The sequence below is a fragment of the Enterobacter cloacae complex sp. P43RS genome (assembly GCF_014930585.1).
Lineage (GTDB): Bacteria > Pseudomonadota > Gammaproteobacteria > Enterobacterales > Enterobacteriaceae > Enterobacter > Enterobacter bugandensis.
In genome coordinates, this window is record NZ_JADBRJ010000003.1 from 173,015 (window position 1) to 229,845 (window position 56,831).

Annotated in this window: 51 protein-coding genes, 1 other RNA gene, 1 pseudogene and 1 other annotated feature (2 of these 54 running past the window's edge); of the genes and pseudogenes, 34 read left to right on the forward strand and 19 right to left on the reverse strand. The window is 56.5% G+C overall.

Translation table 11 applies throughout. The features are described from left to right. The 6 genes from clpX to IM294_RS07850 form a co-directional block, all read left to right on the forward strand. Nucleotides 1–603 carry the end of an ATP-dependent protease ATP-binding subunit ClpX gene (clpX, locus tag IM294_RS07825; protein WP_028012161.1) on the forward strand. The gene continues 672 nt to the left of window position 1, outside the view, so 603 of the gene's 1,275 nt are visible here — the last part of the coding sequence; its start codon lies off the left edge, out of view; its stop codon occupies nucleotides 601–603. Nucleotides 604–786: 183 nt separating this feature from the next. Then, nucleotides 787–3,141 carry an endopeptidase La gene (lon, locus tag IM294_RS07830; protein ID WP_023334706.1) on the forward strand — a complete coding sequence of 785 codons (2,355 nt, stop codon included), beginning with the start codon at nucleotides 787–789 and terminating at the stop codon, nucleotides 3,139–3,141. A 210-nt stretch (nucleotides 3,142–3,351) separates the two neighbouring features. Next, nucleotides 3,352–3,624: a nucleoid-associated protein HU-beta gene (gene hupB / locus IM294_RS07835; protein WP_002444653.1), complete on the forward strand. Its 273-nt coding sequence runs from the start codon at nucleotides 3,352–3,354 to the stop codon at nucleotides 3,622–3,624. A 212-nt stretch (nucleotides 3,625–3,836) separates the two neighbouring features. Further along, on the forward strand, nucleotides 3,837–5,708 hold the full coding sequence (gene ppiD / locus IM294_RS07840; protein WP_126818302.1) for a peptidylprolyl isomerase: 1,872 nt from the start codon (nucleotides 3,837–3,839) through the stop codon (nucleotides 5,706–5,708). 148 nt (nucleotides 5,709–5,856) lie between these two features. Further along, nucleotides 5,857–6,234 carry a helix-hairpin-helix domain-containing protein gene (locus IM294_RS07845; protein WP_126818303.1) on the forward strand — a complete coding sequence of 126 codons (378 nt, stop codon included), beginning with the start codon at nucleotides 5,857–5,859 and terminating at the stop codon, nucleotides 6,232–6,234. A gap of 97 nt (nucleotides 6,235–6,331) precedes the next feature. Next, nucleotides 6,332–6,730, forward strand: a complete 399-nt coding sequence (locus tag IM294_RS07850; protein ID WP_014830880.1) for a YbgC/FadM family acyl-CoA thioesterase — start codon at nucleotides 6,332–6,334, stop codon at nucleotides 6,728–6,730. A 61-nt stretch (nucleotides 6,731–6,791) separates the two neighbouring features. Here IM294_RS07850 and queC read toward each other — a convergent pair whose 3' ends face one another. After that, complete coding sequence (queC, locus tag IM294_RS07855; protein ID WP_014882781.1) at nucleotides 6,792–7,487, reverse strand: 7-cyano-7-deazaguanine synthase QueC; 696 nt, start codon at nucleotides 7,485–7,487, stop codon at nucleotides 6,792–6,794. Nucleotides 7,488–7,553: 66 nt separating this feature from the next. Then, the gene (locus tag IM294_RS07860) at nucleotides 7,554–9,254 is read right to left on the reverse strand and encodes an SgrR family transcriptional regulator (RefSeq protein WP_126818304.1); all 1,701 of its coding nucleotides are present in this window, start codon (nucleotides 9,252–9,254) and stop codon (nucleotides 7,554–7,556) included. Between the two features lie 101 nt (nucleotides 9,255–9,355). Here IM294_RS07860 and cof point away from each other — a divergent pair, with 101 nt between their 5' ends. Continuing rightward, nucleotides 9,356–10,174: an HMP-PP phosphatase gene (gene cof, locus IM294_RS07865; RefSeq protein ID WP_028012168.1), complete on the forward strand. Its 819-nt coding sequence runs from the start codon at nucleotides 9,356–9,358 to the stop codon at nucleotides 10,172–10,174. A gap of 42 nt (nucleotides 10,175–10,216) precedes the next feature. On the opposite strand, the gene IM294_RS07870 is transcribed toward cof, so the two are convergent. Further along, entirely contained in the window at nucleotides 10,217–11,263 is a 1,047-nt protein-coding gene (locus IM294_RS07870) for a PLP-dependent cysteine synthase family protein (RefSeq protein ID WP_150142952.1), read from the reverse strand. Nucleotides 11,264–11,378: 115 nt separating this feature from the next. Here IM294_RS07870 and IM294_RS07875 point away from each other — a divergent pair, with 115 nt between their 5' ends. The 5 genes from IM294_RS07875 (at nucleotide 11,379) to amtB (ending at nucleotide 17,295) form a co-directional block, all read left to right on the forward strand. Further along, on the forward strand, nucleotides 11,379–11,837 hold the full coding sequence (locus tag IM294_RS07875; protein ID WP_008503307.1) for an Lrp/AsnC family transcriptional regulator: 459 nt from the start codon (nucleotides 11,379–11,381) through the stop codon (nucleotides 11,835–11,837). 30 nt (nucleotides 11,838–11,867) lie between these two features. Then, nucleotides 11,868–13,640 carry a SmdA family multidrug ABC transporter permease/ATP-binding protein gene (locus IM294_RS07880; RefSeq protein ID WP_045259904.1) on the forward strand — a complete coding sequence of 591 codons (1,773 nt, stop codon included), beginning with the start codon at nucleotides 11,868–11,870 and terminating at the stop codon, nucleotides 13,638–13,640. Beyond that, complete coding sequence (locus tag IM294_RS07885) at nucleotides 13,633–15,414, forward strand: SmdB family multidrug efflux ABC transporter permease/ATP-binding protein (RefSeq protein WP_049137520.1); 1,782 nt, start codon at nucleotides 13,633–13,635, stop codon at nucleotides 15,412–15,414. The genes IM294_RS07880 and IM294_RS07885 overlap by 8 nt, the downstream gene beginning before the upstream one ends. 220 nt (nucleotides 15,415–15,634) lie before the next feature. Then, nucleotides 15,635–15,973: a P-II family nitrogen regulator gene (gene glnK / locus IM294_RS07890; protein WP_008503304.1), complete on the forward strand. Its 339-nt coding sequence runs from the start codon at nucleotides 15,635–15,637 to the stop codon at nucleotides 15,971–15,973. Between the two features lie 35 nt (nucleotides 15,974–16,008). Next, on the forward strand, nucleotides 16,009–17,295 hold the full coding sequence (gene amtB, locus IM294_RS07895) for an ammonium transporter AmtB (protein ID WP_014882787.1): 1,287 nt from the start codon (nucleotides 16,009–16,011) through the stop codon (nucleotides 17,293–17,295). A gap of 94 nt (nucleotides 17,296–17,389) precedes the next feature. Here amtB and tesB read toward each other — a convergent pair whose 3' ends face one another. Then, nucleotides 17,390–18,250, reverse strand: coding sequence for an acyl-CoA thioesterase II (tesB, locus tag IM294_RS07900; protein ID WP_028012172.1), 861 nt, complete (start codon nucleotides 18,248–18,250; stop codon nucleotides 17,390–17,392). A gap of 203 nt (nucleotides 18,251–18,453) precedes the next feature. Here tesB and IM294_RS07905 point away from each other — a divergent pair, with 203 nt between their 5' ends. Next, nucleotides 18,454–18,981 carry a YbaY family lipoprotein gene (locus tag IM294_RS07905; protein WP_028012173.1) on the forward strand — a complete coding sequence of 176 codons (528 nt, stop codon included), beginning with the start codon at nucleotides 18,454–18,456 and terminating at the stop codon, nucleotides 18,979–18,981. A 33-nt stretch (nucleotides 18,982–19,014) separates the two neighbouring features. Here IM294_RS07905 and IM294_RS07910 read toward each other — a convergent pair. After that, nucleotides 19,015–19,411, reverse strand: a pseudogene (locus IM294_RS07910) (MGMT family protein). 84 nt (nucleotides 19,412–19,495) lie between these two features. Between IM294_RS07910 and ffs the strand changes: the two are divergent. The 3 genes from ffs (at nucleotide 19,496) to IM294_RS07925 (ending at nucleotide 20,314) form a co-directional block, all read left to right on the forward strand. Beyond that, nucleotides 19,496–19,592: signal recognition particle sRNA small type (gene ffs, locus IM294_RS07915), an RNA gene on the forward strand. 258 nt (nucleotides 19,593–19,850) lie between these two features. Then, nucleotides 19,851–20,102: a hypothetical protein gene (locus IM294_RS07920; RefSeq protein WP_048961231.1), complete on the forward strand. Its 252-nt coding sequence runs from the start codon at nucleotides 19,851–19,853 to the stop codon at nucleotides 20,100–20,102. Next, nucleotides 20,099–20,314 (forward strand): hypothetical protein, encoded by a 216-nt coding sequence (locus tag IM294_RS07925; protein ID WP_028012176.1) that lies wholly within the window; start codon nucleotides 20,099–20,101, stop codon nucleotides 20,312–20,314. The genes IM294_RS07920 and IM294_RS07925 overlap by 4 nt, the downstream gene beginning before the upstream one ends. Before the next feature lie 80 nt (nucleotides 20,315–20,394). Here the strand turns inward: IM294_RS07925 and IM294_RS07930 are convergent, their stop codons facing one another. Further along, entirely contained in the window at nucleotides 20,395–21,816 is a 1,422-nt protein-coding gene (locus IM294_RS07930; protein WP_100170677.1) for a PLP-dependent aminotransferase family protein, read from the reverse strand. An 86-nt stretch (nucleotides 21,817–21,902) separates the two neighbouring features. On the opposite strand from IM294_RS07930, the gene IM294_RS07935 reads away from it, so the two are divergent. From IM294_RS07935 to IM294_RS07945, 3 genes are all read left to right on the forward strand, one after another. Beyond that, the gene (locus IM294_RS07935; protein ID WP_028012178.1) at nucleotides 21,903–22,514 is read left to right on the forward strand and encodes a YitT family protein; all 612 of its coding nucleotides are present in this window, start codon (nucleotides 21,903–21,905) and stop codon (nucleotides 22,512–22,514) included. Between the two features lie 76 nt (nucleotides 22,515–22,590). Next, entirely contained in the window at nucleotides 22,591–23,661 is a 1,071-nt protein-coding gene (locus IM294_RS07940) for a LacI family DNA-binding transcriptional regulator (protein WP_126818306.1), read from the forward strand. 102 nt (nucleotides 23,662–23,763) lie between these two features. Beyond that, nucleotides 23,764–26,856: a beta-galactosidase gene (locus IM294_RS07945; protein WP_193360321.1), complete on the forward strand. Its 3,093-nt coding sequence runs from the start codon at nucleotides 23,764–23,766 to the stop codon at nucleotides 26,854–26,856. A gap of 33 nt (nucleotides 26,857–26,889) precedes the next feature. Here the strand turns inward: IM294_RS07945 and IM294_RS07950 are convergent, their stop codons facing one another. After that, nucleotides 26,890–27,708, reverse strand: coding sequence for a nickel/cobalt efflux protein RcnA (locus IM294_RS07950; RefSeq protein ID WP_126818308.1), 819 nt, complete (start codon nucleotides 27,706–27,708; stop codon nucleotides 26,890–26,892). Between the two features lie 133 nt (nucleotides 27,709–27,841). On the opposite strand from IM294_RS07950, the gene IM294_RS07955 reads away from it, so the two are divergent. Continuing rightward, nucleotides 27,842–28,114: a metal/formaldehyde-sensitive transcriptional repressor gene (locus IM294_RS07955; protein ID WP_028012182.1), complete on the forward strand. Its 273-nt coding sequence runs from the start codon at nucleotides 27,842–27,844 to the stop codon at nucleotides 28,112–28,114. Here IM294_RS07955 and IM294_RS07960 read toward each other — a convergent pair. After that, nucleotides 28,107–29,672, reverse strand: coding sequence for an EAL domain-containing protein (locus IM294_RS07960; RefSeq protein WP_126818309.1), 1,566 nt, complete (start codon nucleotides 29,670–29,672; stop codon nucleotides 28,107–28,109). The two genes, IM294_RS07955 and IM294_RS07960, sit on opposite strands and share 8 nt — an antisense overlap. A 219-nt stretch (nucleotides 29,673–29,891) precedes the next feature. On the opposite strand from IM294_RS07960, the gene IM294_RS07965 reads away from it, so the two are divergent. After that, nucleotides 29,892–30,152, forward strand: coding sequence for a type B 50S ribosomal protein L31 (locus tag IM294_RS07965; protein ID WP_006176933.1), 261 nt, complete (start codon nucleotides 29,892–29,894; stop codon nucleotides 30,150–30,152). A gap of 2 nt (nucleotides 30,153–30,154) precedes the next feature. Continuing rightward, on the forward strand, nucleotides 30,155–30,295 hold the full coding sequence (ykgO, locus tag IM294_RS07970) for a type B 50S ribosomal protein L36 (protein WP_003859006.1): 141 nt from the start codon (nucleotides 30,155–30,157) through the stop codon (nucleotides 30,293–30,295). Here ykgO and IM294_RS07975 read toward each other — a convergent pair. Then, complete coding sequence (locus tag IM294_RS07975) at nucleotides 30,292–31,002, reverse strand: GNAT family N-acetyltransferase (RefSeq protein ID WP_045259912.1); 711 nt, start codon at nucleotides 31,000–31,002, stop codon at nucleotides 30,292–30,294. The two genes, ykgO and IM294_RS07975, sit on opposite strands and share 4 nt — an antisense overlap. A gap of 101 nt (nucleotides 31,003–31,103) precedes the next feature. Between IM294_RS07975 and IM294_RS07980 the strand changes: the two genes are divergently transcribed. Beyond that, entirely contained in the window at nucleotides 31,104–32,564 is a 1,461-nt protein-coding gene (locus IM294_RS07980) for a PLP-dependent aminotransferase family protein (protein WP_126818310.1), read from the forward strand. Here the strand turns inward: IM294_RS07980 and IM294_RS07985 are convergent. From IM294_RS07985 to acrA, 6 genes are all read right to left on the reverse strand, one after another. Next, nucleotides 32,536–33,003 carry a YlaC family protein gene (locus tag IM294_RS07985; protein ID WP_028012186.1) on the reverse strand — a complete coding sequence of 156 codons (468 nt, stop codon included), beginning with the start codon at nucleotides 33,001–33,003 and terminating at the stop codon, nucleotides 32,536–32,538. The two genes, IM294_RS07980 and IM294_RS07985, sit on opposite strands and share 29 nt — an antisense overlap. Before the next feature lie 116 nt (nucleotides 33,004–33,119). Continuing rightward, complete coding sequence (maa, locus tag IM294_RS07990) at nucleotides 33,120–33,671, reverse strand: maltose O-acetyltransferase (RefSeq protein ID WP_028012187.1); 552 nt, start codon at nucleotides 33,669–33,671, stop codon at nucleotides 33,120–33,122. Between the two features lie 209 nt (nucleotides 33,672–33,880). Next, complete coding sequence (locus IM294_RS07995; RefSeq protein WP_008499287.1) at nucleotides 33,881–34,099, reverse strand: HHA domain-containing protein; 219 nt, start codon at nucleotides 34,097–34,099, stop codon at nucleotides 33,881–33,883. Between the two features lie 27 nt (nucleotides 34,100–34,126). Next, nucleotides 34,127–34,501 carry an Hha toxicity modulator TomB gene (gene tomB, locus IM294_RS08000; RefSeq protein ID WP_028012188.1) on the reverse strand — a complete coding sequence of 125 codons (375 nt, stop codon included), beginning with the start codon at nucleotides 34,499–34,501 and terminating at the stop codon, nucleotides 34,127–34,129. 509 nt (nucleotides 34,502–35,010) lie between these two features. Beyond that, a complete protein-coding gene (gene acrB / locus IM294_RS08005; protein ID WP_047367620.1) occupies nucleotides 35,011–38,157 on the reverse strand; it encodes a multidrug efflux RND transporter permease subunit AcrB in 3,147 nt (1,048 codons plus the stop codon). 22 nt (nucleotides 38,158–38,179) lie between these two features. Next, nucleotides 38,180–39,373, reverse strand: coding sequence for a multidrug efflux RND transporter periplasmic adaptor subunit AcrA (gene acrA, locus IM294_RS08010; protein WP_028012190.1), 1,194 nt, complete (start codon nucleotides 39,371–39,373; stop codon nucleotides 38,180–38,182). A 141-nt stretch (nucleotides 39,374–39,514) separates the two neighbouring features. Between acrA and acrR the strand changes: the two genes are divergently transcribed. Together acrR and mscK are read left to right on the forward strand one after the other, a co-directional pair. After that, nucleotides 39,515–40,168 (forward strand): multidrug efflux transporter transcriptional repressor AcrR, encoded by a 654-nt coding sequence (gene acrR / locus IM294_RS08015; RefSeq protein ID WP_023310602.1) that lies wholly within the window; start codon nucleotides 39,515–39,517, stop codon nucleotides 40,166–40,168. A gap of 112 nt (nucleotides 40,169–40,280) precedes the next feature. Next, nucleotides 40,281–43,628, forward strand: coding sequence for a mechanosensitive channel MscK (gene mscK / locus IM294_RS08020; protein ID WP_047362428.1), 3,348 nt, complete (start codon nucleotides 40,281–40,283; stop codon nucleotides 43,626–43,628). 1 nt (nucleotide 43,629) lies between these two features. Here the strand turns inward: mscK and rsmS are convergent, their stop codons facing one another. Both rsmS and priC read right to left on the reverse strand, forming a co-directional pair. Beyond that, nucleotides 43,630–43,806 carry a pleiotropic regulatory protein RsmS gene (gene rsmS, locus IM294_RS08025; RefSeq protein WP_045631461.1) on the reverse strand — a complete coding sequence of 59 codons (177 nt, stop codon included), beginning with the start codon at nucleotides 43,804–43,806 and terminating at the stop codon, nucleotides 43,630–43,632. A 14-nt stretch (nucleotides 43,807–43,820) separates the two neighbouring features. Then, entirely contained in the window at nucleotides 43,821–44,348 is a 528-nt protein-coding gene (gene priC, locus IM294_RS08030) for a primosomal replication protein N'' (RefSeq protein ID WP_049137539.1), read from the reverse strand. 50 nt (nucleotides 44,349–44,398) lie between these two features. On the opposite strand from priC, the gene IM294_RS08035 reads away from it, so the two are divergent. The 9 genes from IM294_RS08035 to IM294_RS08075 all read left to right on the forward strand — a co-directional run bounded on the left by IM294_RS08035 (nucleotide 44,399) and on the right by IM294_RS08075 (nucleotide 53,767). Then, nucleotides 44,399–44,776 carry a DUF454 family protein gene (locus IM294_RS08035; RefSeq protein WP_063942743.1) on the forward strand — a complete coding sequence of 126 codons (378 nt, stop codon included), beginning with the start codon at nucleotides 44,399–44,401 and terminating at the stop codon, nucleotides 44,774–44,776. Between the two features lie 151 nt (nucleotides 44,777–44,927). Continuing rightward, nucleotides 44,928–45,479: an adenine phosphoribosyltransferase gene (apt, locus tag IM294_RS08040; protein ID WP_000127359.1), complete on the forward strand. Its 552-nt coding sequence runs from the start codon at nucleotides 44,928–44,930 to the stop codon at nucleotides 45,477–45,479. Between the two features lie 88 nt (nucleotides 45,480–45,567). Next, nucleotides 45,568–47,496: a DNA polymerase III subunit gamma/tau gene (dnaX, locus tag IM294_RS08045; protein ID WP_041911056.1), complete on the forward strand. Its 1,929-nt coding sequence runs from the start codon at nucleotides 45,568–45,570 to the stop codon at nucleotides 47,494–47,496. Beyond that, nucleotides 46,826–46,890, forward strand: a sequence feature (DnaX frameshifting element). (Overlaps the previous gene by 65 nt.) 54 nt (nucleotides 47,497–47,550) lie before the next feature. After that, complete coding sequence (locus IM294_RS08050; protein WP_003858972.1) at nucleotides 47,551–47,883, forward strand: YbaB/EbfC family nucleoid-associated protein; 333 nt, start codon at nucleotides 47,551–47,553, stop codon at nucleotides 47,881–47,883. Then, nucleotides 47,883–48,488, forward strand: a complete 606-nt coding sequence (gene recR, locus IM294_RS08055; RefSeq protein ID WP_006809843.1) for a recombination mediator RecR — start codon at nucleotides 47,883–47,885, stop codon at nucleotides 48,486–48,488. The genes IM294_RS08050 and recR overlap by 1 nt, the downstream gene beginning before the upstream one ends. Nucleotides 48,489–48,598: 110 nt before the next feature. Next, nucleotides 48,599–50,473, forward strand: a complete 1,875-nt coding sequence (htpG, locus tag IM294_RS08060) for a molecular chaperone HtpG (protein ID WP_126818311.1) — start codon at nucleotides 48,599–48,601, stop codon at nucleotides 50,471–50,473. Between the two features lie 195 nt (nucleotides 50,474–50,668). Next, nucleotides 50,669–51,313: an adenylate kinase gene (gene adk, locus IM294_RS08065; protein WP_006809841.1), complete on the forward strand. Its 645-nt coding sequence runs from the start codon at nucleotides 50,669–50,671 to the stop codon at nucleotides 51,311–51,313. Nucleotides 51,314–51,437: 124 nt separating this feature from the next. Beyond that, nucleotides 51,438–52,400 carry a ferrochelatase gene (gene hemH / locus IM294_RS08070; protein WP_126818312.1) on the forward strand — a complete coding sequence of 321 codons (963 nt, stop codon included), beginning with the start codon at nucleotides 51,438–51,440 and terminating at the stop codon, nucleotides 52,398–52,400. A gap of 62 nt (nucleotides 52,401–52,462) precedes the next feature. After that, a complete protein-coding gene (locus IM294_RS08075; protein WP_045260696.1) occupies nucleotides 52,463–53,767 on the forward strand; it encodes an inosine/guanosine kinase in 1,305 nt (434 codons plus the stop codon). 93 nt (nucleotides 53,768–53,860) lie between these two features. Here the strand turns inward: IM294_RS08075 and ybaL are convergent, their stop codons facing one another. Together ybaL and IM294_RS08085 are read right to left on the reverse strand one after the other, a co-directional pair. Beyond that, nucleotides 53,861–55,537, reverse strand: a complete 1,677-nt coding sequence (gene ybaL, locus IM294_RS08080) for a YbaL family putative K(+) efflux transporter (protein WP_041911052.1) — start codon at nucleotides 55,535–55,537, stop codon at nucleotides 53,861–53,863. 232 nt (nucleotides 55,538–55,769) lie between these two features. Beyond that, nucleotides 55,770–56,831 carry the 3' portion of an MFS transporter gene (locus IM294_RS08085; protein WP_028012201.1) on the reverse strand. The gene runs 147 nt beyond the window's last position, so only the last 1,062 of its 1,209 coding nucleotides appear in the window; the start codon falls outside the window, past its right edge — the gene reads right to left on this strand; its stop codon occupies nucleotides 55,770–55,772.

Consider the following 56,831-nt stretch of genomic DNA (forward strand, 5'->3'; position numbering starts at 1 on the left):
CAGGGTGGACGCAAACATCCGCAGCAGGAGTTCCTGCAGGTCGATACCTCCAAGATCCTGTTTATTTGCGGCGGCGCGTTTGCTGGTCTGGATAAAGTCATTTCCCACCGTGTTGAAACCGGCTCCGGCATCGGTTTTGGCGCAACGGTGAAGGCGAAGTCCGAGAAAGCCAACGAAGGTGAACTGCTTTCGCAGGTTGAGCCCGAAGATCTGATCAAATTTGGTCTGATCCCTGAATTCATTGGCCGTCTGCCGGTTGTGGCAACGCTGAATGAGCTGAGCGAAGACGCGCTAATTCAGATCCTGAAAGAGCCGAAAAATGCGCTGACCAAGCAGTATCAGGCGCTGTTCAATCTGGAAGGCGTTGAGCTGGAATTCCGTGACGAAGCGCTGGATGCGATTGCCAAGAAAGCGATGGCCCGTAAAACCGGTGCGCGTGGTTTGCGCTCTATCGTTGAAGCGGCATTGCTCGACACCATGTACGATCTGCCGTCGATGGAAGACGTCGAAAAAGTGGTTATCGACGAGTCCGTGATCGGCGGCCAATCCAAGCCGCTGCTGATTTACGGTAAACCGGAAGCCCAGCAGGCATCTGGCGAATAATTCACCAAATCATACAAGCAGTTAATCAAAAAGGGGGGATTTTATCTCCCCTTTACTTTTTCCGTATTCATAGCGTTGAATGTGTGGGAAACATCCCCATATACTGGATACATGTTAATGGTTATGTGAAGCACTGTGACATGACCAGCTTACCTGGCGGACACTAAACTAAGAGAGAGCTCTATGAATCCTGAGCGTTCTGAACGCATTGAAATCCCCGTATTGCCGTTGCGCGATGTGGTGGTTTATCCGCACATGGTCATACCCTTATTTGTAGGGCGGGAAAAATCTATCCGTTGCCTCGAAGCCGCCATGGATCATGATAAAAAAATCATGCTGGTGGCCCAGAAAGAAGCATCAACGGATGAGCCGGGTGTAAACGATCTTTTCACCGTCGGGACCGTGGCCTCTATTTTACAAATGCTGAAGCTGCCGGACGGCACCGTGAAGGTGCTGGTCGAAGGCTTACAGCGTGCGCGTATTACCACGCTGTCAGACGATGGCGAACACTTCTCTGCCAAGGCAGAGTACCTTGATTCGCCTGAACTTGATGAGCGCGAGCAGGAAGTGCTGGTACGTACCGCGATTAGCCAGTTCGAAGGCTATATCAAGCTGAACAAGAAAATCCCACCAGAAGTGCTGACGTCGCTGAACAGCATCGACGATCCTGCGCGTCTGGCGGACACCATCGCTGCACACATGCCGCTGAAGCTGGCTGACAAACAGTCCGTGCTGGAGATGTCCGACGTTAACGAACGTCTGGAATATCTGATGGCGATGATGGAGTCTGAAATCGATCTGCTGCAGGTTGAGAAGCGCATTCGTAACCGCGTGAAAAAGCAGATGGAAAAATCTCAGCGTGAGTACTATCTGAATGAGCAAATGAAGGCCATTCAGAAAGAGCTGGGCGAGATGGACGACGCACCGGACGAAAACGAAGCGCTGAAGCGTAAAATCGACGCGGCGAAGATGCCGAAAGAGGCGAAAGAGAAAGCCGAAGCAGAACTGCAGAAGCTGAAAATGATGTCTCCGATGTCGGCTGAAGCAACCGTCGTGCGCGGCTACATTGAGTGGATGGTGCAGGTTCCGTGGAACGCCCGCAGCAAGGTCAAGAAAGACCTGCGTCAGGCCCAGGAGATCCTCGATACTGACCACTACGGCCTGGAACGCGTGAAAGACCGCATCCTTGAGTACCTCGCGGTACAGAGCCGTGTAAACAAAATTAAAGGCCCAATTCTGTGCCTGGTAGGACCGCCGGGGGTGGGTAAAACCTCTCTGGGCCAGTCCATCGCCAAAGCGACCGGACGTAAGTACATCCGTATGGCGCTGGGCGGCGTGCGTGATGAAGCGGAAATCCGCGGTCACCGCCGTACCTACATCGGTTCCATGCCGGGTAAACTGATCCAGAAAATGGCGAAAGTGGGTGTTAAAAACCCGCTGTTCCTGCTTGATGAGATCGACAAAATGTCGTCGGACATGCGCGGCGACCCGGCGTCTGCTCTGCTGGAAGTGCTTGATCCAGAACAGAACGTGGCGTTCAGCGATCACTACCTGGAAGTGGACTACGACCTCAGCGATGTAATGTTCGTGGCAACGTCCAACTCCATGAACATACCGGCACCGCTGCTGGACCGTATGGAAGTGATCCGCCTCTCCGGTTATACCGAAGACGAAAAGCTGAACATTGCTAAACAGCACCTGCTGCCGAAGCAGATTGAGCGTAACGCGCTGAAAGCCAACGAGCTGACCGTCGAGGACAGCGCGATTATCGGCATCATTCGCTACTACACCCGTGAAGCGGGCGTGCGTAGCCTTGAGCGCGAAATATCTAAGCTGTGCCGTAAGGCGGTAAAACAGCTGCTGCTGGATAAGAGTCTGAAGCACATCGTGATTAACGGTGACAATCTGCATGCCTACCTGGGCGTTCAGCGCTTCGACTATGGCCGCGCGGATAACGAAAACCGCGTGGGTCAGGTGACCGGTCTGGCATGGACGGAAGTGGGCGGCGATCTGCTGACCATCGAAACCGCCTGTGTGCCGGGCAAAGGCAAGCTGACCTACACCGGCTCGCTGGGTGAAGTGATGCAGGAATCCATCCAGGCTGCGCTGACCGTGGTGCGCGCGCGCGCGGAAAAACTGGGTATCAACCCGGATTTCTACGAAAAACGCGACATTCACGTTCACGTTCCTGAAGGGGCGACGCCGAAAGATGGCCCAAGCGCGGGTATTGCCATGTGTACCGCTCTGGTTTCCTGTCTGACGGGCAACCCGGTACGTGCCGATGTGGCAATGACCGGTGAAATCACCCTGCGCGGTCAGGTCCTGCCAATCGGCGGGTTAAAAGAAAAACTGCTGGCGGCACACCGCGGTGGGATCAAAACCGTATTGATCCCTTACGAAAATAAACGCGATCTGGAAGAGATTCCGGACAACGTGATTGCCGATCTGCAGATCCATCCTGTTAAGCGAATTGAGGAAGTTCTCAGTCTCGCACTGCAGAATGAACCCTCCGGAATGCAGGTTGTAACCGCAAAATAGTGACCTCGCGCAAAGAGCGTCAATAAAAACAAGGCTGGTAAGTCATTTCGCACTTGCCAGCCTTTTTTTGTATAGCTAATTTAGATTGCTGATTAGGTCAGCCATCAACAACGGGTGTTGTAAGGTCATGGCAGGCCTGATATAACTGCTGCGCGGTCGCGTTGTGAAGGACTCAGGCGCGATATAAATTATAAAGAGAGGAAGAGAACAGTGAATAAATCTCAACTGATTGACAAAATTGCTGCTGGTGCTGATATTTCTAAAGCTGCAGCTGGACGTGCGTTAGATGCATTAATTGCTTCTGTTACTGAATCTCTGCAGGCTGGGGACGACGTTGCACTGGTAGGCTTCGGTACTTTTGCTGTTAAAGAGCGTGCTGCCCGTACTGGCCGCAACCCTCAGACCGGTAAAGAGATCACCATTGCTGCTGCTAAAGTGCCGGGTTTCCGTGCAGGTAAAGCGCTGAAAGACGCAGTAAACTGATTGCTTTCCCGTTTCAGGGAAGCCGGATAGTACAAGGGCGCATCGTTTGATGTGCCTTTTTTGTTTGTCCAGACCTGATTTGTGCGAGTTTATGCGAGTTGTGGGCTGACAATCGCCCCGTTTTCTTGTCACAATACGCCTTCACGCGCGACGGGCAGGATTTACCGTCAGCGTCAGGTAACCAGTCACCTACAGCGGAGTGTTGTTACACCATGATGGACAGCTTACGCACGGCTGCTAACAGTCTCGTGCTCAAGATTATTTTCGGTATCATTATCGTGTCGTTCATATTGACCGGCGTGAGCAGTTACCTTATTGGCGGTGGCGCGAACTATGCCGCAAAAGTGAATGGCCAGGAAATCAGCCGTGGTCAGTTCGAGAATGCTTTTGCCGGTGAGCGTAACCGTATGCAGCAACAGCTGGGCGACCAATTCTCTGAACTGGCGGCGAATGAAGGGTACATGAAAACCCTGCGCCAACAGACACTGAACCGTCTTATCGACGAAGCGCTGCTGGATCAGTATGCCAAAAAGCTGGGCCTTGGCATCAGCGACGAGCAGGTCAAAAAAGCGATCTTCGCCACTCAGGCATTCCAGTCTAACGGTAAATTCGACAACGCGCGTTACAACAGTATCGTTAACCAGATGGGCATGACGGCGGATCAGTACGCGCAGGCGCTGCGTAACCAGCTGACAACCCAGCAGCTCATTAACGCTGTCGTGGGTACCGATTTCATGCTTAAAGGTGAAACCGACGAACTGGCCGCGCTGGTGGCCCAGCAGCGCGTGGTCCGTGAATCGACCATTGATGTGAACGCCCTGGCGGCGAAACAGCAGGTGAGCGACGCAGACGTTAATGCTTACTACGAGCAGAATAAAAACGCCTTTGTTTCTCCGGAGCAGTTCCGCGTCAGCTACATCAAGCTGGATGCAGCTGCGCTGCAGGAAAGCGCGTCTGATGCCGAGATCCAGTCTTACTACGACCAGCATCAGGATCAATTCACTCAGCCGCAGCGTAACCGCTACAGCGTGATTCAGACCAAAACTGAAGCAGATGCTAAGGCGGTACTGGATGAGCTGAACAAAGGCGCTGATTTCGCCACCCTTGCGAAAGCGAAATCCACCGACATTATCTCTGCGAAAAACGGCGGTGATATGGGCTGGCTGGAAGACGCAACCACGCCCGACGAGCTGAAAAATGCCGGCCTGAAAGAGAAAGGCCAGCTGTCTGGTGTGATTAAATCATCCGTTGGTTTCCTGGTCGTGCGTCTGGACGACATCACCCCGGCGAAAACCAAGCCGCTGGCTGAGGTTCGTGATGATATTGCCGCGAAAGTGAAACAGGAAAAAGCCCTGGATGCCTACTACGCGCTGCAGCAGAAGGTGAGCGATGCTGCCAGCAACGACAACGAATCTCTGGCAGGTGCAGAGCAGGCGGCGGGTGTAAAAGCGGTTGAGACCGGCTGGTTTGGTCGCGACAACCTGCCGGAAGAGCTGAACTTCAAACCGGTTTCTGATGCCATCTTTAACGGTGGTCTGGTGGGCGAGAACGGCACGCCGGGCAGCAACTCTGACATCATTACCGTTGACGGCGATCGCGCCTTTGTTCTGCGCGTCAGCGAGCACAAGCCAGAAGCGGTCAAACCGCTGGCGGAAGTGAAGGATCAGGTCGTCGCTCAGGTTAAGCATAACAAAGCAGAACAGCAGGCTAAACTGGACGCTGAGAAGATTCTGGCCGATCTGAAAGCGGGTAAACAGGACGCGCTGAAAGCGGCAGGTCTGAGCTTCGGTGAGGCAAAAACGCTGAGCCGCACCGGTCAGGACCCAATCAGTCAGGCCGCGTTTAGCCTGACGCTGCCGGCAAAAGACAAGCCAAGCTTCGGTACCACCACCGATATGCAGGGTAACGTTGTTCTGCTGGCGCTGGACGACGTGAAAGCCGGCACTCTGCCAGAAGCGCAGAAGAAGGCGATGGTTCAGGGCATTACTCAGAACAATGCTCAGATTGCTTTCGAAGCCATGATGAGCAACCTGCGTAAAGACGCCAAAATCAAGCTGGGCGATGTCATGACTCAGCAGCAGTAATTACGTGTCTGCTCGCAGATTTTCGTAACGCTCTGCAAAAACTAAAGGCCGCTTTCGCGGCCTTTTCCATTTCTGCAATCTGCTGTTTGTGCCTGTTTTCACAGGCGGCTATCGTTGCGTGGCTGTCAACAAACAAGGAGATAACAGCATGAAATGTGGAATCAAAGCACTGTTAATTACGCTGGCTATTGCCACCACCGGGATGAGCGCGGGCGCGCAGGCGGCGACCGCCGCCAAACCACAGGCTACGCAGAGCAAGTCTGACGCGGCCGCGCCGGTACAAGGGCAGACCAAAGCGGCTGACGCCGGTAAAAATGCGGATGATGACGGTACGCGGGTCAGCATTAACTCGGCCTCGGCAGAGGATCTCGCCCGCGCAATGAATGGCGTGGGCCTGAAAAAAGCGCAGGCTATCGTCAGCTATCGTGAAGAGTACGGCCCATTCAAAACGGTCGACGATCTCAAACAGGTTCCGGGCATGGGCAGCGCGCTGGTTGAGCGCAACCTCTCACACCTGACACTGTAATAACGCAATTTCTTGCACTGCGGCAAAAGTTTGCCAGGATAAAGAGGTCATACCAGTTATGACCTCTGATCCTATAACAATGAAAGGCTATTGCGCTATGCAGACAAAAATCAAAGTACGCGGTTTCCATCTTGATGTTTATCAGCACGTCAATAACGCTCGCTATCTCGAGTTTCTTGAAGAAGCGCGCTGGGACGGGCTGGAAAACAGCGAAAGCTTTCAGTGGCTGACCGCGCACAACATCGCGTTCGTGGTCGTCAATATCAACATCAACTATCGCCGTCCGGCCGTGCTGGGCGATGTGCTCACCGTGACCAGCCAGGTACAACAGCTAAACGGCAAGAGCGGCGTGTTAAGCCAGGTGGTGACGCTCGATCCAGAAGGGCAGGTGGTGGCTGATGCACTGATCACCTTTGTCTGTATCGATCTGAAAACTCAGAAAGCGCTACCGCTGGAAGGGGAATTGCGGGAAAAGCTGGAGTTGATGATCGTATAAGACATATTAAGGCGCACTCGTGCTGTCGACACCTGTTTTGCGACAGCACGGTCAAAAAACGCTATTTAAGCCCGGTCTTTTGCTTCATTGCCGCCATCACGCCGGCTTTATCGGCAAGATAGTGGTTAAGCCCGTTAGCGCGCAGATTACAGGCGGCGCACTGGCCGCAACCGTCGCCTTTGATGCCGTTATAGCAGGTGAGGGTTTCGCTGCGAACCAAATCCAGCTTGCCCCAGTAGTCGGCCAGCGCCCAGGTTTCGGCTTTATCCAGCCACATGAGCGGGGTTTCAAAGCGCGTCTCTTTCGCCATCCCCAGATTGACGGCGTGGTTGAGCGCTTTGACAAACTCATCGCGGCAGTCCGGGTATCCTGAGAAGTCGGTCTCGCATACGCCCGTAATTACCGCTTCGGCTTTTACCTGATAGGCATAAATCGCCGTCAGGGTCAGGAACAGAATATTACGCCCCGGCACAAACGTGTTCGGAATGCCGCTGGCATCGGGTTCGTAGTCCGGTACAGGAATACTGTCCCGGGTGAGGCTGCTGACGGCCAGTTCATTTAACAGCGTAACGTCCAGCACCTTGTGCGCGCGTGCCCCTAGTTTGAGGGCCAGTTCACGGGCAACGTCGATTTCAGCGCGGTGACGCTGGCCATAATCGAAAGTCACACAGTGAACTTCATCATACTGATGAAGGGCCTGAACCAGGCAGGTTGTAGAGTCTTGTCCTCCGCTGAACACGACGACGGCACGTTTCATAAATCATCTCGACTGTTACGGTAAAAACGTTATGTTACCGTCTGGCTACGGCGGCGACCAGCTTCTTCACGATTTGGGGGCGGGTAGCCAGGCTTCGGTAAAATCAAACCAGCCGCGGGTGTTGAGGCGTATGCCGTTGACTCCCGGCGGGGCGCTGATTTGATATTGATAGTTAAAAAGTGGCGTCAGCACCGCATTCTCCATCAGGCGGTTGAAAATGGCTTGCAGACCGGCGTGTCGGTCCCGAGCTTCGGCCTGAGACTGCACCGCATCCAGCGTGGCTTGCAGATGGGCGTAGGCCGGTGCGCTTAAGACGTGCGGCCACAGGGCATCGCAGCGCAGCCACTGCTCAAGCGTATACGCTGGCGCTTCGCCAATCAGCCTGTCCCCCATCATGATGTCTGCATCGGCAAGCTGCTGGCATCCGTCCCACGTCTTGGCGTCGTGGAAGATGACGGTCAGGTCACAACCCTGTTGCGCCAGGTACGCCTTTAACTGGCTGGCCATGGTATGAAGCTCAACGGGAAGATGGTAAACCAGCGTCAGCGCCTCAGGCAGGGCAACGTCCGTTAAGTCAGGCCATTCGGGGATTGTCCAGCCGGGAAGCAGTTCCCCGGTGGGCGTAATGAGTCCTTCGTTGAGCGGAAGCGTGTGTAGAAGCCTGGAGAGATGGATGATATTGATAAGCCGCTTCGCCTGGATCTCACTCAGACGCGCGCTCTGTTTCAGCGTGAGGTAACAGAAGCCCAGGCTGGTGCTGCTGCTGACCAGCCTCAGGGTTTCAAGCTCATCGGCCTCGCCAATCGCGATTTGCACCGGGTGACGACAGCTGGTGCCCAGCCTGTAATCAAACAGCTGGGGGGTGATCCAGTATTCGATGGCTTTGAGCAGCGGATGGCTCAGGTGGTACTGCTCATGGCTTTCCAGACGAACCAGGTCGGGCTCAAAGGCGGCCAGCCGGAAAGGGCCGCAGCCAAGTTCAGGATAGTCGGGATGCGCCAGACGGCTGCAGTAGGTTGCCAGCCTGTGCGCCAGCCAATAGTCCGGTTGATGCAGCATAAATGTCAGACACTGTGGATGCGTTGTTTCGATACGTAAAACGCTCCTGAACAGGGTGCGCAGGGCGGGAAGCATCAACAGTGCCGTCAGGCTTCGCTGGAGCTGCGCCGTTTCTATTTTATCGCCGTTATGCCAGTGCAGGGTGGAGCGAATGTAGAAATGCCAGCGCAGCCCGTCAGCAGAGACCTCCCAGTGATGCGCGAGATCGCCCGTGGGTTCACTGCTGTTACCGTTAAAACGCGTCAAGCCTGAAAATACCTGTCCCGCCAGATGCTGCTCCGCCCGGCCAGGTAAAAAGCCCGGCTGAAGCGGCTCCAGCGAGCGATAGTAGGGGATGCGCAGCGTCGGCGTGTCGTTTTGCCACTGCCCGCCTAAAAACGGATGCAGCAACGATCTCAGCGCTTCAGGAGCAAGCTGGGCCAGCTCCAGCGCGTTATGCTGCTGCCCGCTCTTCAGCGCCTCTTCCATCATCGCATTGCGCAGTGACTCCGGGCTGGCATGGAACGTCAGCTCACCGCGCTTGCCGCGACCAGACCGCGCGTGCCAGCTGAGCCAGCCCGCCTCCTGAGCCTGACGCAGCAGGGTACGGACATGCCGCTCGCTACAAAAACAGCGGCTGGCAAGCTCACTTATGGTGACCTGCTGTGGAGCGCCAGCGGAAGGTTGCCACAGGCGTTGATACTGGTTAAGACGGTTAAGCTGGCGCATAAGAAACCCGGAACAATAATTTTCATCTATTCACTATTACTTCCGTATATCTCACACGATACTGATGCACAAGTTAATCGCATCACATTTCAGGAGTAATCATGGCCCGCCTCGCTGCATTTGATATGGACGGTACGTTGTTAATGCCGGATCACCGTCTGGGGGAGAAAACGCTGAGTACCCTGAAGCGTCTGCGCGAGCGTGATGTCACCCTGACGTTTGCCACTGGCCGCCACGTGCTGGAGATGCGTCATCTGCTGGGCACGTTTTCCCTGGATGCGTTTTTAATCACGGGTAACGGAACGCGCATTCACACCGTTGAAGGAGAGGTACTGCACCGCCAGGATCTCAACCCGGAAGTGGCGGATATTGTTCTGCACAGCACGTGGGACACGCAGGCCAGTATCCACGTATTCAACGATCAAGGCTGGTTTACCGGAAGCGAAATCCCCGAATTGTTGCACGCGCATGTTTATAGCGGCTTCAAATACCAGCTTATCGATTTGCGCCGGATCCCTGCCCACGCGGTGACCAAGATTTGCTTCTGTGGCGATCACGACGATCTTTGCCGCTTACGCATTCAGTTAAATGAGGCGCTGGGCGACCGGGCGCACCTGACCTTCTCGGCGGTGGATTGTCTTGAAGTCCTGCCGGTGGGCTGTAACAAAGGTTCAGCCCTGGCGGTGCTCAGCGACCACCTGGGCTTAACGCTGCAGGAGTGTATGGCGTTTGGCGACGCCATGAATGACCGCGAAATGCTGGGCAGCGTGGGGCGCGGCCTGATTATGGGGAATGCGATGCCGCAGCTGATCGCAGAGCTTCCTCATCTGCCGGTTATCGGACACTGCGGCAACGAAGCGGTGTCCCATTTTTTGACGCATTGGCTGGACAACAACAACCTCCCATATTCCCCCGAATAGTGAGACCCTTCCAGCAAGCCAGACTTCGGTCTGGCTTTTTTTTTATTTCAGCAGCTTCGCAATCTGCGCTTTCCACGGGGTGATGTCGCCGATGTTGGCCTGCACCCACTCCGCATTGTAGTAGGTCTCAAGGTAGCGCTCGCCGCTGTCGCACAGCAGCGTGACGATGGAGCCGGTACGGCCTTCCTCGCGCATGCGTGCCGCAAGCTGCAGTGCGCCCCACATGTTGGTGCCCGTTGATGCGCCCACCTTGCGGCCGAGCTGCGTTTCCAGCCAGTGCGCGGTGGCGACGCTGGCGGCGTCCGGCACGCGGAGCATTTCGTCGACAACGTCAGGAATGAACGACGGTTCCACGCGCGGGCGGCCAATTCCTTCAATTTTACTGCCCACCGGACTGCGCAGGCCAGCATCGCGGCTTTGCCAGTAGTCGAGAAACACGGAGTTCTGAGGGTCAACTACCATCAGCTGGGTATCGTAGCCCTGACAGCGAATGTAGCGTCCGATAGTGGCTGACGTGCCGCCCGTACCGGCGCTCATCACAATGTACGACGGAACCGGATGCGGTTCGTGGGTCATCTGGCGGAAAATACTGTCGGCAATGTTGTTATTGCCGCGCCAGTCCGTTGCGCGCTCGGCAAAGGTGAACTGGTCCATATAGTGGCCGTTTAGCTCGCGGGCGAGCATTTCAGAGGCGGCATAGATTTCGCAGGCGCTTTCCACAAAATGACAGCGTCCGCCGTAAAATTCGATCTGCTCGATTTTTCGTTTTGCGGTGCAGGAGGGCATCACGGCGATAAACGGCAGGCCCAGCAGACGAGCGAAATAGGCTTCAGACACCGCCGTTGAACCGGATGAGGATTCAATAATGGTCGTGCCTTCTTTGATCCAGCCGTTGCACAAACCGTATAAAAACAGAGAGCGCGCCAGGCGATGCTTCAGGCTACCGGTAGGATGGGTGCTTTCATCCTTCAGGTAGAGATGAATACCGTCAAATCCCGGCAGGGGGAGGCGAATCAGGTGGGTATCCGCCGAGCGCTGGTAGTCGGCATTGATTTCGCTGATGGCATGTTTAACCCAGGTGCTATTCATCGTAGTTATCCGTTTGTCATTTTGTGCCCAGCATAGCGAAAAGCACAGAAAAAATTGTTGCTATCTGGCCTTTAAAATAGAATGAAGGGAGAAAAATTTTCTCTATGAGGTGGGTATGCTAGATAAAATTGACCGCAAGCTCCTTTCATTGCTGCAAAGTGACTGTACCCTCTCTTTGCAGGCGCTGGCAGATGCCGTTAATCTGACTACCACACCGTGCTGGAAGCGCCTAAAAAAGCTGGAAGATGACGGCATTCTTCTGGGGCGCGTCGCATTACTCGATCCCGAAAAACTGGGGCTTGGGCTGACGGCATTTGTGCTGATAAAAACCCAACACCACAGCAGCGAGTGGTATTGCCGCTTCGTCACTCAGGTGTCTGAGATGCCCGAGGTGCTCGGCTTCTGGCGTATGGCCGGCGAGTACGATTACCTGATGCGCGTCCAGGTGGCTGACATGAAGCGCTATGATGATTTCTACAAGCGGCTGGTGAACAGCGTCCCGGGCTTGTCGGACGTCACCTCAAGCTTCGCCATGGAACAGATTAAGTACACCACAGCCTTACCTATTGAATAACTTCGTAAAATACCTTCAGGAACAAACCGCGTGCGATTATTTGCCCAATTAAGCTGGTACTTTCGTCGGGAGTGGCAACGCTACCTCGGTGCAGTCGCCCTGCTTATTATCATTGCCATTTTGCAGCTGATCCCGCCGAAGGTGGTGGGCTACGTCGTGGATGGCGTCACTGAACAGCATTACACCACCGCACGGGTGTTGATGTGGGTTGGCACACTGGTGCTGACTGCGGTCATTGTTTATCTCCTGCGCTACGTCTGGCGCGTGCTGCTGTTTGGTGCGTCCTATCAGCTGGCCGTTGAGCTGCGTGAAGATTTTTACCGCCAGCTGAGCCGACAGCATCCCGAATTTTATCTGCGTCATCGCACCGGGGATCTCATTGCCCGCGCGACGAACGACGTCGATCGCGTGGTCTTTGCCGCCGGGGAAGGGGTGCTGACGCTGGTGGACTCGCTGGTGATGGGCTGTGCGGTGCTGATCGTCATGTCCACGCAGATTAGCTGGCAATTAACCCTGCTCGCCCTGCTGCCGATGCCGATCATGGCGCTGGCGATCAATCGCTACGGCGAACAGCTGCACGAGCGCTTCAAGCTGGCGCAGGCGGCGTTTTCTTCTCTGAACGATCGCACCCAGGAGAGCATGACCAGCATCCGCATGATCAAAGCGTTTGGCCTGGAAGATCGGCAGTCCGCGCTGTTTGCGGCCGATGCGGCAGACACGGGGGCGAAAAACATGCGCGTCGCGCGTATTGATGCGCGATTTGATCCAACGATTTATGTCGCAATCGGCATGGCAAACCTGCTTGCCATTGGCGGCGGGAGCTGGATGGTGGTGCAGGGCACATTGACCCTGGGGCAATTGACCAGCTTTGCGATGTATCTGGGGCTGATGATCTGGCCGATGCTGGCGCTGGCCTGGATGTTTAATATCGTAGAGCGCGGCAGCGCCGCCTACAGCCGCATCCGCGCCATGCTGGCCGAAGCGCCGGTGGTCAATGACGGCAGCGAAGCGGTGCCGGAAGGGCGCGGCGTTATGAACGTCGACGTTCGCAAATTTGTCTATCCGCAAACGGAACATCCGGTGCTGGAGAACGTTAGCTTTACGCTGCGGCCGGGCCAGATGCTGGGCATCTGCGGCCCGACGGGGTCCGGAAAAAGTACCGTGCTCTCTCTGCTTCAGCGCCACTTTGACGTCACCGAGGGCGATATCCGTTTCCATGATATCCCCCTGGCGAACCTGCTGCTGGACGAGTGGCGTGGCCGTCTGGCGGTAGTCAGCCAGACGCCGTTTTTATTTTCGGACACCGTGGCGAATAACATTGCGCTTGGTCACCCGTCGGCGACGCAGGAAGAGATCGAACACGTGGCGCGCTTAGCCAGCGTACATGACGATATTTTGCGTCTGCCGCAGGGCTACGAAACGGAAGTCGGGGAACGTGGCGTCATGCTGTCCGGCGGGCAGAAACAGCGAATCTCGATTGCCCGCGCGCTGCTGCTGAATGCTGAAATCCTCATTCTGGATGATGCGCTCTCCGCCGTGGATGGTCGTACCGAGCATCAGATTCTGCATAACCTGCGCCAGTGGGGCGACGGACGCACGGTGATTATCAGCGCCCACCGTTTGTCAGCGCTCACCGAGGCCAGCGAAATTCTGGTCTTACAGCACGGACACATTGCCCAGCGCGGGCAGCATGAAACGCTTGCCGAGCAGCCGGGCTGGTATCGCGATATGTACCGCTATCAACAGCTTGAGGCGGCGCTGGACGATGCGCCGGAACAGGATCAGGAGGCCACCAATGCGTAAGCTCGGAACGATGTGGCCGACGCTCAAACGTCTGCTGGCCTACGGCTCGCCGTGGCGCAAACCGCTCTCCGTGGCCGTGCTTTTACTCTGGATAGCGGCGATTGCTGAGGTGAGCGGGCCGCTGCTCATCAGCTACTTCATCGACAATATGGTCGCCAAAAGCTACCTGCCGCTGGGGCTGGTGGCGGGCTTAGGCGTGGCCTACGTTGGGTTGCAGCTGGCGGCGGCAGGGCTGCACTATGCGCAGTCGCTGCTGTTTAACCGTGCCGCCGTGGGCGTGGTTCAGCAGCTGCGCACGGATGTAATGGACGCGGCGCTTCGCCAGCCGCTCAGCGAGTTTGATATCCAGCCGGTCGGGCAGGTGATTTCGCGCGTGACCAACGATACCGAAGTGATCCGCGACCTGTACGTCACCGTGGTCGCGACGGTGTTACGCAGTGCGGCGCTGATCGGCGCGATGCTGGTGGCGATGTTCAGCCTCGACTGGCGCATGGCGCTGGTGGCGATTACCATCTTCCCGGCGGTGCTGATCGTGATGATCATCTACCAGCGCTACAGCACGCCAATCGTGCGTCGGGTGCGCGCCTATCTGGCCGACATTAACGATGGCTTCAACGAAGTGATTAACGGCATGAGCGTCATCCAGCAGTTCCGCCAGCAGGCGCGCTTTGGCGAGCGGATGGGCGAAGCCAGCCGATCGCACTATATGGCGCGTATGCAGACGCTGCGCCTCGACGGCTTCCTGCTGCGTCCGCTGCTCAGCCTTTTCTCTGCGCTGGTGCTTTGCGGTTTACTGATGCTCTTTGGCCTGAGCTCAAGCGGTACGATTGAAGTGGGCGTGCTGTACGCTTTTATTAGCTATCTGGGGCGCCTTAACGAGCCGCTGATCGAGCTCACGACCCAGCAATCGATGCTGCAGCAGGCGGTCGTCGCCGGCGAGCGCGTGTTTGAGCTGATGGACAGGCCGCGTCAGGCCTACGGTCGTGACGAGCGACCTCTGCAAAGCGGCGCCATTGCCTTTGATAACGTCTCGTTTGCCTATCGCGAAGACCGGCTGGTGTTGCAGGACATTACGCTGGATGTCCCGTCGCGCGGTTTCGTGGCGCTGGTGGGACATACGGGCAGCGGCAAGAGCACGCTCGCCAGCCTGTTGATGGGCTACTACCCGGTCACGCAAGGCGAAATCCGCCTCGACGGACGCCCGCTCGCGTCTCTCAGCCACAACGTGTTGCGTAAAGGCGTCGCGATGGTGCAGCAGGATCCGGTCGTCCTGGCCGATACCTTCTACGCCAACGTGACCCTGGGGCGAGACTACTCTCAGGAGCAGGTATGGGAGGTGCTGGAAAAAGTGCAGCTGGCAGACCTGGCGCGCGGGTTTAGCGACGGGATTAATACCCGGCTGGGCGAGCAGGGAAACAACCTCTCCGTTGGGCAAAAGCAGCTTCTCGCGCTGGCGCGGGTGCTGATTGAAACCCCGCAGGTGCTGATTCTGGATGAAGCGACGGCCAGCATTGACTCCGGCACCGAGCAGGCCATCCAGCAGGCGCTGGCCGCGGTACGCGACCATACGACACTGGTGGTGATTGCCCATCGCCTTTCCACCATTGTCGATGCCGATACCATTCTGGTGCTGCATCGTGGACAAGCCGTGGAGCGCGGGACGCACCGTGAGCTGCTGGAAGCCAAAGGGCGCTACTGGCAGATGTATCAGCTTCAGCTGGCGGGCGAAGAGCTCGCGGCCAGCGTGCGCGAGGAAGAGTCGCTCAGCGCCTGATGCACCAAAACAAAGCAACGCGCTAACAGTCATTCCTGTTGGTGCAATACTGAAACGCACCGTGCACCGACATGGTGCGTTTTTTTTCGCCGGTTCGTTAAGGAAGACGGCATAACGCTCGTCGCACCGCTTTTCTCTCTCGTTTTCATTTCTGGCACACCCCTTGCAATACCTTCTGCGTGAGCTGCGGCCATTACCGAATTCTGACTGGAGGGGATCTATGAAGCTGGTTACGGTGGTAATCAAACCATTCAAACTGGAAGACGTGCGTGAAGCATTGTCCTCAATGGGTATTCAGGGACTGACTGTCACCGAAGTGAAAGGCTTTGGTCGTCAGAAGGGTCATGCCGAGCTTTATCGCGGGGCGGAATACAGCGTTAACTTTCTGCCAAAAGTAAAAATTGATGTCGCGATTGCTGACGATCAGCTTGATGAAGTGATTGATGTGATTAGCAAAGCGGCCTACACCGGCAAAATTGGCGACGGCAAAATTTTCGTTGCCGAACTGCAGCGCGTCATTCGCATTCGTACCGGCGAATCTGACGAAGCGGCACTGTAAATAACGCCTGGCACACAGTGATAGGGATCGAGAAAATGAAGATAGCAACACTTAAAACGGGTCTGGGTTCGCTGGCACTGCTGCCGGGCCTGGCGCTGGCTGCTCCTGCCGTGGCAGACAAAGCCGATAACGCCTTTATGATGATCAGCACCGCGCTGGTGCTGTTCATGTCTATCCCGGGCATTGCGCTGTTCTACGGCGGCCTGATCCGCGGCAAAAACGTTCTCTCCATGCTGACGCAGGTTGCCGTGACGTTCGCGCTGGTCTGCGTGCTGTGGGTGGTTTACGGTTACTCGCTGGCCTTCGGTACCGGCAACGCCTTCTTTGGTAACTTCGACTGGGTAATGCTGAAAAATATTGAGCTGACCGCGCTGATGGGCAGCTTCTACCAGTACATCCACGTCGCGTTCCAGGGCTCGTTCGCCTGCATTACCGTCGGGCTGATCGTGGGCGCGCTGGCGGAGCGCATCCGTTTCTCTGCCGTTCTGATCTTCGTGGTGGTCTGGCTGACCCTCTCCTATGTGCCGATTGCGCACATGGTCTGGGGCGGTGGTCTGCTGGCAACGCACGGCGCGCTGGACTTTGCGGGCGGTACCGTTGTCCATATCAACGCCGCGGTAGCGGGCCTGGTGGGCGCATACCTGATTGGCAAACGCGTGGGCTTCGGTAAAGAGGCGTTCAAACCGCATAACCTGCCGATGGTGTTTACCGGTACGGCTATCCTCTACTTTGGCTGGTTCGGCTTCAACGCCGGCTCCGCAAGTGCCGCGAACGAAATCGCCGCGCTGGCCTTCGTGAACACCGTTGTGGCGACGGCGGGTGCAATTCTCTCCTGGGTATTCGGCGAGTGGGCGGTACGCGGTAAACCTTCCCTGCTGGGTGCCTGTTCAGGGGCGATTGCCGGTCTGGTCGGTATCACCCCGGCGTGTGGCTATGTGGGTGTCGGTGGTGCGCTGCTGGTGGGACTGGTCGCGGGCCTGGCAGGTCTGTGGGGCGTCACCGCACTGAAACGCGTGCTGCGCGTGGATGACCCTTGCGATGTGTTCGGCGTCCACGGCGTGTGCGGCATCGTCGGCTGTATCATGACCGGCATCTTCGCCGCGAAATCACTGGGTGGCGTGGGCTACGCAGAAGGTGTCACCATGGTTCATCAGGTGCTGGTGCAGCTGGAAAGTATCGCTATCACCGTGGTGTGGTCTGCCGTTGTCGCCTTCATCGGCTATAAGCTGGCGGATATGACCGTTGGGCTGCGCGTACCGGAAGAGCAGGAGCGCGAAGGTCTGGACGTCAACAGCCACGGCGAGAATGCGTATAACGCCTAATAAAAAGCAAAACGGCAACTTCGGTTGCCGTTTTTAATATTTATTCCCTCTCCCATGGGAGAGGGGCAGGGTGAGGGCATCAGGCCGCACACCATCACCCGCGATTACGCATTACCCCTTCCTGCACCGTAGAAGCGACCAGCACGCCGTCCTGGGTATAAAACTCTCCACGCACAAACCCGCGAGCGCTCGACGCTGACGTACTCTCCACGCTGTAAAGCAGCCACTCATTCATATTGAACGGACGGTGGAACCACATGGAGTGATCGATGGTTGCGACCTGCATCCCTTTTTCAAGGAAGCCAACGCCGTGCGGCTGTAGCGCAACCGGCAGAAAGTTAAAGTCTGACGCGTAGCCCAGCAGATACTGATGCACGCGGAAATCTTCCGGCACGGTGCCATTGGCGCGGATCCAGACCTGACGTTTCGGCTCGGCGGTGTGGCCTTTCATAGGGTTGTGGAACTCAACCGGGCGGATCTCCAGCGGTTTATCGCAGAGAAACTTCTCTTTGACCTGCGGCGGAAGCAGATGCGCCAGCGCGCGGGCGATATCAGTCTCTGATTTGAGTTCGTCCGGCGACGGTGCTGGCGGCATCACTTTCTGATGTTCATATCCCGGTTCCGGCGCCTGGAAAGAGGCGGTCATATAAAAGATAGGCTTACCGTTCTGAACGGCCGCCACGCGGCGTGCGCTGAAGCTGTTGCCGTCTCTCAGGACTTCAACGTCATACACGATCGGTTTTGCGCTGTCGCCAGGGCGTAGGAAATAGCTGTGGAATGAGTGCACCAGGCGGTCTGCAGGGACGGTCTCCTTTGCAGCGTAGAGCGCTTGTCCAACGACCTGGCCGCCGAAAACCTGACGTAAGCCGAGGTCTTCGCTCTGCCCGCGATAGAGTCCTTCCTCAATTTTTTCCAGATTCAGTAATGTCAGAAGATTGTTCAGTGCCTGACTCATAATTATCCTCAATAAACGCCGTAGCGAAAGATAGGCAGAGTATAACGCAGAAATGAAAGTGGTCCGATGGGTAGAATAATCTGAATGTCGGCACGTTTTTAGGCATTAATCGGTGATCTGTGCCACACTTAAAAACGTTATGTGATTGAAACGACATCGGATGGGATCGATCCCGCTGGTGCATTGATGATAAGGAGACTTCAATGAAACTCGTGCCCATGCTAAGTGGTGTAGCTATTGCGGTGGCGTTGTCCGCCTGTGCCGGTAAGAGCGCCCAGGTGCCGGTACCAGCTGCAGATCCGAACGGGATTAATACCCTTTCACAGCAATCCATTCAGCAGCCTAACGTTTCCGGTACAATCTGGATTAAACAGAGAGTCGCTCTGCCGCCGGATGCGGTATTAACGGTCACGCTGTCTGATGCTTCCCTGGCGGACGCGCCGTCGAAGGTGCTGGCTCAGCGCGCGGTCCGTACTGAAGGTAAGCAGGCTCCGTTTAGCTTCGTGTTGCCGTATAACCCGTCAGACGTGCAGCCGAACGCCCGTATTCTGCTGAGCGCAGCGGTAACCATCAACGGCAAGCTGGTCTTTATCACCGATACGGTCCAGGAAGCGATTAACCACGGTGGAACCAAAATCGACCTGAATCTGGTGCCGGTGCAGCAAACCGAAGTCCCGGTTGCTCCACAGACCAATCAGCCGTCCCTTCCAACCCCACCGACCCAGATGTAACTGTTGCTCTTACCCTCTCCTTCGGGGGAGGGTTTAGTACACCCAGCGGTATTTCTGCAAATCAATCTGTCCTGCGCCCGACACCTGCACACCCTCTGAAAGCAATGCCTGACGCTGACGCTGGAGATCCGGCCCGGTCAGCGAGATAGCGCCATGACGGTTCACCACCCGATGCCAGGGCAGCGTACTTCCCTCCGGGAGCCGTTTCAGGACGCCGCCGACCTGTCGCGCCGCGCGTGGAGAGCCTGCCAGCCTTGCCACATCACCATAGGTGGTGACGTAGCCTTCCGGAATCGAGGCCACGATTTGCCATACGCGCTGGGGAAAGGAGTCGTTTTCGTCCATACCTTCACCTGTGGGGATGTTTTGACCGTCATGGTAAACGAAGATCGCCCTGATTGCTGCGCCTGTTTGCGCAAGAAACCAGCATCCGGTTCCTGGTCGCTTGCAATTGGCTCTTCGCACAGGGATAATGCGCCAGCGCGTTGGTTATCAACGCTCTCAATGGGGGCTCTGTTGGTTCTCCCGCAACGCTACTCTGTTCACCAGGTCAGGTCCGGAAGGAAGCAGCCAGGGCAGACGACGTGGGTGCCGGGATGTAGCTGGCAGGGCCCCCACCCATTTGTGGCCTCATCCATCTTTCCTGTTCCCATCTCTTTTTAGCCTTTATTCCACAATAATATAATGCCTATACCGTGTAATATATATTTCATCGCTCTGAAATATTACTGTCATAAACCTGTAATAATAGACTGGCATTTTATAATTGGACGTCTATTTTCGTCAAAATTCAAAAAAATATAGATCTGGATAACAGTGATAACTTCGTGTATTAAATAAAGTACTTATTCCGAAGGGAAGTGACAAACATGGCTACTGCAGTTTTAAATGTTAAAATTGACGAAGCGCTAAAAGAAAGACTCCGCCACTATGCGGAAGTAAATAACGAAAATTTAAGCGTGACCACAGAGAAACTGCTGCTGCTGGCGTTTGAAGCAGTAGAAGAGGTGGGAGTATCGGAAGAGGATATTGATAATCAGCATACGGAAGAAGAGAGTGTTTCTCCTTTTACTCCTAAAGAAATCAAGGCTCTACGTAAACTTCTGAAGAAGAGAAAATGAAACAACAACTGTCAACTGCCAGTGACTACAACGAGGCCTGCGCTCTGTTGCGTTCAGGCTACGTGAAGCATGTACGTCTTGGCTGGAATGTTGGAAGCGATGAGTTCTTTCGTATTGCGTCTGACTGGTGTGATACCGGTGCAAAAATAAAGAAAGACGGTGATAATTTCGTTATTTCCCTGAAAGGTTTCCCCATTCCTCCTCAGCACTAAATCCTGACCAGTGAAAACTGCTGACTGCATATATTACAGTCAGCAGTTTTTATTTTATGATCCAGTTCAAAATTTTAATATTAAACCAGGCGGCGTTTGACTGCTGGCGTATTTGAATTTAGAGCGAGCCATAACGGTTTAATCCGCAGCAATGCCGCTTCCAGCTCCGCTGGCTCCAGCGAAAAGGGCATACGTAAAAAGCGGTCAAACGCCCCCGATAAGCCAAACCGCGTCCCGGTGCCCAGGTTAATCCCGATGATTTCTGCCCGTGCGGCAAGCTGTGTCGCCAGCATGCCAGGAAGTTCGATCCAGTAAGAGAGTCCGCCCTCCGCCTCATGAAACGTCCACTCCGGGAAATGTTCTCGCAGCAGGTTACTGCATCGATCGCGCCGTTCCGCCAGCATCTTGCGGCGAGCGGGCAGAAAACGCTCGCTATTGTCGATAAGCCACAGCGTTGCCAGCTGCTCAAGCAGCGGCGAGCCTAAATCCAGCGTATCGCGCGTCTGGGCGAGCGTGGCGATAGTACGCGAGGAGGCGCGGATCCAGCCGAGACGCAGCCCGCCCCAGAAGCTTTTTCCGGCAGAGCCTAGCGTAATCACGCTGGCCTGTGGGTTAAACGATGCCAGCGGTGGCGGCGGTGGCGAATCAAACCAGAGATCGACCATCGTTTCATCCACGACCAGCGCCGTGCGGGTCTGGGCTGCTATATCAGCGATTGCCTGACGGGTGGCGATATCCATGCATCGACCGGTTGGGTTGTGAAAATCGGGCATCAGGTAGGCCAGGCGCGGCGCGGTCTGGGCAAGCGTAGCCGCAAAGCCATCCGTATCCCAGCCCGTTTCCGGCAACGACACTCCTACTGGCCGACACTGTGCTCCCTGAATAGCGGCAATCGCCAGCGGATAGGTGGGGTGATCGACCACGACGCGATCCCCCGGTCCGGCCATCATCCGCAGCACCAGCGCGAACCCGCTGACGGCACCGTTGACCACCATCACCTCGTCTGCCCGGGTTGGAAGACCTCGCGCGGTATAGCGCGCAGCGATGGCCTCCCGTAGCGCCGGCAGCCCAAGCTGCTCGTAGCCCGTCAGCGAGAGGTGTTGAGTAATAGCCGTAAGTGCATGGGTGTAAGCCTGGTGGATCTCCGGCCCGGCGCTGAGGGCGGCAGTGGAAAGATCCAGGGCGACGCTCGCTGCGGAAAGGGTGGGAACGGCGCGTGCATCCGGGAGGATGACGCGCGACCCGCTGCCGTGGCGGCTTTCAAGATAACCCTCTTCACGCAGGTGGGCGAGGGCGCTGCTGACGGTGGTCCGGCTCACGTTCAGCGCCGTCGCCAGCTCACGCTCACCCGGCAGGCGCGTATGCAGCGCCAGCCGGCCATCAAGGATTAATAAGCGCAGCGCATCGGCCAGCTGGCGCCAGAGCGGAGTGCGGGATGAAGTTTGCTGCCAGTGCCCTAAAAGGCGTACCACAGACTGGCTTCCGAAGCGGCGTGATGACATAAGCAGTCCACTATTTAAAAACTGGACATTAATCTTAGTGCCATTTTAGGTCAGGATGAAAGTCGGGTTCACTGGAGAAGATAAAAATGGTACGTCGTCTGCTACAACTTTATGTCGGTTTAGGGCTGTATGGGCTTTCCACCGCGATGTTTATTCGTGCGGATCTGGGGGTCGATCCGTGGGATGTGTTTCACCTTGGCGTGGGAATACAGCTGGGGATGAGCATCGGGACGGTGATCATTTTGACCGGTGCTGCGGTGCTCTTACTGTGGATCCCACTGCGTCAGATGCCCGGTCTTGGCACGATCAGCAACGTGATTTGTATCGGTCTGGCGGCGGACGCCAGCATGGCGCTTATCCCCGAACTGAGTTCGTTATCCGTGCGCATCGCTTTCCTGGTGTCGGGCATCGTGATGAACGCGATCGCCACCAGCATGTACATCGGGGCCGGTTTCGGGCCTGGTCCGCGCGACGGCCTGATGACCGGCATTCACGCCCGGCTGGGGTGGTCCATTCGCAGCGTGCGTACCTCCATCGAAGTGTCCGTCCTGCTGATTGGGTGCGTGCTGGGTGGCTCGTTTGGGGTGGGAACCGTGGCGTATGCTCTGACCATTGGTCCGCTTATTCAGCTCTGTTTGCCCTGGTTCCGCCAGAAGCCGCGCGGTGAGAAAATGACGCAGCCGGAGCGGGTTGTTTAATTTGCGAAGCGCTCACATGTTTTAACGGCGTCGCTGTGCCAGAATAGACGCTTCGAAAATCGCGATGCCAGAACGCATGAAAGCAATCACTCTTTATGATGTCGCCCTCCTTGCGGGGGTTTCTTATCAGACCGTTTCCCGCGTGATTAACGACGCGGAGCACGTCTCTGCCCGCACGCGGGAAAAGGTGCAGCAGGCAATGGCTGAGCTGCATTACGTTCCCAACCTGCGGGCGCAGCAGCTGGCGGGGAAACGCACCCGTACGCTGGGGCTCATCACCACCGATCTGGCGCTGCACGCGCCTTCGCAAATTGTCTCGGCGGTAAAATCCCGGGCTGCAGGGCAGGGGGCGAGCGTCCTGATTTCCATGGTGGAGCAGCCGCAGCAGTGTCAGGCGGCGCTTCAGGCGCTGCTGGGGCAGCGGGTAGACGCGCTGCTGGTCAATGTGCCGCTTGACGATCCGCACGCCGAAGCGCTCAGGTCGCTGGCGACGCCCGTCCCGGTGCTGTTCCTCGACGTGTCACCGTCAGCGCAGGTAAATAGCCTCGTGTTTAACGCCGAAGAGGGGGCACGCCTGGGCGTTGAGCATCTGCTTTCGCTGGGGCATCAGCATATTGCCCTGCTGAGCGGGCCGGAAAGCTCGGTCTCTGCGCGCGCGCGTCTGGCGGGATGGAAAGCGACGCTGGCGCAGGCGGGTCTCGACGCGGCTGCGGTGGCCTACGGCGACTGGAGCGCGGCCAGCGGCTATGAGAAGGGATATGTGCTGCTCTCGGGGGCGGTACTGCCGGATGCCATTCTGGTGGCGAACGATCAGATGGCGCTTGGGGTAATGCGCGCCTGTGCGGAAAAAGGGATAGCTGTTCCTGGCCAGATATCGGTGGTCGGGTTTGACGATACGGCCGACAGCGCCTGGTTTTCTCCGCCGCTGACGACCATTCGTCAGGCGTTTCGCGAGGCAGGCGAGCGCAGCGTGGAGTGGCTTCTGTCCCCCTGCGGGGGGGAGGAATGCTGGCAGGTCCAGCTGCCGGTAACGCTGGTGACCCGACATTCCAGCGCGCGCCGCACCCCGCAGCAGGCCGAACGCGAGGATCTGGCGCAGCAGCTCAGAAGCCTGGCCCTCCTTGCCGGGCAGCTTGCCCGCAAATAAAACTTTGTGATCGGACTCGCTACCCCGCGATTGCGTGCTTTACCGTCGCCGGGTGCCAGGGCATGTTAACCAAAATTGTGAGCGCTTCGCAAAGAGGTTAATATGCCCAACACTTTATCGCTGACTCTCAGCGCCATTCTGGCCCGACGGGACTGGGAAAACCCGGGTGTCACCCAGTGGAACCGTCTGGAGGCACATGCGCCGTTACACAGCTGGCGTCTTGAACAGCCTGCCCTGGATGATGCTGCATCCGCCAGCAGACGCACCCTCAATGGGGTATGGCGATTTAACTACTTTCCTGCACCTGAGCAAATCCCGGAGGCGTGGGTAACCGAAGACTGTGCGGACGCCGTTGCGATGCCCGTGCCGTCGAACTGGCAGATGCAGGGGTTTGACACGCCGATCTACACCAACGTCACCTATCCTATCCCCGTTAATCCGCCTTTTGTGCCGCAGGAAAACCCAACCGGCTGTTACTCGCTCACATTTGATGTGGATGACGCGTGGCTTCAGAGCGGGCAGACCCGCATCATCTTTGACGGCGTGAACTCTGCGTTTCATCTGTGGTGCAACGGGCGGTGGATGGGCTATTCCCAGGACAGTAGGCTGCCTGCCGAATTCGATCTCTCGACGGTCCTGCGGCCCGGTGAGAACCGCCTGGCGGTCATGGTGTTGCGCTGGTGCGACGGCAGCTATCTGGAAGATCAGGACATGTGGCGCATGAGCGGAATTTTCCGCGATGTGACGCTGCTGCATAAACCCGAAACGCAGATTGCCGATTATCGCGTGGTGACGGACCTGAATGCGGAGCTGGACCGCGCGGTGCTTAAGGCAGATGTCGCGCTGGCAGGGGTGGGCTTTGCAGACTGCGAGGTGGTCTTTACCCTGTGGCGCAAGGGTGAAAAATGCGCCAGAGTTTCCCGGCGTCCGGGGTCTGCCGTTGTGGACGAGCGCGGCAGTTGGGACGAACGCTTAACGGTGGCGATCCCCATTGACCGCCCCGCGCTCTGGAGTGCTGAAACGCCGGAACTGTATCGTCTGACGATGGCGCTTCTCGGCCCGCAGGGTGAGGTGCTGGAGGTTGAGGCGTGCGATGTGGGCTTCCGCCGCGTTGACATCAGCAACGGCCTGCTGAAGCTTAACGGTAAGCCGCTGCTGATCCGCGGGGTTAACCGTCACGAGCATCACCCGGAAAACGGTCAGGTGATGGACGAGGCGACCATGCGTCGCGACATCGAAATCATGAAGCAGCATAACTTCAACGCCGTTCGTTGCTCGCACTACCCGAACCATCCGCTGTGGTACCGGCTTTGCGATCGCTACGGACTGTACGTCGTTGACGAAGCCAATATTGAAACCCACGGCATGGTGCCAATGAGCCGCCTCGCTGACGATCCGCGCTGGCTGCCCGCCATGAGCGAGCGCGTAACCCGCATGGTGCATCGCGATCGCAATCATCCCTCAATTATCATCTGGTCGCTGGGTAACGAGTCCGGCCACGGCGCGAATCATGATGCGCTGTACCGCTGGCTGAAAACCACCGATCCCACGCGCCCGGTACAGTACGAAGGCGGCGGGGCGAATACGGCGGCGACCGATATTGTTTGCCCGATGTACGCCCGGGTCGATTGGGATCAGCCTTTCCCGGCGGTGCCTAAATGGTCAATCAAGAAATGGATCGGCATGCCCGACGAAACGCGTCCGCTGATCCTCTGTGAATACGCCCACGCGATGGGAAACAGCTTCGGCGGGTTTGCGAAATACTGGCAGGCGTTTCGCAGCCATCCTCGCCTGCAGGGTGGGTTTGTCTGGGACTGGGTCGATCAGGCGTTGACGAAGAAAGACGAAAAGGGCAACGCGTTCTGGGCCTACGGCGGGGACTTTGGCGATACGCCGAACGATCGCCAGTTCTGCCTCAATGGCCTGGTCTTCCCCGATCGCACGCCGCACCCGGCGCTGTACGAGGCGCAGCGCGCCCAGCAGTTCTTTACCTTTACGCTGGTCAGTACCTCTCCGCTGGTGATTGAGGTGCAAAGCGGCTACCTGTTCCGCCCTACCGATAACGAAGTGCTGAGCTGGACGGTTGCCTGGGATGGGAAGGTACTGGCTTCGGGCGAGGTGACGCTGGCGATAGCCCCTGAAGGCGTTCAGCGTCTGGAGATCGCTCTGCCGGAATTGAAAACCGAGCCGGGGGAAGTCTGGCTGAATGTTGAAGTACGCCAGCCGCGGGCAACGCCGTGGTCACCGGCTGACCATCGCTGCGCGTGGGAACAGTGGCTGCTTCCGTCTCCGCTGTTTGTCGCACCGCCAGCCTCTGCGGGCGAGCCGCCGGTTTTGACGCAAAACGACCGCATCCTGGCGATCGCGCATGGTCAACAGCGCTGGCAGTTCGATCGCGCATCCGGAAACCTGACTCAATGGTGGCGAAATGGCGTTGAAACGCTGCTTTCACCCGTGACGGATAACGTCAGCCGCGCGCCGCTGGACAACGACATTGGGGTGAGCGAAGCGACGCGCATCGATCCAAACGCGTGGGTTGAACGCTGGAAAGCGGCGGGCATGTACGATCTCACCTCGCGCATGCTGCACTGTGAGGCAGAGCAGCATGCGCGTGAGGTGGTGGTTACCACGCTTAATGTCCTGGAGCATCGCGGCAGGGCGCTGTTCCTGAGCCGTAAAATCTGGCGGGTGGACGAGCAGGGTGTTCTGCATGGCGACATTCAGGTCGATACTGCGTCTGATATCCCGGAGCCCGCGCGCATTGGCCTGAGCGTTCATCTCGCTGAAACGCCAGAAAAGGTTGACTGGCTGGGGCTGGGGCCGCATGAAAACTACCCGGACAGAAAGCTGGCGGCGCAGCAGGGGCGCTGGACACTGCCCCTGGCAGACATGCACACGCCGTATATCTTCCCGACGGAAAATGGTTTGCGCTGCGATACCCGCAAACTTGTGCTGGGTGCGCATCAGCTGAATGGCGCGTTCCATTTCTCCGTGGGCCGCTATAGCCAGCAGCAGCTGCGTGAGACAACCCATCATCATCTGCTGCGGGAAGAGCCGGGGTGCTGGCTCAACCTGGATGCGTTTCATATGGGGGTGGGCGGCGATGACTCCTGGAGCCCCAGCGTTTCACCGGAATTTATCCTGCAGACGCGCCAGCTTCGTTATACCTTTAGCTGGCAGCAGACTCTTATCTGACCAGAGAGGCGGCCACCGGGCGTGGCCGCCTGCTTACGCCAGAATGCCGCTCAGGCCATGCAGGCTCATGTAAATCCCTACCACGATAATCAGCGCGGCGGAGATCCACGGCGCTTTGCGGGAAAGTTCGCTGAATCCGGGCCAGCGTTTTGTCGCGTGCTTGAGGCTTAAGGCGGCAATCGCGCCGGAAGCGACCAGCGTTAACGCCAGACCGATGCTGAAGCTGAATACCAGCGTCGCGCCGAGCGCAAAATGCTTCAGCTGCAGGCAGATCAGCAGAACGGTGATGGACGCCGGGCAGGGGATAAGCCCGCCGGTCAGGCCAAACATCGCGATCTGTCCTGTCGTCACGTTTTGTCCGTTAAAGCGCCGGTTGATATCCTGCGCGTGCGCGCGCTGGTGGGCGTCCTGCCACTCCTCTTCAACCAGCGGGTGTTCGTGGTGATGGTGATGATCATGGTGGTGGTCATGGTCATGATGGTGGTGGCAATCGTGATGATGATCGTGTGGCCGGCTCTCTTTCCAGGTTCGCCACGCCATCCACAGGGCGATTGCAACGATCAACACTCCGGAGATCAGCTGAAACCAGGGTTCAGACGTATGTGCGTCCCAGCCGCGGCCAAACCATAGTCCTGCCATGGCAATGATCCAGACTACCGCCGTATGGGAAAGCGTAGCCGCCAGACCGAGCAGCACCGCCTGCTTCAGCGTGCCGCGGATAGCCACGATAAAGGCAGCCATCATTGTTTTTGAGTGGCCCGGCTCCAGGCCATGCAGCGCACCGAGCAGGATAGCGCTGGGAACAAACAGCCAGGCATTACCCTGCTGCAGGAGTGAAGCAAAATCGTTCATTGAAATTTCCAGTATGGAAAGCGTGCGCAAATAGTACTCCCCCCCAGTAGCATAATACTACCCCCCAGTAGAAAAATACTCAGGGGGAGTAGAGCGTGATATGCTTTAAAAGCCAAAACTGAGGGAGACAGAGATGTCACATACCGTTCGCGATAAGAAGATGTTATTGACTCGCCTGAAGAAAATTCAGGGGCAGAGCACCGCGCTGGAGAAAATGCTCAACAGCGATCACGAATGTGCCGAGGTGTTGCAGCAGCTGGCGGCGATCCGTGGCGCGGTCAATGGCATGATGATGCAGGTGATTGAAGGGCATCTTACCGATCATGTCGTGAAAGAGCCCGAAGAGGCGCAGCGTGAAGCCGATCTTGGCGTCGTGCTGCAGGTGATCAAATCCTATCTTAAGTAGAGCGCGTGGCGAGGTTGTTCTCTGCCCAAAGGATAAATTCCGTCCTGGGCAGCGCCTTACTGTAGAACCACCCCTGCCCATACTGCACGCCGTGGCGGTGCAGCCAGGTAAGCTGCCCTTCGGTCTCCACGCCTTCCGCCACCATTGCCAGCTGCAGCGACTTCGCCATTTCGATAATGTGCGGCGTTACGTTTTTGTACTCCAGTGCATCCACGAACGATTTGTCAATTTTTAGCGTGTCGACATCGAGATGCTGCAGATAGCTGAGGCTGGAATAGCCCGTGCCAAAATCATCAATGTAGACAGGGTGGCCCGAACGGCGAAACGCGGCGATAGCCGGCGCGCTGATTTTGGGGTCGGCAAAGCCACGCTCGGTTAACTCAAGGGCGATTTGTCGGGGATGAATCTGCCACTTATTCAGGAGTTGACTCAGTAAAGGCGGCAGATTACCGGAGGTCAAATCGGCCGGGGCGAGGTTGATGGAGATATGCTGATCGGGGTGGAGCTGCAGCCAGTGGCCCATATCTTCAAACACTTTTTCCATAACTAACTGCGTCAGCTGCGAGATGAGGCCGGTTTGCTCGGCAAGCGGCACAAATATATCAGGCGAGAGACTGCTTCCGTCTGGCTGGGGCCAGCGCGCAAGCGCTTCCGCACCCACGATTTTTCCACTGCACAGCGCCACGATGGGCTGATAGTGAACCACAAAATCGCGGCTGTTAATGGCGTCCTGCAGGCGATTGCGCGGCGACTGGATACGTCGCAGGATCCGCAGGACAAACAGTGCCGCCAGCAGGCTTATCAGGACGCCAAACGGCAGCCAGAAAAGCAGCTGTCGGTGCCAGCTTTCAGCCAGGGGGGTGAGCGATGCCCACGTGACGACAGTAAATCCAAGCTCAGGGACTGGCTTCATGACGTACATGGAGCCCTTGTACTGAACGCTGGAGACGCCTCGATCGTTGATCCGATCGCGGATATGCGGATCAAGCGTATTACTGCTGGCGAAAATAAGATGCGTTGCGCTTCCCACCAGAGCGGCATCAATGGCAATCGCCCCGAAAGGGATCACATCCACAAGCGAGGCAGGATCGACCAGAACAAGGTAATGGCCCTTCCCGAGCACGGCCATATAGCGGTGAAAGCCAAGATCGTTCTGTGCGGTAAGCCATGCGCTGTAGCCATCTTCGGTGATACGCATGGGGGGAGGATAAGCGGCGGATTTACTCGCCTGCTCAAGCGAAGAGCAGAGGGGTTTAAGGTTGTCGATATAGATCACCTCCTGGATATAGCGCCACGAGAACGCGACCCGACGTATTTCCCTCAAATGCAGCGGACTACAGGGAACGCCCTTAAATCCCTGCAGGTGATTTAACGCTTCTTTAGCCTGATCCACGACCCTGTCGGTGCGCATCAGCACCCGAGAAGCATAGCTATCCAGCGCATCAACAAATTTCTCTTCTGCCTGGCGATGGGCAAGCCAGATGCTGAGACAAATGGGAACCAGCACGGAAAAGATAAGTACGCCAGTCACCAGACTGACCAGATGTCGGGTTTTCATGCTGTCGTTTCCTTTCTCATATGCCCGAATCCGGACGCTGAGTTTCCTGCCTGAAGAGAAAGATTTTACCGCGAAATGAAATAGTTATAGCACGTGGGGGCAGGGTTTTCATGTTATCTAAAGCAAATTTGAAAATATCCTCAGGAGAGAGAGGGTTGTTTTTTCAACCTTACCTGGATATTATTTTGTTATGTTATAACAAAACATAAAGGGTTTATGATGAAACCAAACATCCATCCAGCGTATCGCACCGTGGTATTCCACGACACCAGTGCCAATGAATACTTTAAAGTGGGTTCAACCATTAAAACCGACCGCGAAATTGAGCTCGACGGTGAAACGTATCCGTACATCACTATCGAGGTTTCTTCAAAATCGCATCCGTTTTATACCGGTAAGCAAAAAACGTTTTCCACGGATGGCAGCGCAGCGCGCTTCCGCAAGCGTTTTGGCGGTTTTCTTAATGCGAAGCGGGGCTAACCATGCAGGTGCTTAACTCATTGCGCAGCGCAAAACAGCGTCACCCGGATTGCCAGATAGTCAAACGCAAGGGACGCTTATATGTGATTTGCAAATCTAATCCGCGCTTTAAGGCGGTGCAGGGACGTAAAAAAAGACGCTAGACTCGCGTTTCTCGCCAGCTTTCCAGGGATCTTTTCTGTTTGCCATCGGCAGTAAAATTGTCGGTGGCAAGCCAGCCTTCAAAGGCGCTCGCCAGCGCCGGCCACTCTTTGTCGAGAATTGAAAACCAGTCGGTATCCCGGTTACGGCCTTTTATGACCAGCGCCTGGCGAAAACGGCCCTCAAACTGAAAGCCCAGACGCAGTGCCGCTTTGCGTGATGGTTCGTTCAGGCTGTTGCACTTCCATTCATATCGCCGGTAGCCCAGGGTATCGAACGCGTACCGCATCAGCAGATATTGCGCTTCTGTTGACATGGGCGTGCGGCTTAACAGCACGGAGAAGTGAACGTGTCCCACTTCCACAACGCCGTTTTTAGGATCGATCCGCATCAGGGCCAGCGTCCCGACCGGGGCCTGGGTCTGATTATCGATAACGGTAAAGTGCATCGGATCAGATAACTCACACACGCTTGCCACCCATTCGGCAAACTCAGCGGCCGTGGCATCGGGTTCACGCAGAAGCCACGTCCAGCTCCGGGTGTCTCCGGCCAGAGCATAGGCGGAGAACAGCGCCCCGGCATGCTCCACGCGCAGCGGTTCAAGCCGACAATAATGCCCCTGCAGTACCACCCGGGACGGATGAGGGCGAGGCTGCCAGTCGGTAAGGGCTTCGCCCACAGGTTGTCCAAACTCATTGAATGTCTTCATCTTTATTTCCGTGACGTTGAGAAGAGTTCCAGATTAGAAAATTACTGGTTCCTTAAAAAGAACCACTCAGCTATGTTTTGGTGGTACCACAAGGAGATGAGATGAACATACCGGGCGATGAACTTTATACCTTGCTCCATGCTGCGCTTAAAACGCGTGGGGAAGAGACGCTCCAGCGCGCGCTCTATCTCGCTTTGCGGGAGGCCATACTGGGCGGAAGGCTTCGGTCCGGCAGCCAGATGTCCGGCTCGCGAACGCTGGCGCAGCAGCTTTCCGTTTCACGGAACACCGTCAATGCGGCGCTGGACCAGCTCACGCTCGAAGGCTATTTGCTGCGTAACCGTCAGGGGACGCGGGTGGCGCAATTCGCCCATCGTGCCAGCCCGCGGGTTCTGACCGATCCTGAGGTCAGGCTGGCAAAACGTGTCGTCCAGCTGCCTGCGCCTGTGTCGCGCGACACCCCGGTGATGGCCTTTACGCCGGGAACGCCCGCCATCAACTATTTCCCCTTGCCGCTGTGGCGGCGATTGTACGATCGCGTCCTGCGGGAGGAGGGGAGCGCTCTGCTGGGCTATGGCGACCCGGCCGGTGAGCCGTCGCTGCGGGCAGCCATCGCCCGTCACCTTGCGCTTTCTCGCGGCATTGACTGCGACGCCAGCCAGATTGTGATAACCGAAGGGGCGCTGGAGGGCGTCAATCTGTGCACGATGCTGTTAAGCGAGCCGGGGGATGTCGCCTGGGTGGAAAATCCCGGCTACAGCGGGGCCAAAAGCGCCTTCGTCAAAACCGGCCTTGCGATGATCGGCATACCGGTGGATGACGAGGGAATGTGCTGGGAAGGGCTGCATGCGCCTTCACCTGCGCTCGTTTTCACTTCGCCGTCGCATCAGTTTCCTTACGGGAGCGTGCTCAGCGCGCGGCGGCGTCTGGCGCTGCTGGAACTGGCCCGCCAGCACAAGGCGTGGATCATTGAGGACGATTACGACAGCGAATTCCGCTATGTCGGCGAGCCCGTACCGGCGATGCTGGGCATGGTCAACAACGCGCCCGTTGTGTATCTGGGGACGTTCAGTAAAACGCTGTTTCCGTCGCTCCGAATGGGGTTCATGGTGTTACCGCCAGCGCTGGCGAAAGCAGCGCGTCCGGCCATCGGCTCGCTGCTGCGCGGCGGGCATCGCGCAGAACAGCGCACCCTGGCGCTGTTTATCGAGGAGGGGCACTATGCCCGTCATCTTGCCGCCATGCGTCGCCTGTATCGTAAGCGTTACCGCCAGCTGCGGGAGGTGCTGAGCGCAGAGCTTTATACTCCGCACCGTGTTCTTGCCGGTGAAGGGGGAATGCACCTGACATTGGCGATTGACGGTATCGACGACCAGCGGCTGGTGGAGAAAGCGAGGGCATTTCAGCTGGCACCCGCTGCGCTGAGCGGCTATTACCTGGAGACGAAGCAGGGGCAAACCGGCCTGGTTTTAGGTTACGGCAACACCTCTGCTTCGCAGTTTGCGCCGGGTATCCGACGCCTGCAGGCGTTAATTACGCAGCAGCAGGACGGGAAAGGGTAAAAACATCATAAAAAGAGAGCTGGCCTTTCGTTGCGACCATTTTCTGCAGCTTCTCTTTGTGCACGGTTTCGACAGCCGGAGAGTGCAGGATGCTGTCGATAAGCTCATTTGGCACAAAACGCGTGTTGTACCATTCGCCGTTGTAGCAGACCCGGAAATCGAGGACGTCGATATCTTCGTAACGGTAGCGGGGATTCACGTCGAAAAAGAAAAAGGCGTTAAACACGACAAACAGCACCACCAGCAGCCAGACGGAGTCCACCAGCGTTTCGGACTTCAGCATGACAATCAGCGTCGCCAGCCAGGCGGCATACATGGCAACAAACAGCCCGGGATGTTTGCGGATAAAGCTAATGCTAAAGCGCGGGCGATTGTCTCGCTTTTCGCGGTGGTTAAGATCGTCGATGGTGGCGGTAAGCAGGCGCTGTATCTCGGTCATTTTTGGCCTTTTGAGAGTTGACAATACAGGGTATCTGCCAATTTTAGGGGAGCCATCCGGCTGAAAAAAGTAACAGTCGGGCGCTAAAAGACCATAACAGTTGGCTCCCCGGATCGTTACAGCGTTTTGATGATTTTCGCCGGGTTGCCGCCCACGACGACGTTAGCCGGCACGTCTTTCGTCACGACGGCACCGGAAGCCACAACCACATTATCCCCGATGGTGACGCCTGGGTTAATGACCGCACGTCCACCAATCCAGACATTATTGCCAATGGTGACGGGCTTACCAAACTCCACTCCGCTGTTACGTTCTTGCGCATCCAGCGGATGGGTGGCCGTATAAATATGAACGCCCGGCGCGAGCATGCAGTTGTCGCCAATATGTACAGGGCAGACATCCAGCATTACGCAATCGAAGTTGGCGTAAAAGTCTTTGCCCAAATAAATGTTATATCCATAGTCACAGCGGAAGCTCGGCTCAATATACGCCCCTTCGCTTTGTCCCAGCAGTTCCGCCAGAATGTTCTGGCGTTCTGTTTTTTCGTCAGGCGCGGTGTGGTTATAGCGGTGAAGCAGATGGCGCGCCCGAAGCCGGTCGGCGCGTAACGTCTCATCACCAGGGCGGTAATGTTCACCTGAAATCATCTTCTGTTTTTCTATGCTCATCGGAAACCTCTCTGGATGTTATTCCTGAAGGGTAATCGCAACAGGCGTCAAGGGGAACGTTCCCGGAGGGCCGATGTGACCACAGTCACAACATTGTTGCTGATGAGCGCGTTTAACATGGAGACCTGGCTTTCGCGCAGGGAGCATAACGGGACAGGTGAATACAGCTTATAACGTGGCGTAGAACCTCTACAGACACACTTCAAAGATTAACGGACAAATTTCCATACAGAAGTAGGGATTTTGTCATACAGCTTATTCATCGTTAGCTCTGCAAGGCGATGGTCAGCGGCTGAATAAAATACCGCCAGTTCATTATCAGAAAGCTCGTATTTATTCTTTTCAATGACGCGTTCAAGGGTGTCAATTGACTGACAACGTCGTAAGCGCATCAAATAATCGATTTTTGTGAGTGGTTTATCAGACATAAATTCACCTTAGTAATTGTAATAATTTTAACAGGAAAGACTAACCGGGTTAGCTCTGCTCACGTTGACGAAACAGCGGAATAGCCGGTTTCCCGATTTACGCCATTTTTGCAAATCCTGAGTGTTAATGCCGTAACTGCTGAACAACATAAAGGTGTCGTCCAGGTATTCATCAATTTGCTCAATGAGCTTATTATCTTCATTGTACTTAATTTTATAATTAAGTGCGAAGGTAGCGATATGCTCTATCAGCTCATTCAACTGTAAATTGATGGCAGACGTTGGGTCATTTACCCAGCCATGGTTGCTTTCATCAAGATTGGCAAGGCAGTCATGGTACAAGGATTCGCAGAGAAATTTCAACTGCGCGATATCATGCCTTTTTGGCGAGTACTCGTCCATAGCGCATCCCCTTCTGAGTGATTTCTTACTCACCGAACATCATTGTCGGGATGGATACATCTGACTTAGCTACATGAGCGCTGTGTTCCTGATAACCTAACTATAAGCCACTCCTTCCTGGATTTCACCGCGCTATTACGAAAAATTACAAATAAAACCGCAGGCTGCGAGCGTCTACGCAAATGTTCATCCGAAACTGAACTTTTTTATCAGGATTAACGATAGTTTTTTCGCTTCCTTACATTTCATTGGCTTAGCTTACAGCCATAAGAAAAGTTCACATCCGGAGTTCCGTTTGTCTTAACTTTTAATTAGGAATATTCCTAACAACTTAAGCAGGGAAATAGATTTAAAAAAATCCTGAGTTCACCTATTAAGTTATCAGTTAAATATGATATGTCTGTTTAAGGTGACAGAAAATAAATAGGACCTCAATAAGCTTATTTTATGATTTTTTCTGAAAATGAAAAAGGCCGCAAATGCGGCCTTTTTATTATATGAAACCGGTATCAGTGAGGTTCTACCGAATGACTGTGCTCAACATCTTCATTCTTCCGGCTGAAGCGGCGGCGCACCACCACGAAGAACACCGGGACGAAGAAGATAGCCAGTACGGTCGCGGTGATCATACCGCCCATTACACCTGTACCGACCGCGTTCTGCGCACCGGAGCCTGCACCGGAGCTAATAACCAGCGGCATTACGCCGAGGATGAACGCCAGAGAGGTCATCAGGATTGGACGCAGACGCATACGCACCGCTTCCAGCGTCGCCTCAATAAGGCCTTTACCCTCTTTCTCCATCAGATCTTTGGCGAATTCAACGATAAGTATCGCGTTCTTCGCCGACAAGCCAATGGTTGTCAACAGGCCTACCTGGAAGTACACGTCGTTGGTCAATCCACGGAACGTTGCCGCAAGCAGCGCACCAATAACCCCGAGTGGAACCACCAGCATAACGGAGAACGGAATTGACCAGCTCTCGTACAGCGCTGCCAGACACAGGAAGACCACAATCAGTGAAATGGCGTACAGGGCAGGGGCCTGGTTACCGGACAGACGTTCCTGATAGGACATACCAGTCCAGTCATAGCCGATACCCGCAGGCAGTTTGCTGGCCAGCTCTTCCATCAGGTTCATGGCTTCACCGGTGCTTCGGCCCGGTGCGGCCTGACCCAGGATTTCCATCGACGGCAGACCGTTGTAACGTTCCAGACGCGGAGAGCCGTATTCCCAGTGTGACGTTGAGAAGGATGAGAACGGCACCATCTGACCGTTGCTGCCGCGAACGTACCAGTTGTTAATATCGTTCGGCAACATACGGTACTGCGCTTCGGACATGACGTACACTTTCTTCACGCGACCACGGTCGATGAAGTCGTTGACGTAGCTACCGCCCCAGGCCGCGCCCAGCGTGGTATTGATGTCGCTGATGGACACGCCCAGCGCCTGCGCTTTTTCCTGATCGATGTTGATCTTATACTGCGGCGTATCTTCCAGTCCGTTTGGACGTACGCCGACCAGCAGGTCAGGGTGTTTAGCCACTTCGCCGAACAGCTGGTTACGCGCCTGCGTCAGTTTCTCGTGACCCAGACCGCCCTGGTCGATCAGCTGGAAGTCGAAGCCGGTCGCCGTACCCAGTTCAACAATCGCTGGCAGGTTAAAGGCGAAGACCATCGCATCTTTAATCTGCGAGAAGGTGCCCATGGCACGGCCCGTGATCGCTTCAACTTTATTCTCATCGCCCGGACGATCCGCCCAGTCTTTCAGAGAAACGAAGGCGATACCGGTGTTCTGACCACGACCCGCAAAGCCAAAGCCGTTAACCGCAAACACGGATTCAACGTTCGCTTTCTCTTTGGTGAGATAGTAGTCCGTCACTTCGTCCAGCACCTTCTGGGTACGCTCTTGCGACGCCCCTGCCGGAAGCTGTGCCATCGTCAGGAACACGCCCTGGTCTTCATCTGGCAGGAACGAGCTAGGCAGACGAACGAACAGGAATGCCATCCCCACTACGATGATGATATAGAGCAGCAGATAACGACCGGTGCTGCGCAGGATATTGCCCACGCTGTCGGTGTAGTGGTGCGCGCTCTTATCAAACATGCGGTTAAACCAGCCGAAGAACCCTTTATGCTCGCCGTGACCGCCTTTCTGAACCGGCTTCAGCATGGTGGCACACAGCGCTGGGGTCAGGATTAACGCTACCAGTACCGACAGCGCCATCGCGGAGACGATGGTAATGGAGAACTGGCGGTAAATCGCACCCGTAGAGCCCCCGAAGAAGGCCATCGGGATAAATACCGCGGACAGCACCATCGCAATACCGACCAGCGCGCCCTGGATCTGGCCCATAGATTTACGGGTGGCTTCCTTCGGCGGCAAACCTTCTTCCGCCATCACGCGCTCGACGTTCTCTACCACCACGATAGCGTCATCCACCAGCAGGCCGATGGCGAGCACCATCCCGAACATCGTCAGGGTGTTTATCGAGAACCCAAAGGCTGCAAGGATGGCGAAGGTCCCCAGCAGAACGACCGGCACGGCGATGGTTGGGATCAGCGTCGCGCGGAAGTTTTGCAGGAACAGATACATCACCAGGAACACCAGGATGATCGCTTCTACCAGCGTTTTAACCACTTCGTGAATCGAAATTTTAACGAACGGCGTAGTGTCATACGGATAAACGATTTTCAGGCCTGACGGGAAGAACGGTTCCATCTTCTTCAGTTCCGCACGGATCGCCGTCGCGGTGTCCAGGGCGTTCGCGCCTGTCGCCAGTTTGATACCCAGACCGGACGCCGGTTTACCGTTAAACTTCGCGATGATGTCGTAGTTCTCACCACCCAGCTCAACCCTGGCCACGTCGCGCAGACGAACCTGCGAACCGTCCTGGTTCACCTTCAGCAGAATTTTGCTGAACTCATCGGCGGAGGTCAGACGGGTTTGCGCGATAATGGACGCGTTAAGCTGCTGGCCTTTCACCGGCGGCGTACCGCCTAACTGACCGGCTGCCACCTGGGCGTTCTGCGCTTTAATCGCGTTAATCACGTCGACCGGCGTCAGCTGGAAGTTGTTCAGTTTGTTCGGATCCATCCAGATACGCATCGCGTACTGGGAACCGAACAGCTGAACGTCACCCACACCGGACGTACGGCTGATGGCGTCCTTCATGTTGGCGCCCACGTAGTCGGAAATATCCTCCTGCGTCATGGTGCCGTTGGTGTTAATAACGCCGACAACCATCAGGAAGCTGCTGGACGATTTCTCGACGCTCACGCCCTGCTGTTGCACTTCCTGCGGCAGAAGAGGCATTGCCAGCTGCAGTTTGTTCTGCACCTGAACCTGCGCAATGTCCGCATCCGTACCGGATTCAAAGGTCAGGGTGATCTGAACCGTACCGGTGGAGTCACTGTTTGAGGACATGTACATCAGGTTATCGATACCGTTCATGTTCTGTTCGATAACCTGAGTCACGGTATCCTGCACCGTTTTCGCATCAGCCCCCGGGTAGGTTGCGGAGATCGTTACCGCCGGTGGCGCAATCGTTGGATATTGCGCAACAGGCAGCTTCAGGATCGCAAGTCCCCCGGCCAGCATGATGATAATGGCGATCACCCACGCAAATATGGGGCGATCGATAAAGAAATTAGGCATGTCTTAACGGCTCCTGTTTAAGTTAAGACTTGGTTTGTTCTGACTGGCCAGCGGCCGAAGCTTGTTGTTTATCGTCAGATGTCACTTCCTGTGCTTTTACCTGCGCGCCAGGACGTACTTTTTGCAAACCAGTAACAATCACGCGATCGCCATCTTTCAGACCTTCCGTCACCAGCCATTTATCGCCAATCGCCTGCGTGGCGGTGATATTGCGCGTTTCGACTTTGTTATCTGCCCCAACAACCAGTGCGCTCGCATCGCCGCGTGGCGTACGGGTCACACCCTGCTGTGGAACAAGAAGTGCGGTTGGATTCGTTCCTTCTTCCAGACGCGCGCGAACGAACATACCTGGCAGCAGATTTTTGTCAGGGTTCGGGAAAATCGCACGTAAGGTGATGGAACCGGTGGTCTGGTCGACCGTCACATCAGAGAATTCCAGAGTACCTTCCTGCGGGAACTTGATACCGTCGTTGGTAACCAGCTCCACTTTGGCTTTGCCGTTTTCCTGTTTCAGGGTGCCGTTAGCCAGCTCCTGTTTCAGGCGCAGGAAATCGTTGCTGGACTGCGTCACGTCAACGTAGATCGGATCAAGCTGCTGCACGGTAGCCAGCGCAGTGGTCTGCCCGTTCTGCACCAGCGCCCCTTCCGTCACGGCAGATTTACCAATACGACCGCTGATAGGGGAGGTCACTTTGGTATAGGCCAGGTTAATGCGTGCAGTTTCGACAGCCGCTTTGGCTGCTACCACGGCCGCGTTAGCCTGCTGGGCATCTGCCAGCGCGGTATCGTAATCCTGTTGGCTGATGTACTTCGTGCCGAGCAGTTTCTGATAGCGGTTCAGCGTCAGCTGAGCGATTTTTGCCGCCGCTTGTGCTTTAGCCAGGTCACCTTTCGCGCTTTCATAAGAAGCCTGATAGGTTGCGGGATCAATCTGATACAGAGACTCACCGGCCTTCACATCGCCGCCTTCGGTAAAGTTACGTTTCAGGATAATGCCGCTAACCTGAGGACGCACTTCCGCAATGCGGTAAGCGTTTGTACGGCCTGGTAATTCTGTGGTGATCTGCAGAGGTTCAGATTTGAGTGTCACAACGCCGACTTCTGGCGCCTGCTGAGCTCCTTGTTGAGCCGGTTTGTCGTCACATCCTGTAAGCGCTAAGCTGCCTGAGAGCATCAGAACGACCGCCAGAGGCGTTAACCCTCTGTTTTTGTTCATATGTAAACCTCGAGTGTCCGATTTCAAATTGATCAAGGGTCCTGAGTCTAAAAACCCATTGCTGCGTTTATATTATCGTCATGCTATGGTACATACATTCACAAATGTATGTAAATCTGACTCCTGTAAATTCACCCACCTATGGCACGAAAAACTAAACAACAAGCGCTGGAAACCCGACAACACATTCTGGATGTGGCGATACGTTTGTTCTCTCAGCAGGGTGTTTCTTCTACCTCGCTGGCGCAAATTGCTCAGGCTGCCGGTGTGACGCGGGGAGCGATTTACTGGCATTTTAAAGATAAGTCAGATCTGTTCAGTGAAATCTGGGAGCTTTCAGAGTCCAGCATTAGCGATCTCGAGAGTGAGTATCGGGCAAAATTCCCTGACGATCCACTCTCAGTATTAAGAGAAATATTAGTATATATCCTTGAAGCAACGGTAGTTGAAGAGCGTCGCAGATTAATGATGGAAATTATCTTTCATAAATGTGAGTTCGTGGGCGAAATGGCGGTGGTGCAACAGGCGCAGCGCAGCCTCAGCCTGGAGAGCTACGATCGTATCGAACAGAACCTGAACCTGTGTATGCAGGCAAAGCTGTTACCGGCCAATTTACTCACCCGCCGGGCGGCCATCCTGATGCGCAGCTACATTTCAGGTCTGATGGAAAACTGGCTTTTTGCGCCGCAATCCTTTGATCTCAAAGAGGAAGCCCGCAGCTACGTGGCGATTTTACTGGAAATGCTACAGCTCTGCCCGACGCTGCGCAGCGACGCGCCTTCGCTCACGGCCTGAGCCCTTCCAGGATTTATCTCAGAGGCTTACGTTCTCGCTATTCTGCTTCCGACGAGCGTGATATTCTTCACGCCAGACTATTTTCGGTCATCTGCTGACATCATTCACAACTATGCTGCCCATCAATCGCTCGCAACATCCTGTATTTGCATTGCTTTTTGCTATGCTGTTTTTCTTCTCCACCGCGCCGCTTTCCTGGGCCCGCGCAGACAACAGCACTGATATTCCCTCGCGCAGTGAAATTCAGTCGCAGCTCGACACCCTGAACAAACAAAAAGAGCTCTCTCCTCAGGAGAAACTCACCCAGCAGGATCTGACGGAAACGCTGGAAAACATTGATAAGATTGAGCGCGTTAAAGCTGAAACCACCCAGCTTCGTCAGAAGGTGGCGCAGGCGCCGGAGAACATGCGTAAGGCCACGGAAGCGCTGAGCGCGCTGAGCGACGTCGATAACGACGATGAAACGCGCAAAACGCTCTCCACGCTCTCCTTACGCCAGCTGGAATCGCGCGTCGCGCAATTGCTCGACGATCTGCAAACCGCACAGTCTGACCTCGCGACCTACAACAGTCAGCTCGTCTCCCTGCAAACCCAGCCCGAGCGCGTGCAAAACGCGATGTACGCCGCGTCTCAGCAGCTGCAGCAGATCCGCAACCGCCTGAACGGCACCACGGTAGGGGAGGGCACGCTGCGCCCGACCCAGCAAACCCTGCTGCTGGTTCAGCAGTCGCTGCTCAATGCGCAAATCGAACAGCAGCGTAAAAGCCTGGAAGGGAATACGGTGCTGCAGGACACGCTCCAGAAACAGCGTGATTACGTGACGGCGAATATTAATCGTCTGGAGCATCAGCTTCAGCTGTTGCAGGAGGCGGTAAACAGCAAACGCCTGACTCTGACGGAAAAAACCGCTCAGGAAGCCGTCTCGCCGGACGAAACTGCCCGCATTCAGGCCAACCCGCTGGTGAAGCAGGAGCTTGAGGCTAACCACCAGCTCAGCCAGCGCCTGATACTGGCGACGGAAAGCGGCAACTCGCTGGTTCAGCAAAATATCAAAGTGAAGAACTGGCTGGATCGCGCGCTGCAGGCGGAGCGCAACATCAAAGAGCAGATCGCGGTCTTGAAGGGCAGCCTCCTGCTGTCGCGTATTCTCTACCAGCAGCAGCAGACGCTGCCGTCTGCCGACGAGCTGGAGGACATGACCAACCGCATTGCGGATTTACGTCTGGAGCAGTTTGACGTCAACCAGCAGCGCGATGCCCTTTTCCAGAGTGATGCTTTCGTCGCCAAAATTGAAGAGGGGCACTCCAGTGACGTAAACCCGGAAGTGCATGACGCGCTGCTCCAGGTGGTGGATATGCGCCGTGAACTGCTGGACCAGCTCAATAAACAGCTGGGCAACCAGCTGATGATGGCAATTAACCTGCAGATCAACCAGCAGCAGCTGGTCAGCGTGTCAAAAAGCCTGCAGGAGATTTTGACGCAGCAGATTTTCTGGGTGAACAGCAACAAGCCGATGGACTGGGACTGGATTAAGTCCTTCCCGGAGACGCTGAAAACGCAGATTAAGAGCATGAAAATCACCGTGAACTGGGAGAAAGCCTGGCCTGCGGTAATGATTGCTTTCCTGGCGGGCTTACCGCTGCTGCTGATTGCCGGTCTGATCCGCTGGCGTTTGAAATGGCTGAAACAGTACCAGGCGAAGCTGGCCTCGGAAGTGGGGCAACTGCGTAACGACAGCCAGCTCCATACGCCAAAAGCGATTCTGATCGATCTCATTCGCGCGCTGCCGGTGTGCCTGATTATTCTGGCCGTGGGCCTGATCCTGCTCACGATGCAGCTTAACGTCAGCGATCTGCTCTGGGCGTTCAGTAAAAAACTGGCGCTGTTCTGGCTGGTATTTGGCGTGTGCTGGAAGGTGCTCGAAAAAGACGGCGTGGCGGTGCGTCACTTCAACATGCCTGCGCAGCTGACCAGCCACTGGCGTCGCCAGATTGTGCGCGTCAGCCTGGCGCTCCTGCCGCTGCACTTCTGGTCGGTAGTCTCCGAGCTTTCCCCGCTGCATCTGATGGATGATGTGCTGGGTCAACTGGTCATTCTGCTCAACCTGCTGCTGATTGCGATCCTGATGTGGCCGATGTGCCGCGACAGCTGGCGTGATAAAGAGTCCCACAATATCCGTCTGGCCACCGTGACGGTGCTGGCGATCATTCCGCTGGCGCTGATGGTGCTTACGGCAACGGGCTACTTCTACACCACGCTGCGCCTGTCCGGGCGCTGGATCGAGACGGTCTATCTGGTGATCGTCTGGAACCTGCTCTATCAGACCGTGCTGCGCGGCTTAAGCGTCGCGGCCCGCCGCATTGCTTACCGTCGTGCCATTGCGCGTCGTCAGCATCAGGTGAAAGAGGGGGCTGAAGGCGCGGAGCCACAGGAAGAGCCGACCATCGCGCTGGAGCAGGTTAACCAGCAGACGCTGCGTATCACCATGCTGGTGATGATCGCGCTGTTTGCGGTGATGTTCTGGGCGATCTGGTCTGATTTAATTACCGTCTTCGCCTATCTCGACAGTATTACCCTCTGGCAGTACAACGGTACCGAAGCCGGCGCGGCGGTGATGAAAAGCGTCACCATGGGCAGCCTGCTGTTTGCGCTAGTGTCGTCGGTGGTGGCCTGGGCGCTGATTCGTAACCTGCCGGGTCTGCTGGAAGTGCTGGTGCTCTCAAGGCTGAACCTGCGCCAGGGGGCGTCTTACGCCATCACCACCATATTGAATTACGTCATCATTATCGTCGGGGCGATGACGGTATTCGGCTCGCTGGGCGTCTCGTGGGATAAACTGCAGTGGCTGGCGGCGGCCCTCTCGGTCGGTCTTGGTTTTGGCCTGCAGGAGATCTTCGGTAACTTTGTCTCCGGCCTGATTATCCTCTTCGAACGTCCGGTGCGTATCGGCGATACCGTCACCATCGGTACGTTCTCCGGGACCGTCAGCAAGATCCGAATTCGTGCTACCACCATCACTGACTTCGATCGTAAAGAGGTGATCATCCCGAACAAAGCGTTCGTGACCGAGCGTCTGATCAACTGGTCGCTCTCGGATACCACCACGCGCGTGGTGATTCGCCTCGGCGTGGCCTACGGTTCCGATCTGGATAAAGTGAAAGAGGTATTGCTTAAAGCCGCTAAATCGCATCCAAAAGTCATGCACGATCCTGCGCCAGATGTCTTCTTCACCACCTTCGGGCCAAGCACGCTGGATCACGAGCTGCGTTTATATGTGCGTGAACTGCGCGATCGCAGCTACACCGTTGATGAACTGAACCGCGCGATCGACCGCCTGTGCCGTGAAAACAACATCAACATCGCCTTCAACCAGCTTGAGGTTCACCTGCATAATGAGAAAGGTGACGAGCACACGGAAGTGAAGCGCGACATTAAGGGCGACGACCCGACTCCGGCTTAATCTATTTTCCCTCTCCCACAGGGAGAGGGTTAGGGTGAGGGGGAAGTTTCCCCTCAAAATCCCGTCGCACAATCTCCAGCGCTTTAAGCACTGTCTCGGCCGGGATCTCATGATTCTCCAGCAGCATAATCAAATCGACGGCCAGCTTGACCTCGTCGGGTGCATTTTCCAGTGACATAGATGTGGCTCCAGTTAACGGGTCAGGCGTTCAATCACGCGTTCAATCTCATCCAGCGCCTGACGGCAGCGGACGATGCGGCCTTCCAGCGCGCTAATCTCGCGCATCAATAGCTGCTGCTCTTCCAGCGTTTCGCTATTGTTCAGGCGGGCTTCGCGCTCGCGCTTCATCTCAAACAGACGCCGCTCAAACTCCTGGTTCTCCAGCCGCTTGCGCTGCCATTTTCCCAGCCCAGGCGAGGCGCTGTCCCACGCCCGTAGCGGCCAGGCGGCGATTTCGCGGTGCAGGGCGGTGATCTGCTCGGTAAGATGCGCCGCAAGCCACACCACCTGTTCCTGCTGTTCACTCTCAACCGCGTGGCGAAGCTCATCGAGGTTGGTCTGCATCTCAGCAAGGTAATCCTGAATGACGGTGCTGCGGGTGCGGAAAAGCTGCCGGTCAAAGCGCGGTTTCAGCGTGGCGTGTCCCATCAGCGGCGTGGCCTGCGCCCGCAGAGCGATCAGCTGATTTTGCAGCTTCTCAAGAAGCAGTGCTGTTTTCAATGCGCTCTCCAGTGGTAAAGTAGCCGTTCAGTTTGATAACGATTCGCATTATGCAGCGTACTATTTTAATCATCATTGGCTGGCTCGCGGTAGTGCTGGGTACGCTGGGCATCGTATTGCCCTTGCTGCCGACCACCCCGTTTATCCTGCTGGCCGCCTGGTGCTTCGCCCGATCGTCGCCGCGTTTTCACCACTGGCTGCTGTATCGCTCGTGGTTTGGCGGCTACCTGCGGCACTGGCAAAAACACCGGGCCATGCCGCCCGGGGCCAAGCCGCGCGCCATTGCCTTTATCCTGATCACCTTCGCCGTTTCGTTATGGCTGGTGAACATGATGTGGGTGCGTATTCTGCTGCTGGCGATCCTGGCCTGCCTGCTGATCTTCATGTGGCGGATCCCCGTGGTTGATGAAAAGCAACAAAAGCACTGAAGCCTCATCATGGCGGTTGCAATTATGGCGCGCAGCCAGTAAATTCGACCGTTTTCGAGCACAGGTGCGCCTGGTCAAAGGTTAAACAACTGTTACTTTGACCGACTCGTCGCGCGCCGTGAGTAACACTGTTTCATTTAGGCACAAACCGATGACCGCAACTGCACAGCAGCTTGAATATCTGAAAAATAGCATCAAAAGCATCCAGGACTATCCAAAGCCTGGCATTCTTTTCCGTGATGTCACCAGCTTGCTGGAAGACCCGAAAGCGTACGCGCTCAGCATTGAACTGCTGGTCGAACGTTATAAAAACGCCGGGATCACCAAAGTAGTAGGTACCGAAGCCCGCGGCTTCCTGTTTGGCGCACCGGTTGCGCTGGCGATGGGCGTGGGTTTTGTGCCGGTGCGTAAGCCGCGCAAACTGCCGCGTGAAACCATCGCCGAGAGCTACGAGCTGGAGTACGGCACCGATCAGCTGGAAATCCACGTTGACGCGATCAAGCCTGGCGACAAAGTGCTGGTGGTGGACGATCTGCTGGCAACCGGCGGCACCATTGAAGCGACCGTCAAGCTGATCCGCCGTCTGGGTGGGGAAGTGACCGACGCGGCCTTCATCATCAATCTGTTCGATCTTGGCGGTGAACAGCGCCTGGAAAAACAGGGCATTACCAGCTACAGCCTGGTGCCTTTCCCGGGTCATTAATCCCGGTTTTCACAACCTCGCTCAATGGGTGAGGTTGTGATAGCATTCCCCTCCATAAATTCACCTTCCAGCGTTGCAGAGCCTGCCCATGAGTTATCAGGTGTTAGCCCGTAAATGGCGACCACAAACCTTTGCTGACGTTGTCGGTCAGGAACATGTGCTGACGGCCCTGGCGAACGGCTTGTCGCTAGGTCGCATCCATCACGCCTATCTTTTTTCCGGCACCCGCGGCGTCGGTAAGACTTCTATTGCCCGTCTGCTGGCGAAAGGTCTGAACTGCGAAACCGGGATCACCGCCACCCCGTGCGGCGTGTGTGACAATTGCCGCGAGATCGAGCAGGGGCGTTTTGTCGATCTGATCGAGATCGACGCCGCCTCGCGCACCAAGGTGGAAGACACCCGCGATCTGCTCGACAACGTGCAGTACGCCCCGGCGCGCGGCCGCTTCAAGGTCTACCTGATCGATGAAGTGCACATGCTGTCGCGCCACAGCTTTAACGCCCTGCTGAAAACGCTGGAAGAGCCGCCCGCGCACGTTAAATTCCTGCTGGCGACCACCGATCCGCAAAAGCTGCCGGTCACCATCCTGTCGCGCTGCCTGCAGTTCCACCTGAAGGCGCTGGACGTTGAGCAGATCCGCGCGCAGCTTGAGCACATCCTTGATGAAGAGAAGATCGTTCACGAGCCGCGCGCCTTGCAGCTGCTGGCCCGCGCGGCTGACGGCAGCCTGCGTGATGCGCTAAGCCTGACCGACCAGGCGATTGCCAGCGGTGACGGCAAGCTCTCGACCGAAGCGGTCAGCACCATGCTCGGCACGCTGGATGACGATCAGGCGCTGTCGCTCATCGAAGCGATGATTGCCGCCAACGGTGAGCGCGTGATGTCGCTGGTGAACGCGGCCGCTGCCCGCGGTATTGAGTGGGAAGCGCTGCTGGTCGAGATGCTCAGCCTGCTGCACCGCGTGGCGATGCTGCAGCTGTCTCCGTCGGCCATCGGTGCGGATATGGCCGCCATTGAACAGCGGATGCGTGAACTTGCCCGCACCGTGCCGCCTGCCGACGTGCAGCTGTATTACCAGACGCTGCTGATTGGCCGCAAAGAGTTACCGTTCGCACCGGACCCCAGGATGGGCGTCGAAATGACGCTGCTGCGCGCGCTGGCGTTCCACCCGCGCATGCCGTTGCCGGAACCGGAAGCGCCGCGGCAGTCTTTTGCCCCGGTCGCCCCTACGGCGGTGATGTCACCGCAGCAGGTGCCACCGCAGCCGACGCCGCCGCCACAGCAAAACGTGCCGCTGTCGGATGCCACCAGTTCGGTGCTTGCCGCACGCAGCCAACTGCAGCGTGCGCAGGGAGTAACCAAACCAAAAAAGAGTGAACCGGCAGCGCCAGGAAGAGCGCGGCCGGTGAACAACGCCGCGCTTGAACGACTGGCCTCGGTAACGGAGCGCGTACAGTCGCGTCCGGCACCGTCCGCGCTCGAGCAGAAAGCCCCGGTGAAAGAAGAGGCTTACCGCTGGAAGGCGACCACCGTTGTTGAAACGGTCAAGGAAGTGGTCGCCACGCCGAAAGCGCTGAAAAAGGCGCTGGAGCATGAAAAAACGCCGGAGCTTTCCGCGAAGCTCGCCGAAGAATCTATTGCACGCGACGCCTGGGCCGCTGAGGTCAGCAAACTCCAGTTGCCGAAGCTGGTGGAGCAGGTCGCGCTGAACGCCTGGAAAGAGCAGGACGGCAATCAGGTGCGTCTGCACCTGCGTCCGGGCCAGCGGCACCTCAATTCCCCTGGCGCGCAAAAGGCGCTGGCCGAGGCGCTTGCTGCTTTACAGGGTTCACCGGTTGAATTGACTATCATTGAAGATGATAATCCGGCAGTGAAAACGCCGCTCGAGTGGCGCCAGGCCATTTATGAAGAGAAGCTTGCGCAGGCGCGCGAGGCAATTATTGCGGATAACAACATCCAGACCCTGCGCCGGTTCTTCGACGCCGATCTGGATGAAGAGAGTATTCGCCCCATTTGATCGTGAGTCTGACTTACGGTTGTAATCCTTAAACGTGAAAGAAGAGAGAAGCCTATGTTTGGTGGAAAAGGCGGTCTGGGTGGCCTGATGAAGCAGGCTCAGCAGATGCAGGAAAAAATGCAGAAGATGCAGGAAGAGATCGCTCAGCTGGAAGTCACGGGTGAATCCGGTGCCGGTCTGGTCAAGGTGACCATCAACGGTGCGCACAACTGCCGTCGCGTTGAAATCGACCCGAGCCTGCTCGAAGACGACAAAGAGATGCTGGAAGATCTGGTTGCAGCCGCGTTTAACGATGCCGCTCGCCGTATCGACGAAACCCAGAAAGAGAAAATGGCCTCTGTTTCCAGCGGTATGCAGCTGCCGCCGGGCTTTAAGATGCCATTCTGATGCAAACCAGTCCGCTGCTCACGCAGTTAATGGAAGCACTGCGCTGCCTGCCGGGCGTTGGCCCGAAGTCGGCGCAGCGCATGGCGTTTACGCTATTGCAGCGCGACCGCAGCGGCGGGATGCGCCTGGCGCAGGCTTTAACCCGCGCCATGTCAGAAATTGGTCACTGTGCGGATTGCCGGACCTTTACCGAGCAGGACGTGTGTAACATCTGTACGAACCCGCGTCGTCAGGAAAACGGTCAGATTTGCGTGGTGGAGAGTCCGGCGGACATCTACGCCATCGAACAAACCGGGCAGTTTTCCGGCCGCTATTTTGTGCTGATGGGGCATCTCTCCCCGCTGGACGGCATTGGCCCGGACGATATCGGTCTTGACCGCCTTGAACAGCGTCTTGAGTCCGAAACCATCAAAGAGGTGATCCTCGCCACCAACCCCACGGTGGAAGGGGAGGCAACCGCCAACTATATCGCCGAGCTGTGCGCGCAGTACGGCGTTGACGCCAGCCGCATCGCCCACGGCGTGCCGGTCGGCGGCGAGCTGGAGATGGTCGATGGCACCACGCTGTCGCACTCGCTGGCCGGACGACACAAGATTATTTTCTGACCAAACGGAGGCTGCGCGCGCGGCCTCCGCTTGAAAATTTCCCCCCTCATCCCCATCTCTCACTCAACGTTTTACAACCCCATTAAATGGCATTGTTGAGGTCGACTTAGATGAAAGGACAAGAAACCCGTGGTTTCCAGTCAGAAGTAAAACAGCTTCTGCACCTGATGATCCATTCCCTGTATTCCAACAAAGAAATTTTCCTGCGTGAGCTGATTTCCAACGCCTCCGATGCGGCGGACAAGCTGCGCTTCCGCGCGCTGTCCAACCCGGATCTGTATGAAGGCGACGGCGAGCTGCGCGTGCGCGTCTCTTTCAACAAAGAGAACCGCACCCTGACCATCGCTGATAACGGCATCGGGATGAACCGCGACGAGGTGATCGACCACCTCGGGACCATCGCTAAATCCGGCACCAAAGCGTTCCTGGAGTCCATGGGCTCTGACCAGGCGAAAGACAGCCAGCTGATTGGCCAGTTCGGCGTGGGCTTCTACTCGGCGTTTATCGTGGCGGACAAAGTCACCGTGCGCACCCGCGCGGCGGGCGACAGCGCCGAGAACGGCGTGCTGTGGGAATCCAAAGGGGAAGGCGAATACACCGTTGATGACATCACTAAAGCGGATCGCGGCACCGAAATCACCCTCCACCTGCGCGAAGGGGAAGACGATTTCCTGAACGACTGGCGCGTACGCTCCATCATCAGCAAATATTCCGACCACATCGCGCTGCCGGTAGAGATTGAAAAACAGGAAGAGAAAGACGGTGAAACCGTTGTTTCCTGGGAGAAAATCAACAAGGCGCAGGCGCTGTGGACGCGTAACAAGGCTGAAATCAAAGACGACGAGTACAACGAGTTTTATAAGCACATCGCTCACGACTTTACCGACCCGCTGACCTGGAGCCACAACCGCGTGGAAGGGAAGCAGGAGTACACCAGCCTGCTGTACATTCCGGCGCAGGCACCGTGGGACATGTGGAACCGCGATCACAAGCACGGCCTGAAGCTGTACGTGCAGCGCGTCTTCATCATGGACGATGCCGAGCAGTTCATGCCGAACTACCTGCGCTTTGTTCGTGGCCTGATAGACTCCAACGATCTGCCGCTGAACGTCTCCCGCGAAATCCTCCAGGATAGCACCGTCACACGTAATCTGCGTAACGCCCTGACCAAACGTGCGTTGCAGATGCTGGAAAAACTGGCGAAAGACGACGCGGAAAAATACCAGACCTTTTGGAAACAGTTCGGCCTGGTGCTGAAAGAAGGTCCAGCGGAAGACATGGCGAACGTTGAAACCATCGCTAAACTGCTGCGCTTCGCCTCTACGCACACCGACTCCTCCGCCCAGACCGTGTCGCTGGAAGAGTACGTCTCCCGCATGAAAGAAGGGCAGGAGAAGATCTACTACATCACCGCTGACAGCTATGCGGCAGCGAAGAGCAGCCCGCACCTGGAGCTGCTGCGTAAGAAAGGCATCGAAGTGCTGTTGCTTTCTGACCGCATCGACGAGTGGATGATGAACTACCTGACCGAGTTCGATGGTAAGGCGTTCCAGTCCGTTGCCAAAGCCGACGAGTCCATCGACAAGCTGGCGGATGAAGTGGACGAAAGCGCGAAAGAAGCCGAGAAGGCGCTGGAGCCGTTCGTTGAGCGTGTCAAAACCCTGCTGGGCGACCGCGTGAAAGAGGTACGCTTCACGCACCGTCTGACCGATACTCCGGCGATTGTCACCACCGATGCGGACGAAATGAGCACCCAGATGGCGAAGCTGTTCGCCGCGGCGGGCCAGTCCGTGCCGGAAGTGAAATATATCTTTGAGCTTAATCCGGATCATCCGCTGGTGAAACGCGCGGCGGATACCCAGGATGAAGCTCGCTTTGCCGAGTGGGTTGAACTGCTGCTGGATCAGTCTCTGCTGGCCGAGCGCGGCACCCTTGAAGATCCTAACCTGTTCATTAAACGTGTGAATGCGCTGCTGCTGGCGTAACTGACCACGTCTCCCCTGGTCTTCTCCCTCTCCCCGTGGGAGAGGGCCGGGGTGAGGGCACCAGACCGCACTCTCCCAAATTATCTCCCCCCATTAACCGTTTCAGCCTTCCCGCCTTCCTTGAGCCACGCCCGTTCTGGTGGTATTGTTTAGCGCTTTTGAAAAATTGAAACGACATTTGAGGGGATTTTCGCAATGCGTATTATTCTGCTTGGCGCTCCGGGCGCGGGTAAAGGAACTCAGGCTCAGTTCATCATGGAGAAATACGGTATTCCGCAAATCTCCACCGGTGACATGCTGCGCGCCGCTGTAAAATCTGGCTCCGAGCTGGGTAAACAAGCGAAAGACATCATGGACGCAGGCAAGCTGGTAACCGACGAGCTGGTTATCGCGCTGGTTAAAGAGCGCATTGCGCAGGAAGACTGCCGCAACGGTTTCCTGCTGGACGGCTTCCCGCGCACCATTCCTCAGGCTGACGCCATGAAAGAAGCGGGCATCAACGTGGACTACGTTCTGGAGTTCGACGTACCGGACGAGCTGATCGTTGACCGTATCGTTGGCCGTCGCGTGCACGCTGCCTCTGGCCGCGTTTACCACATCAAATTCAACCCGCCTAAGGTTGAAGGCAAAGACGACGTGACCGGCGAAGAGCTGACCACCCGTAAAGACGATCAGGAAGAGACCGTGCGTAAACGCCTGGTGGAATACCATCAGATGACCGCGCCGCTGATTGGCTACTACACCAAAGAAGCGCAGGCGGGTAACACCAAATACGCCAAAGTTGACGGCACCAAAGCCGTGGCTGACGTACGTGCAGAGCTGGAAAAAATCCTCGGCTAATCACGCGCCTCTCACCCGGGCTTCCGGGTGAGAAATATTCTCATCTTACCTATTACAGCAATGGGTTTCGTTTAAACGCATTTCCGCTACAATTGACAACCTATCAAATGGTTAAGAGGCGTGAATGAGTCAGGCGAAAACCGGCATCCTGCTTGCCAATCTGGGCACTCCAGAAGCACCCACTCCAGCGGCGGTAAAACGCTACCTGCGACAATTTTTAAGCGACACGCGCGTCGTGGATTTTCCGAGACTGCTGTGGTGGCCGCTGCTGCGTGGCGTCATTCTGCCGATTCGCTCTCCGCGCGTCGCCAAACTTTATCAGTCCGTCTGGATGGAGGAGGGCTCGCCGCTGATGGTGTACAGCCGTCGTCAGGAAAAAGCGCTGGCCGCCCGTCTGCCGGATATGCCCGTCGCACTCGGCATGAGCTACGGTAAACCTTCGCTGGAAAGTGCCGTCGATGCGCTGCTGGCACAGGGCGTGGATCATATCGTCGTGCTGGCCTTGTATCCGCAGTACTCCTGCTCGACGGTGGCCGCCGTCTGGGACGAGCTGGCGCGTATTCTGAAGACGCGCCGCCGCATTCCGGGCGTGACCTTTATTCGCGATTATGCGGATAACGAGCTCTACATTAAGGCGCTTGCCAACAGCGCCCGAGCATCGTTTGAAAAGCACGGCGAACCGGATCTGCTGCTGCTCTCCTATCACGGTATTCCGCAGCGTTTCGCCAACGAAGGGGATGATTACCCCCAGCGCTGCCGCGATACCACCCGCGAGCTGGTCTCCGCCCTTGGCCTGCCGCCGGAGAAGGTGATGATGACCTTCCAGTCGCGCTTTGGCCGCGAGCCGTGGCTGACGCCGTACACCGATGAAACCCTCAAAATGCTCGGCGAGAAGGGCGTAAAGCACATTCAGGTGATGTCGCCGGGCTTCTCGGCGGACTGCCTTGAAACGCTGGAGGAGATCGCGGTGCAAAACCGGGAATTTTTCCTTGAGGCCGGCGGCGAAAAGTATGAGTACATTCCGGCGCTTAACGACTCACCTGAGCATATCGACATGATGGTCTCGCTGGTGACGAACAGCCGCTGATCGCACTCCGGGCCGGGTTTGTGCTACCATTCCCGGCCCATATTCTTCGTACAGTTCAGACCATGAAATTTCCCGGTAAACGCAAATCCAAACACTACTTTCCCGTCGATGCCCGCGATCCGCTCCTGCAGCAAATCCAGCCTGAAAATGAAACCAGCGCGGCCTGGGTTGTCGGTATCGACCAGACGCTGGTGGACATTGAAGCGAAAGTGGATGATGAGTTTGTCGCCCGTTACGGTCTGAGCGCCGGTCACTCGCTGGTGATTGAGGACGACGTTGCCGAAGCGCTGTACCAGGAGCTGGTGCGCGAAAATCTGATTACCCATCAGTTCGCTGGCGGCACCATCGGCAACACCATGCACAACTACTCGGTGCTGGCAGATGACCGCTCGGTGCTGCTCGGCGTGATGTGCAGCAATATCGAAATCGGTGGCTACGCCTACCGCTACCTGTGCAACACCTCCAGCCGCACCGATCTGAACTATCTCCAGGGCGTAGACGGGCCGATTGGCCGCTGCTTTACGCTGATCGGCGAATCCGGCGAGCGTACCTTTGCCATCAGCCCGGGCCACATGAACAAGCTGCGCGCGGAAAGCATTCCCGAAGAGGTGATCGCGGGCGCGTCTGCGCTGGTGCTGACCTCCTACCTGGTGCGCTGCAAGCCGGGCGAGCCGATGCCGGAAGCGACCATGAAGGCGATTGAGTACGCCAAAAAGTACGATGTGCCGGTGGTGTTAACCCTGGGCACCAAATTCGTGATTGCCGATAACCCGGAGTGGTGGCAGACCTTCCTGAAAGAGCACGTCTCCATTCTGGCGATGAACGAAGAAGAGGCCGAGGCGCTGACCGGTGAAAGCGATCCGCTGCTGGCGTCCGACAAAGCGCTGGACTGGGTGGATCTGGTGCTCTGCACCGCGGGTCCGGTTGGGCTGTATATGGCGGGGTTCACGGAAGAAGAGAGCAAGCGCAAAACCCAGCACCCGCTGCTGCCGGGGGCGATTGCGGAGTTCAACCAGTACGAGTTCAGCCGCGGCATGCGCCACAAAGACTGCGTGAATCCGCTGCGTATCTACTCCCACATTGCGCCGTATATGGGCGGGCCGGAGAAGATCATGAACACTAACGGCGCGGGCGACGGCGCGCTTGCCGCGCTGCTGCATGACATTACCGCGAACGCCTATCACAAAACTAACGTGCCGAACTCCAGCAAGCACAAGTTCAGCTGGCTGACCTATTCCTCGCTGGCGCAGGTGTGTAAGTACGCCAACCGCGTGAGCTACCAGGTACTGAACCAGCATTCGCCGCGCTTAACGCGCGGTCTGCCGGAACGAGAAGACAGCCTCGAAGAGGCGTACTGGGACAGGTAAAAGCAAAACGGCAACCTGTGGTTGCCGTTTTTAGTATTTGTTCCCTCTCCCTGTGGGAGAGGGCCAGGGTGCGGGCATCAGGCCGCAGCAAACTTACCCCGTAACTGCCTCTTCAACTGGCGGCTTCGTCAGCAGCGTCAGCATGGTGTTCGCAATCTCACGCTCGCCCATCACCACCTGATTCGCGCCGCGCTCGGTGATGTACTCTACCTCGTCGTCATAGTGCGCTCGGGCAATGATCTCAATACCGGGGCACTTCTCACGCGCGGAGGCCACAATCTCACCCGCTTCATAACCGTTTGGAATGGTCAGCAGCAGCCAGCGGGCACAGTCCAGATGCGCCAGCTCCATGATCTCTTCGTTCGCCGCATTGCCCAGCACCGCACGAATCCCGCGCTCGCGAAGCTCATCCACGCGGGTGCGTGACGTCTCAATCACCACCAGCGGGATCCCCTGCGCCATCAGCTTCTCGCCGAGCAGGCTGCCGACGCGGCCAAAGCCCACCAGCAGGGCGTGATTACAAATATCCACCGGGATCTGCTTCTCTTCTTCCGTTGCCTCTTCCAGCGTCTGCTCTTCGAGGGTTTCGGTCTTCTCGAGGTATTTTTCCAGCAAGGCAAACAATACCGGGTTTAGCATGATGGAGAGGATTGCCCCCGCCAGCACCAGATTTTGCCCCGCCTGCGGCAGCAGGTTCAGGGCCATGCCCAGACCGGCCAGAATAAAGGCGAACTCGCCAATCTGCGCCAGGCTGGCGGCAATGGTCAGCGCCGTGCGCGGGGAGTGGCCGAACATTCGCACCAGGAAGAAAGCCGCGAGCGACTTACCAAAAATAATGATCGCCAGCGTGCCCAGCACGGCCAGCGGCTGCTGGATCAGCACCAGCGGGTCGAACAGCATCCCGACGGAGACGAAGAACAACACGGCAAACGCATCGCGCAGCGGCAGCGTGTCGTGCGCCGCACGGTGGCTCAGCTCGGATTCGTTCAGCACCATCCCGGCGAAGAACGCCCCCAGGGCAAAGGAGACATCAAACAGCTCAACGGCACCGAAGGCGATGCCCAGCGCCAGCGCAAGGACGGAGAGGGTAAACAGCTCCCGGGAGCCGGTCGCCGCGCTGCGGGACATGATCCACGGCACCAGACGGCGGCCCACCAGCATCATGATGGCGATAAAGGCCACCACCTTACCGATGGTGATGCTCATATCCAGCGCCAGCGAGGCGAAGCCAATGTTCTCTTTTTCCATCATCCCGGCGACGGCGGGCAGCAGCACCAGCGTCAACACCATCACCAGATCTTCAACAATCAGCCAGCCAATCGCGATTTGCCCGCGCTGGCTGTCTATCAGCTGCCTCTCTTCAAGCGCGCGCAGCAGCACCACGGTACTGGCGGTGGAGAGGCACAGCCCAAAGACGATGCCGGTCATCAGCGACCAGCCCAGCACTGCCGAAAGCGCCATGCCCAGCAGCGTCGCCACCCCTATCTGGGCGATCGCTCCGGGTATGGCGATCGACTTTACCGCCATCAGGTCCTTCAGCGAAAAATGCAGACCGACGCCAAACATCAGCAGGATCACGCCGAGTTCCGCCAGCTCTGGCGCCAGTTTGGTATCCGCCACGAAGCCTGGCGTGAAAGGCCCCGCCAGTACACCCGCTAACAAATAGCCGACAAGAGGAGAAATACGCAGCTTATTGGCAATCATGCCAAGGATAAAAGCGAGCACAAGTCCACCAACAATGGTGGTAATAAGCGGTGTGGCGTGGTGCATTCCGTCTCCTTTCGTGGTGAGTGTTCCATTTTTGGCGTGAATACCAAAAAGCCAGGTAATAGTTTATGACAATTTTTGCCCTTATGTTTATGAATAATTGTTGAAGTTTGAATAAAACGGCAATATGCGATTAAAAAGGCGCATATTGATAAATTCAGAGTGGGGATGAAGAGGAAACCCTTATCGCATAAGGGGGAAGGGTAGCCAAAGCATAACTTTAGCTACCCGTAAATCACGCTTTATGACGATTATCAGGCAGGAATATGGTCAACATCCCAAGAAGTGGCAGGAAAGCGCAGATTTTATAAACCAGGAAGATGCTGGTGTGATCCGCAACCATCCCTAATACCGCTGCACCCAGCCCGCCCATGCCGAAGGCGAAACCGAAAAAAAGTCCGGAAACCATACCGATACGACCCGGCAGCAGCTCCTGGGCATAGACCAGAATGGCGGAAAACGCGGAGGCGAGGATAAAACCAATAATCACGGTCAAAATCCCCGTCCATTCAAGGCTGGCGTACGGCAAAATGAGGGTAAAGGGCGCCACGCCGAGGATAGAGCCCCAAATGACATATTTACGGCCAATTTTATCCCCCACCGGCCCGCCAATTACCGTTCCTGCGGCCACCGCGAAGAGGAAAGCAAACAGATGGAACTGCGCGTTTTGTACCGATAATCCGAATTTTTGCATCAGATAAAAGGTGTAATAGCTGCTGATGCTCGCCATATAGAAGTATTTCGAGAAAATCAGCACCAGCAGCACGGAGACCGCAAGAATGACCTTATTACGAGGCAGGGGATTGATAACCTTCGCTTTAGGTTTCCCTTTGTTCACGCGATGCTGGGCGGCGTACCAGCGGCTGATCTGTGCCAGCACGACAATGGCGAGCAGGGCGGCCAGCACAAACCAGGCCACATTGCCTTTGCCATACGGGGCGATAATCACCGCCGCCAGCAGCGGGCCGAGGGAGCTACCGAAGTTGCCCCCTACCTGGAAGAGTGACTGCGCCAGCCCGTGACGGCCACCGGAGGCCATACGCGCCACGCGTGAGGACTCCGGATGGAAGACGGACGAGCCGGTTCCCACCAGCGCGGCGGCGAGCAGAACCGCTTCAAAACTGCCTGCCATGGCCAGCAGCACCAGCCCGCTTAAGGTAAAGCACATGCCTATCGGCAGCGACCACGGCATCGGGTATTTATCCGTCCAGTAACCCACCACCGGCTGCAGCAGCGACGAGGCCAGCTGGAAGGTCAGGGTGATCATCCCGATCTGTACGAAGGTTAACGAAAACTC

Excerpts from the sequence above, each read along its gene's own strand:
- lon (WP_023334706.1), top strand. The coding sequence starts at position 787 with ATGAATCCTGAGCGTTCTGAACGCATTGAAATCCCCGTATTGCCGTTG.
- ppiD (WP_126818302.1), top strand. The coding sequence starts at position 3,837 with ATGATGGACAGCTTACGCACGGCTGCTAACAGTCTCGTGCTCAAGATT.
- IM294_RS07845 (WP_126818303.1), top strand. The coding sequence starts at position 5,857 with ATGAAATGTGGAATCAAAGCACTGTTAATTACGCTGGCTATTGCCACC.
- IM294_RS07850 (WP_014830880.1), top strand. The coding sequence starts at position 6,332 with ATGCAGACAAAAATCAAAGTACGCGGTTTCCATCTTGATGTTTATCAG.
- queC (WP_014882781.1), bottom strand. The coding sequence starts at position 7,487 with ATGAAACGTGCCGTCGTCGTGTTCAGCGGAGGACAAGACTCTACAACC.
- IM294_RS07860 (WP_126818304.1), bottom strand. The coding sequence starts at position 9,254 with ATGCGCCAGCTTAACCGTCTTAACCAGTATCAACGCCTGTGGCAACCT.
- cof (WP_028012168.1), top strand. The coding sequence starts at position 9,356 with ATGGCCCGCCTCGCTGCATTTGATATGGACGGTACGTTGTTAATGCCG.
- IM294_RS07870 (WP_150142952.1), bottom strand. The coding sequence starts at position 11,263 with ATGAATAGCACCTGGGTTAAACATGCCATCAGCGAAATCAATGCCGAC.
- IM294_RS07875 (WP_008503307.1), top strand. The coding sequence starts at position 11,379 with ATGCTAGATAAAATTGACCGCAAGCTCCTTTCATTGCTGCAAAGTGAC.
- IM294_RS07885 (WP_049137520.1), top strand. The coding sequence starts at position 13,633 with ATGCGTAAGCTCGGAACGATGTGGCCGACGCTCAAACGTCTGCTGGCC.
- glnK (WP_008503304.1), top strand. The coding sequence starts at position 15,635 with ATGAAGCTGGTTACGGTGGTAATCAAACCATTCAAACTGGAAGACGTG.
- amtB (WP_014882787.1), top strand. The coding sequence starts at position 16,009 with ATGAAGATAGCAACACTTAAAACGGGTCTGGGTTCGCTGGCACTGCTG.
- tesB (WP_028012172.1), bottom strand. The coding sequence starts at position 18,250 with ATGAGTCAGGCACTGAACAATCTTCTGACATTACTGAATCTGGAAAAA.
- IM294_RS07905 (WP_028012173.1), top strand. The coding sequence starts at position 18,454 with ATGAAACTCGTGCCCATGCTAAGTGGTGTAGCTATTGCGGTGGCGTTG.
- IM294_RS07920 (WP_048961231.1), top strand. The coding sequence starts at position 19,851 with ATGGCTACTGCAGTTTTAAATGTTAAAATTGACGAAGCGCTAAAAGAA.
- IM294_RS07925 (WP_028012176.1), top strand. The coding sequence starts at position 20,099 with ATGAAACAACAACTGTCAACTGCCAGTGACTACAACGAGGCCTGCGCT.
- IM294_RS07930 (WP_100170677.1), bottom strand. The coding sequence starts at position 21,816 with ATGTCATCACGCCGCTTCGGAAGCCAGTCTGTGGTACGCCTTTTAGGG.
- IM294_RS07935 (WP_028012178.1), top strand. The coding sequence starts at position 21,903 with ATGGTACGTCGTCTGCTACAACTTTATGTCGGTTTAGGGCTGTATGGG.
- IM294_RS07940 (WP_126818306.1), top strand. The coding sequence starts at position 22,591 with ATGAAAGCAATCACTCTTTATGATGTCGCCCTCCTTGCGGGGGTTTCT.
- IM294_RS07945 (WP_193360321.1), top strand. The coding sequence starts at position 23,764 with ATGCCCAACACTTTATCGCTGACTCTCAGCGCCATTCTGGCCCGACGG.
- IM294_RS07950 (WP_126818308.1), bottom strand. The coding sequence starts at position 27,708 with ATGAACGATTTTGCTTCACTCCTGCAGCAGGGTAATGCCTGGCTGTTT.
- IM294_RS07955 (WP_028012182.1), top strand. The coding sequence starts at position 27,842 with ATGTCACATACCGTTCGCGATAAGAAGATGTTATTGACTCGCCTGAAG.
- IM294_RS07960 (WP_126818309.1), bottom strand. The coding sequence starts at position 29,672 with ATGAAAACCCGACATCTGGTCAGTCTGGTGACTGGCGTACTTATCTTT.
- IM294_RS07965 (WP_006176933.1), top strand. The coding sequence starts at position 29,892 with ATGAAACCAAACATCCATCCAGCGTATCGCACCGTGGTATTCCACGAC.
- ykgO (WP_003859006.1), top strand. The coding sequence starts at position 30,155 with ATGCAGGTGCTTAACTCATTGCGCAGCGCAAAACAGCGTCACCCGGAT.
- IM294_RS07975 (WP_045259912.1), bottom strand. The coding sequence starts at position 31,002 with ATGAAGACATTCAATGAGTTTGGACAACCTGTGGGCGAAGCCCTTACC.
- IM294_RS07980 (WP_126818310.1), top strand. The coding sequence starts at position 31,104 with ATGAACATACCGGGCGATGAACTTTATACCTTGCTCCATGCTGCGCTT.
- IM294_RS07985 (WP_028012186.1), bottom strand. The coding sequence starts at position 33,003 with ATGACCGAGATACAGCGCCTGCTTACCGCCACCATCGACGATCTTAAC.
- maa (WP_028012187.1), bottom strand. The coding sequence starts at position 33,671 with ATGAGCATAGAAAAACAGAAGATGATTTCAGGTGAACATTACCGCCCT.
- IM294_RS07995 (WP_008499287.1), bottom strand. The coding sequence starts at position 34,099 with ATGTCTGATAAACCACTCACAAAAATCGATTATTTGATGCGCTTACGA.
- tomB (WP_028012188.1), bottom strand. The coding sequence starts at position 34,501 with ATGGACGAGTACTCGCCAAAAAGGCATGATATCGCGCAGTTGAAATTT.
- acrB (WP_047367620.1), bottom strand. The coding sequence starts at position 38,157 with ATGCCTAATTTCTTTATCGATCGCCCCATATTTGCGTGGGTGATCGCC.
- acrA (WP_028012190.1), bottom strand. The coding sequence starts at position 39,373 with ATGAACAAAAACAGAGGGTTAACGCCTCTGGCGGTCGTTCTGATGCTC.
- acrR (WP_023310602.1), top strand. The coding sequence starts at position 39,515 with ATGGCACGAAAAACTAAACAACAAGCGCTGGAAACCCGACAACACATT.
- mscK (WP_047362428.1), top strand. The coding sequence starts at position 40,281 with ATGCTGCCCATCAATCGCTCGCAACATCCTGTATTTGCATTGCTTTTT.
- rsmS (WP_045631461.1), bottom strand. The coding sequence starts at position 43,806 with ATGTCACTGGAAAATGCACCCGACGAGGTCAAGCTGGCCGTCGATTTG.
- IM294_RS08035 (WP_063942743.1), top strand. The coding sequence starts at position 44,399 with ATGCAGCGTACTATTTTAATCATCATTGGCTGGCTCGCGGTAGTGCTG.
- apt (WP_000127359.1), top strand. The coding sequence starts at position 44,928 with ATGACCGCAACTGCACAGCAGCTTGAATATCTGAAAAATAGCATCAAA.
- dnaX (WP_041911056.1), top strand. The coding sequence starts at position 45,568 with ATGAGTTATCAGGTGTTAGCCCGTAAATGGCGACCACAAACCTTTGCT.
- IM294_RS08050 (WP_003858972.1), top strand. The coding sequence starts at position 47,551 with ATGTTTGGTGGAAAAGGCGGTCTGGGTGGCCTGATGAAGCAGGCTCAG.
- recR (WP_006809843.1), top strand. The coding sequence starts at position 47,883 with ATGCAAACCAGTCCGCTGCTCACGCAGTTAATGGAAGCACTGCGCTGC.
- htpG (WP_126818311.1), top strand. The coding sequence starts at position 48,599 with ATGAAAGGACAAGAAACCCGTGGTTTCCAGTCAGAAGTAAAACAGCTT.
- adk (WP_006809841.1), top strand. The coding sequence starts at position 50,669 with ATGCGTATTATTCTGCTTGGCGCTCCGGGCGCGGGTAAAGGAACTCAG.
- hemH (WP_126818312.1), top strand. The coding sequence starts at position 51,438 with ATGAGTCAGGCGAAAACCGGCATCCTGCTTGCCAATCTGGGCACTCCA.
- IM294_RS08075 (WP_045260696.1), top strand. The coding sequence starts at position 52,463 with ATGAAATTTCCCGGTAAACGCAAATCCAAACACTACTTTCCCGTCGAT.
- ybaL (WP_041911052.1), bottom strand. The coding sequence starts at position 55,537 with ATGCACCACGCCACACCGCTTATTACCACCATTGTTGGTGGACTTGTG.